The sequence below is a fragment of the Aeromonas sp. QDB14 genome (assembly GCF_027707845.1).
GTDB lineage: Bacteria > Pseudomonadota > Gammaproteobacteria > Enterobacterales > Aeromonadaceae > Aeromonas > Aeromonas caviae.
Genome location: NZ_JAPCJD010000009.1, coordinates 1 through 57,671 on the forward strand (window position 1 = coordinate 1; position 57,671 = coordinate 57,671).

48 protein-coding genes and 1 other annotated feature (1 of these 49 running past the window's edge) are annotated in these 57,671 nt (G+C 63.8%); of the genes, 30 read left to right on the plus strand and 18 right to left on the minus strand.

The features are described from left to right. Window positions 1-115: 115 nt before the first annotated feature. The 7 genes from rnd to PG887_RS04570 all read right to left on the minus strand — a co-directional run bounded on the left by rnd (window position 116) and on the right by PG887_RS04570 (window position 7,652). Window positions 116-1,228, minus strand: coding sequence for a ribonuclease D (gene rnd, locus PG887_RS04540; RefSeq protein WP_042865294.1), 1,113 nt, complete (start codon window positions 1,226-1,228; stop codon window positions 116-118). 98 nt (window positions 1,229-1,326) lie between these two features. Further along, window positions 1,327-3,003, minus strand: a complete 1,677-nt coding sequence (gene fadD / locus PG887_RS04545) for a long-chain-fatty-acid--CoA ligase FadD (RefSeq protein WP_010674700.1) — start codon at window positions 3,001-3,003, stop codon at window positions 1,327-1,329. Window positions 3,004-3,199: 196 nt separating this feature from the next. Further along, window positions 3,200-4,051 (minus strand): alpha/beta fold hydrolase, encoded by an 852-nt coding sequence (locus tag PG887_RS04550; RefSeq protein ID WP_270821245.1) that lies wholly within the window; start codon window positions 4,049-4,051, stop codon window positions 3,200-3,202. A gap of 9 nt (window positions 4,052-4,060) precedes the next feature. Continuing rightward, window positions 4,061-4,576: a Slp family lipoprotein gene (locus PG887_RS04555; protein ID WP_214004810.1), complete on the minus strand. Its 516-nt coding sequence runs from the start codon at window positions 4,574-4,576 to the stop codon at window positions 4,061-4,063. Window positions 4,577-4,626: 50 nt separating this feature from the next. Then, on the minus strand, window positions 4,627-5,328 hold the full coding sequence (gene tsaB, locus PG887_RS04560) for a tRNA (adenosine(37)-N6)-threonylcarbamoyltransferase complex dimerization subunit type 1 TsaB (RefSeq protein WP_164882693.1): 702 nt from the start codon (window positions 5,326-5,328) through the stop codon (window positions 4,627-4,629). A gap of 97 nt (window positions 5,329-5,425) precedes the next feature. Continuing rightward, window positions 5,426-7,345 (minus strand): ATP-dependent DNA helicase, encoded by a 1,920-nt coding sequence (locus PG887_RS04565; protein ID WP_270821248.1) that lies wholly within the window; start codon window positions 7,343-7,345, stop codon window positions 5,426-5,428. A 61-nt stretch (window positions 7,346-7,406) separates the two neighbouring features. After that, complete coding sequence (locus PG887_RS04570; RefSeq protein WP_010674695.1) at window positions 7,407-7,652, minus strand: hypothetical protein; 246 nt, start codon at window positions 7,650-7,652, stop codon at window positions 7,407-7,409. A 190-nt stretch (window positions 7,653-7,842) separates the two neighbouring features. After that, window positions 7,843-7,971, plus strand: a sequence feature (His leader region). A 24-nt stretch (window positions 7,972-7,995) separates the two neighbouring features. On the opposite strand from PG887_RS04570, the gene hisG reads away from it, so the two are divergent. From hisG to hisIE, 11 genes are all read left to right on the plus strand, one after another. Further along, window positions 7,996-8,892: an ATP phosphoribosyltransferase gene (gene hisG / locus PG887_RS04575; RefSeq protein ID WP_041211400.1), complete on the plus strand. Its 897-nt coding sequence runs from the start codon at window positions 7,996-7,998 to the stop codon at window positions 8,890-8,892. A gap of 30 nt (window positions 8,893-8,922) precedes the next feature. Beyond that, on the plus strand, window positions 8,923-10,248 hold the full coding sequence (gene hisD / locus PG887_RS04580) for a histidinol dehydrogenase (protein ID WP_041211399.1): 1,326 nt from the start codon (window positions 8,923-8,925) through the stop codon (window positions 10,246-10,248). Continuing rightward, complete coding sequence (gene hisC, locus PG887_RS04585; protein ID WP_069651239.1) at window positions 10,245-11,315, plus strand: histidinol-phosphate transaminase; 1,071 nt, start codon at window positions 10,245-10,247, stop codon at window positions 11,313-11,315. The genes hisD and hisC overlap by 4 nt, the downstream gene beginning before the upstream one ends. Window positions 11,316-11,334: 19 nt before the next feature. After that, window positions 11,335-12,468, plus strand: coding sequence for a bifunctional histidinol-phosphatase/imidazoleglycerol-phosphate dehydratase HisB (gene hisB, locus PG887_RS04590; protein WP_102948496.1), 1,134 nt, complete (start codon window positions 11,335-11,337; stop codon window positions 12,466-12,468). Then, window positions 12,468-13,091 carry an imidazole glycerol phosphate synthase subunit HisH gene (hisH, locus tag PG887_RS04595; RefSeq protein WP_270821249.1) on the plus strand — a complete coding sequence of 208 codons (624 nt, stop codon included), beginning with the start codon at window positions 12,468-12,470 and terminating at the stop codon, window positions 13,089-13,091. The genes hisB and hisH overlap by 1 nt, the downstream gene beginning before the upstream one ends. A 5-nt stretch (window positions 13,092-13,096) precedes the next feature. After that, the gene (gene hisA, locus PG887_RS04600) at window positions 13,097-13,843 is read left to right on the plus strand and encodes a 1-(5-phosphoribosyl)-5-[(5-phosphoribosylamino)methylideneamino]imidazole-4-carboxamide isomerase (protein WP_143237505.1); all 747 of its coding nucleotides are present in this window, start codon (window positions 13,097-13,099) and stop codon (window positions 13,841-13,843) included. Window positions 13,844-13,975: 132 nt separating this feature from the next. Beyond that, window positions 13,976-15,085, plus strand: a complete 1,110-nt coding sequence (locus tag PG887_RS04605) for a response regulator (RefSeq protein WP_010674688.1) — start codon at window positions 13,976-13,978, stop codon at window positions 15,083-15,085. Continuing rightward, window positions 15,078-17,216 carry a PAS domain-containing protein gene (locus PG887_RS04610; protein ID WP_113978458.1) on the plus strand — a complete coding sequence of 713 codons (2,139 nt, stop codon included), beginning with the start codon at window positions 15,078-15,080 and terminating at the stop codon, window positions 17,214-17,216. Before PG887_RS04605 ends, PG887_RS04610 begins: the two co-directional genes overlap by 8 nt. Next, window positions 17,213-21,184 carry a PAS domain S-box protein gene (locus PG887_RS04615; protein WP_270821250.1) on the plus strand — a complete coding sequence of 1,324 codons (3,972 nt, stop codon included), beginning with the start codon at window positions 17,213-17,215 and terminating at the stop codon, window positions 21,182-21,184. Before PG887_RS04610 ends, PG887_RS04615 begins: the two co-directional genes overlap by 4 nt. A gap of 178 nt (window positions 21,185-21,362) precedes the next feature. Further along, window positions 21,363-22,136, plus strand: coding sequence for an imidazole glycerol phosphate synthase subunit HisF (hisF, locus tag PG887_RS04620; protein ID WP_216987370.1), 774 nt, complete (start codon window positions 21,363-21,365; stop codon window positions 22,134-22,136). After that, window positions 22,129-22,764: a bifunctional phosphoribosyl-AMP cyclohydrolase/phosphoribosyl-ATP diphosphatase HisIE gene (gene hisIE / locus PG887_RS04625; RefSeq protein WP_139737176.1), complete on the plus strand. Its 636-nt coding sequence runs from the start codon at window positions 22,129-22,131 to the stop codon at window positions 22,762-22,764. The genes hisF and hisIE overlap by 8 nt, the downstream gene beginning before the upstream one ends. A gap of 91 nt (window positions 22,765-22,855) precedes the next feature. Here the strand turns inward: hisIE and PG887_RS04630 are convergent, their stop codons facing one another. From PG887_RS04630 to PG887_RS04640, 3 genes are all read right to left on the minus strand, one after another. After that, the gene (locus tag PG887_RS04630; protein WP_042863838.1) at window positions 22,856-23,176 is read right to left on the minus strand and encodes a hypothetical protein; all 321 of its coding nucleotides are present in this window, start codon (window positions 23,174-23,176) and stop codon (window positions 22,856-22,858) included. A gap of 66 nt (window positions 23,177-23,242) precedes the next feature. Next, a complete protein-coding gene (locus PG887_RS04635; RefSeq protein ID WP_270821257.1) occupies window positions 23,243-23,941 on the minus strand; it encodes a helix-turn-helix transcriptional regulator in 699 nt (232 codons plus the stop codon). Window positions 23,942-24,120: 179 nt separating this feature from the next. After that, window positions 24,121-25,743, minus strand: coding sequence for an acyl-CoA synthetase (locus tag PG887_RS04640; protein WP_270821251.1), 1,623 nt, complete (start codon window positions 25,741-25,743; stop codon window positions 24,121-24,123). Window positions 25,744-26,066: 323 nt separating this feature from the next. Between PG887_RS04640 and PG887_RS04645 the strand changes: the two genes are divergently transcribed. Beyond that, on the plus strand, window positions 26,067-26,606 hold the full coding sequence (locus PG887_RS04645) for a glycine zipper 2TM domain-containing protein (protein WP_010674678.1): 540 nt from the start codon (window positions 26,067-26,069) through the stop codon (window positions 26,604-26,606). A gap of 156 nt (window positions 26,607-26,762) precedes the next feature. On the opposite strand, the gene PG887_RS04650 is transcribed toward PG887_RS04645, so the two are convergent. After that, the gene (locus PG887_RS04650) at window positions 26,763-29,981 is read right to left on the minus strand and encodes an ExeM/NucH family extracellular endonuclease (protein WP_270821252.1); all 3,219 of its coding nucleotides are present in this window, start codon (window positions 29,979-29,981) and stop codon (window positions 26,763-26,765) included. Window positions 29,982-30,577: 596 nt separating this feature from the next. On the opposite strand from PG887_RS04650, the gene PG887_RS04655 reads away from it, so the two are divergent. From PG887_RS04655 to PG887_RS04670, 4 genes are all read left to right on the plus strand, one after another. Beyond that, on the plus strand, window positions 30,578-31,699 hold the full coding sequence (locus tag PG887_RS04655) for an ABC transporter substrate-binding protein (RefSeq protein WP_039039122.1): 1,122 nt from the start codon (window positions 30,578-30,580) through the stop codon (window positions 31,697-31,699). A 101-nt stretch (window positions 31,700-31,800) separates the two neighbouring features. After that, entirely contained in the window at window positions 31,801-32,853 is a 1,053-nt protein-coding gene (locus tag PG887_RS04660; protein ID WP_010674675.1) for a FecCD family ABC transporter permease, read from the plus strand. Then, window positions 32,846-33,616: an ABC transporter ATP-binding protein gene (locus PG887_RS04665; protein ID WP_010674674.1), complete on the plus strand. Its 771-nt coding sequence runs from the start codon at window positions 32,846-32,848 to the stop codon at window positions 33,614-33,616. The genes PG887_RS04660 and PG887_RS04665 overlap by 8 nt, the downstream gene beginning before the upstream one ends. 55 nt (window positions 33,617-33,671) lie before the next feature. After that, window positions 33,672-34,901, plus strand: a complete 1,230-nt coding sequence (locus tag PG887_RS04670; RefSeq protein WP_160837769.1) for an MFS transporter — start codon at window positions 33,672-33,674, stop codon at window positions 34,899-34,901. A gap of 200 nt (window positions 34,902-35,101) precedes the next feature. On the opposite strand, the gene PG887_RS04675 is transcribed toward PG887_RS04670, so the two are convergent. The 5 genes from PG887_RS04675 to fadI all read right to left on the minus strand — a co-directional run bounded on the left by PG887_RS04675 (window position 35,102) and on the right by fadI (window position 40,602). Beyond that, complete coding sequence (locus PG887_RS04675) at window positions 35,102-35,986, minus strand: AEC family transporter (RefSeq protein WP_160837771.1); 885 nt, start codon at window positions 35,984-35,986, stop codon at window positions 35,102-35,104. 11 nt (window positions 35,987-35,997) lie between these two features. Further along, a complete protein-coding gene (locus PG887_RS04680; RefSeq protein ID WP_010674671.1) occupies window positions 35,998-36,555 on the minus strand; it encodes a YaeQ family protein in 558 nt (185 codons plus the stop codon). Window positions 36,556-36,742: 187 nt separating this feature from the next. Further along, window positions 36,743-36,883 carry a TIGR02808 family protein gene (locus tag PG887_RS04685; RefSeq protein ID WP_010674670.1) on the minus strand — a complete coding sequence of 47 codons (141 nt, stop codon included), beginning with the start codon at window positions 36,881-36,883 and terminating at the stop codon, window positions 36,743-36,745. A 261-nt stretch (window positions 36,884-37,144) separates the two neighbouring features. Then, a complete protein-coding gene (gene fadJ, locus PG887_RS04690; RefSeq protein ID WP_160837789.1) occupies window positions 37,145-39,292 on the minus strand; it encodes a fatty acid oxidation complex subunit alpha FadJ in 2,148 nt (715 codons plus the stop codon). Beyond that, on the minus strand, window positions 39,292-40,602 hold the full coding sequence (gene fadI / locus PG887_RS04695; RefSeq protein ID WP_010674668.1) for an acetyl-CoA C-acyltransferase FadI: 1,311 nt from the start codon (window positions 40,600-40,602) through the stop codon (window positions 39,292-39,294). The genes fadJ and fadI overlap by 1 nt, the downstream gene beginning before the upstream one ends. Before the next feature lie 183 nt (window positions 40,603-40,785). On the opposite strand from fadI, the gene PG887_RS04700 reads away from it, so the two are divergent. The 11 genes from PG887_RS04700 (at window position 40,786) to PG887_RS04750 (ending at window position 53,088) form a co-directional block, all read left to right on the plus strand. Then, entirely contained in the window at window positions 40,786-41,736 is a 951-nt protein-coding gene (locus PG887_RS04700; protein ID WP_052815041.1) for an AAA family ATPase, read from the plus strand. A gap of 28 nt (window positions 41,737-41,764) precedes the next feature. Next, window positions 41,765-42,661, plus strand: a complete 897-nt coding sequence (locus tag PG887_RS04705; protein ID WP_160837773.1) for a DUF58 domain-containing protein — start codon at window positions 41,765-41,767, stop codon at window positions 42,659-42,661. Next, window positions 42,646-43,203, plus strand: coding sequence for a DUF4381 family protein (locus tag PG887_RS04710; protein WP_223954245.1), 558 nt, complete (start codon window positions 42,646-42,648; stop codon window positions 43,201-43,203). Before PG887_RS04705 ends, PG887_RS04710 begins: the two co-directional genes overlap by 16 nt. Beyond that, on the plus strand, window positions 43,200-44,162 hold the full coding sequence (locus PG887_RS04715; RefSeq protein WP_052815044.1) for a VWA domain-containing protein: 963 nt from the start codon (window positions 43,200-43,202) through the stop codon (window positions 44,160-44,162). Before PG887_RS04710 ends, PG887_RS04715 begins: the two co-directional genes overlap by 4 nt. A 21-nt stretch (window positions 44,163-44,183) precedes the next feature. After that, window positions 44,184-45,644 (plus strand): vWA domain-containing protein, encoded by a 1,461-nt coding sequence (locus PG887_RS04720; RefSeq protein ID WP_270821253.1) that lies wholly within the window; start codon window positions 44,184-44,186, stop codon window positions 45,642-45,644. Between the two features lie 62 nt (window positions 45,645-45,706). Beyond that, entirely contained in the window at window positions 45,707-47,185 is a 1,479-nt protein-coding gene (locus PG887_RS04725; protein ID WP_270821258.1) for a hypothetical protein, read from the plus strand. A 30-nt stretch (window positions 47,186-47,215) separates the two neighbouring features. Then, window positions 47,216-47,806 (plus strand): sigma-70 family RNA polymerase sigma factor, encoded by a 591-nt coding sequence (locus tag PG887_RS04730; RefSeq protein WP_270821254.1) that lies wholly within the window; start codon window positions 47,216-47,218, stop codon window positions 47,804-47,806. Further along, window positions 47,799-48,542 (plus strand): DUF3379 domain-containing protein, encoded by a 744-nt coding sequence (locus PG887_RS04735; RefSeq protein ID WP_270821255.1) that lies wholly within the window; start codon window positions 47,799-47,801, stop codon window positions 48,540-48,542. The genes PG887_RS04730 and PG887_RS04735 overlap by 8 nt, the downstream gene beginning before the upstream one ends. A gap of 408 nt (window positions 48,543-48,950) precedes the next feature. Beyond that, window positions 48,951-50,222, plus strand: a complete 1,272-nt coding sequence (locus tag PG887_RS04740; protein ID WP_045524818.1) for an outer membrane protein transport protein — start codon at window positions 48,951-48,953, stop codon at window positions 50,220-50,222. Between the two features lie 251 nt (window positions 50,223-50,473). Next, window positions 50,474-51,730 carry an outer membrane protein transport protein gene (locus PG887_RS04745; RefSeq protein ID WP_010674658.1) on the plus strand — a complete coding sequence of 419 codons (1,257 nt, stop codon included), beginning with the start codon at window positions 50,474-50,476 and terminating at the stop codon, window positions 51,728-51,730. A gap of 116 nt (window positions 51,731-51,846) precedes the next feature. Further along, window positions 51,847-53,088: an EAL and HDOD domain-containing protein gene (locus tag PG887_RS04750; protein ID WP_010674657.1), complete on the plus strand. Its 1,242-nt coding sequence runs from the start codon at window positions 51,847-51,849 to the stop codon at window positions 53,086-53,088. Window positions 53,089-53,149: 61 nt separating this feature from the next. Here the strand turns inward: PG887_RS04750 and PG887_RS04755 are convergent, their stop codons facing one another. Next, complete coding sequence (locus PG887_RS04755) at window positions 53,150-54,316, minus strand: thiolase family protein (protein WP_010674656.1); 1,167 nt, start codon at window positions 54,314-54,316, stop codon at window positions 53,150-53,152. 132 nt (window positions 54,317-54,448) lie between these two features. Here PG887_RS04755 and PG887_RS04760 point away from each other — a divergent pair, with 132 nt between their 5' ends. Next, on the plus strand, window positions 54,449-54,847 hold the full coding sequence (locus tag PG887_RS04760; RefSeq protein WP_010674655.1) for a MerR family transcriptional regulator: 399 nt from the start codon (window positions 54,449-54,451) through the stop codon (window positions 54,845-54,847). A gap of 107 nt (window positions 54,848-54,954) precedes the next feature. Here the strand turns inward: PG887_RS04760 and PG887_RS04765 are convergent, their stop codons facing one another. After that, window positions 54,955-56,199, minus strand: a complete 1,245-nt coding sequence (locus PG887_RS04765) for a dicarboxylate/amino acid:cation symporter (RefSeq protein WP_029314496.1) — start codon at window positions 56,197-56,199, stop codon at window positions 54,955-54,957. A gap of 268 nt (window positions 56,200-56,467) precedes the next feature. Here PG887_RS04765 and ppnP point away from each other — a divergent pair, with 268 nt between their 5' ends. After that, entirely contained in the window at window positions 56,468-56,752 is a 285-nt protein-coding gene (gene ppnP, locus PG887_RS04770; protein ID WP_010674653.1) for a pyrimidine/purine nucleoside phosphorylase, read from the plus strand. Between the two features lie 156 nt (window positions 56,753-56,908). Further along, window positions 56,909-57,671, plus strand: the 5' portion of a protein-coding gene (locus PG887_RS04775) for an L-serine ammonia-lyase (RefSeq protein ID WP_010674652.1). It continues 620 nt past the right edge of the window; the window shows 763 of its 1,383 coding nt (coding positions 1-763); its start codon is at window positions 56,909-56,911; its stop codon lies beyond the right edge, outside the window.

Consider the following 57,671-nt stretch of genomic DNA (forward strand, 5'->3'; position numbering starts at 1 on the left):
TGGATTTAGGGACTCAGAATACTTTTTTCTGAAAATCAAGGCGGCCTTCCCCGGAAAGCCGCGATGAACCTGAAAAAGGGGAGTCATGGACTCCCCTTCTCGTACTGCGTACTCGTCACTGGGCCAGCAGGTGGCCTACCAGCTCATGACGCCACCCTTGCAGCAGCATGGGCTTGTCCGCCCTGGCCCGCTCCTCGGCACTCATGCGCCAGCTCCAGGTGAAGTACTGGTGGATGATCTTCTTGCTCGCCACCAGCTCCGGCGGAATGTTGCTGGCCTTGGCCTTCTCCTCCACCATGGCCTTGATGCGCTTGAGCTCGGCCTTGTACTGGGGGAAGTCCACCAGACGGCGGATGGGATCGGGCCAGCTCGCAGGGTCGCTCTGCTGGGCGGCGGCGACGATGTCCAGCATCCGCTTGCCGTGGATCTTGATCTCGATGGGCGAGAGGCCCAGCTCGTTGAGATCCCGAAGGGAAGCGGGACGACGCTCCGCCACCTTGAACAGGTGCAGCTCTTTGACCACGAAGTTGAGGGCAAGATCCCGGCGTACCGCTTCCTGCTGGCGCCAGGCGGCCAGCTCGCGCAGGATGGCCAGCTCGCGGCGACCCAGTTGCCAGGCGTTGACGATCTCGAGGTAGGCCTGACGGGGATCGCTGCCCTGGGTTTTGCGGGCGGAGTGGTTCTGGCACTCCTGTTCGAACCAGGGGAACTTGCCGCTCTCGCGCAGTCTGGCCATCACCTTCTCGTAGAGGGGCATGAGGTAGAAGACATCCGCCGCGGCATATTCCAGCTGACGAGGGGTAAGGGGGCGCGCCAGCCAGTCGGTACGGGCCTGATCCTTCTCAAGCTCGACCCCGAGGAATTCGTTGACCAAGGCGCCAAACCCCACCGACACGCCATGACCCAGGAAGGCTGCCGCCAGCTGGGTATCGTGCATCTGGTTGGGCAGGTGACCCGCTTGATGCTGGATGAGTTCCAGATCCTCACCGGAGGCGTGCAGGATGGCAATCTGTCCGGCCCGACCGAGGCGCTGCCACAAACCGGAGAGCTCCAGGGTCAGGGGATCGAGCAGGGCAAGCTGCTTGCCATCGTAGATCTGGAACAGACCGAGCTGGGGATAGTAGGTACGGGTGCGAACGAATTCGGTATCGATGGCCAGGGGAACGTCGGCCAGAGAAGCGAGATACTGATCCAGTTCGGCTTGCTGTGAAATGAGTTGATATTGCATCGTTGCCTGCACGTTGGTCGGATCCAGAAAGAAAAAACCGTGGATGTCCCACGGTTTTGCATAACGACAGCGCTGGACTGCAAAGCAGTGCATGCCGGTTACTGCTTGGCAATCTCCTCGTCGCGCAGCACGCGGCGCAGGATCTTGCCCACGTTGGTCTTGGGAAGTTCGTCGCGAAATTCTACCAGTTTCGGCACCTTATAGGCAGTCAGATGTTTGCGGCAGTGGGCAATTATCTCCTCTTCCGCCAGCTTTGCATCTTTCTTGACCACGAAGATCTTCACCTGCTCGCCGGACACCGGGTTGGGTACGCCGACGGCGGCTACCTCCAGCACCTTGGGATGCAGGGCCACCACGTCTTCTATCTCGTTCGGGTAGACGTTGAAGCCGGAGACCAGGATCATGTCCTTCTTGCGATCGACGATCTTGAAGAAGCCCTGCTCGTCGCATACCGCGATGTCGCCGGTGCAGAGCCAGCCATCCTGCATCACCTCGGCGGTCGCCTCCGGGCGCTGCCAGTAGCCGGTCATCACCTGAGGACCGCGCACCTGCATCTCGCCGGGGGCACCCCGTTCGGTGACCTGGTTCCCCTCGTCATCCACCAGACGGATCTCGGTGGAGCAGACCGGCAGACCGATGGAGCCGTTGTAATCCACCAGATCATAGGGGCAGACGCTCACCAGGGGCGAGCACTCGGTCAGGCCATAGCCCTCCAGCAGCGGGGTGCCGGTCAGCCCCTTCCACTGCTCGGCCACCGCCCGTTGCACCGCCATGCCGCCACCGATAGTGAGCTTGAGCTTGGCAAAATCCATGCCCTTGAACTCGTCGTTGTTGACCAGGGCGTTGAACAGGGTGTTCACCCCGGTGATGCAGGTGAAAGGATACTTCTTGATCTCTTTGACAAAACCCGGGATGTCGCGGGGGTTGCTGATGAGCAGGTTGTAGCCCCCCAGACGCATGAACAGCAGGCAGTTTACCGTCAGGGCGAAGACGTGATAGAGCGGCAGCGCCGTGACCACGAACTCCTTGCCGCGCTCCAGCACGGGGCCATAGACACCGAGGCACTGCTCAACGTTGGCGATCATGTTGCGATGAGTCAGCATGGCCCCCTTGGAGAGGCCGGTGGTCCCGCCGGTGTATTGCAGGAAGGCGATGTCCTGGTTGCTGATCTCGGGTTTGATGTACTGCAGGTAGCGCCCCTTGGCGAGGGCCTGGCGCATGGTGCTGGCATGGGGCAGGTTGTACTTGGGCACCAGCTTCTTGACGTATTTGACCACGAAGTTGACCAGGGTCCCCTTGGCCAGCCCCAGGTTGTCACCCATCCGGGTCAGGATCACGTGCTTGACCGGAGTATCATACACCACTTTTTCCAGGGTGTGGGCAAAGTTGGAGACGATGACGATGGCCTTGGCGCCGGAGTCTTTCAACTGATGCTCCAGCTCGCGCGGGGTATAGAGGGGGTTGACGTTCACCACCGTCATGCCGGCCCGCAGGATGCCGAATACCGCGATGGGGTATTGCAGCAGGTTCGGCATCATCACGGCCACCCTGTCCCCCTTGCCGAGCTTCAGCTCGTTTTGCAGGTAGGCGGCGAAGGCTCGGGACTGCTCCTCCAGCCGACGGTAGGTAATGGTCTGCCCCATGTTGACGAAGGCGGGTTGATCGGCGAACTGGTTCACCGACTCTTCAAACATCTCGACCAGAGAGCCGTATTGGTCTGGATTGATCTCGGCGGGCACCCCTTCTGGATAACGCTTCAGCCAGACTCTTTCCACGAACTTCTCCTGCATAACTCGCACCTGTGCGCTCACTGTGTTGCCTCCGTCCCTGTCACATCCATTTCAATCAATTGTTTTAAGTTCATGCTCTAATGCCGCACATATTTACATAAGGCAACATCAATTAACAGTGAATTAACAACGGGAAATGTGAGGGAGAAAGCAAACCTGACATGATTCAAAGCCGCCGATCCTACCGGATTTGAGCGAAGTTTTCGATATAAACGGCGGTTTCTGATGAATTTTCCATATGAAAATGATGGCCTCCTGCCACTGTCACCCGTTCAATGTGGCCAAAGGCCGCCTCCCGCAACTGCCACTGTGCCAGGAGCCCGGGGAAGCCCTGCTCTCCCCGGATAAAGAGCACCGGACAGGTGATGGCCCGGATCAGGGCCTGGGCCTGCCCCTCGCTCATGCGCAGGGGCGAGAGATCGCGAAGACGGGGATCACTGCGCCAATACCAGCGCCCTGCCCGCGCCTCCAGTTGTCGCTCGCAGATAAGGCGTGCCGCACTCGGGGGGATGTCCGCCACCTTGCAGCGGGCAGCCACCGCCTCCTCGAGGGTGGCAAATCCACTGGTTGCACGCTCACGGGTACGAGTGCGGTTGAGGATGGCGCGGCGCAGCTGCCCCGGTACCTCCTCGTCGGGCTGGCTCAAGGGGCCGAGCCCCTCCAGCAGAATGAGCCGCTCGATTTGTTCGGGAAAAACGCCGGCATAGGCAGAGGCAATCAGCGCCCCCAGGGAGTGACCAAGCAGGATGAAACGCTGCCAGCCCGCGGCCTGGGTGATCTGGTAGAGATCATCCAGCCAGTCCACGAAGACATAGGGAGTCGACTTGTGATCGGAGTGACCATGGCCCGGCAGATCGACGCAGACCAGATGAAACGCCCCCAGCCAGGGGGCCAGAGGCAAAAAGCTGGCGCCGTTGTCGAGCCAGCCATGGAGGGCCACCAGCAGCGGTCTGTCCTCCTGACCATTGTCCAGCAGGGCGATGTGCCGCCCGTCCGCCAGGCGCAGCCTGCGCTCCTGCAATGTCGCCGTCATCCGGGCTCCTCAGCGGCGCAGGGGCCGTCTGGGCCAGAAGGGATCATAGAAAGGATCGTAAAAGTAGGGATCCATGTAGCGGATCTCCACCTCCTTCACCGGTGGCCACAGCTTGCTCCCCGTCACCTTGAGTACCGAGAAGCGATACTTGTGCTCGCCAATCTGGCTGTCCACCGGCTTGTCGAGGGTGCCGAGCACCGTCAGGCTGCGACCCTTGGCATAGAGGGTCGGGTCGACAAACCCCTGCATGATGGCGAGAAAACGACCAGGGCTCTGCTCGGTCTGCTCCGGCACCCCGTTGGACTTGAGGGGCAGATAGACCACCTCGATGACACTCTGATCCGCCTTGTTGTGGACCGCCGAGATGACACCGCTCCAGCGGGCCGGCTTGCCTTCCATCCCCTGCAGAGCGGGTTGATAGGCCACCAGCTGATCCGCAGGCTCATAGGCAAGCTCTTTGGGCACCGTGCTGCAACCGCTCAGCAGCAGCCCCACCAATCCCAGCATGATCACGGATTTTCTCATTCGTTTCTCCTTCATCGTCCGACAAAGCAGCCCGGGACAGCCGTTGCCGCCTATTCGCGACCCGGCAGTTTCTTCCAGGTCACCTTGTCACGCAGATAGACAGGGGTGGCTTGCTCAACCGGCACCGCCTCACCCGCAAACCAGGCCTGGCGTGCCAGAGGCAGCATGTCGGCGGCCGCCGGGAAACGCACCTGGCTTGGGGTCAGCACATCTGCCAGGCCGCCCAGAGTCTCGCCATAGGTTTCAAAACCGGTGCCAACGCAGCTCACCGCGCCAGTCAGCTTGTCACGGGCCTGCACCAGTGCGGCTGGCTCGCTCACCACCTCCTCGCCCACCAGCGTCATCACCCCGTCCACCAAGGCATAGTGGCCGAAATAGACCTCGTCCATGCGCGCATCGATGGCGGCAAGCACCTGCTCGGCCCCTTCCAGCTTATGGGCCCCCTGGGCCATGGCCGCCAGGGTGGAGACACCGATCATCGGCACGCCGGCACCAAAGGCGAGCCCCTGGGCCACGCTGATCCCGATCCGTACCCCGGTGAAGGAGCCAGGCCCACGGCCGAAGGCGATGGCGTCGAGCTCATCCAACGATAGACCGGCTTCATCCAACAGAGCCTGAACCATGGGCAGGATCTTGCGGGTATGGTCACGGGGCGCCTCTTCCCAGCGGGAGTAGAGGCTATCGCCCACCAAGAGGGCTGCGGAGCAGGCTTCGGTGGCGGTATCCACGGCCAGGATCTTCAACTCATCCATTCTTTTTATTCTCTTCACATCAGTCAGTTAAATCGTCAGCATGGCCAAGGCCTGCCGTCATGCATGGCCGGGGGCAATCAGCCCCGGCGCGGCGGACTCACTCCCGTGGTCCGAAAAATTCTCCCAGGGTCGCCAGCTCCCGGGTCCGTGGAATGGCAGGCAGGCTCTTGATGAAGGTGGCGCCATAGGGCTTGTTGACCACCCGAGGATCACAAATAACCAGTACGCCGTGATCACTGCGATCACGGATGAGCCGCCCCACCCCCTGCTTGAGGGCAATCACCGCCTTGGGCAACTGCAACTCAGCAAAGGGATCCCCCCCCTTGAGCTTGCAATCCTCCACCCGTGCCTTGAGCTGGGGATCGTCCGGGCTCGCAAAGGGCAGCTTGTCGATGATAACACAGGACAATGCCGCCCCCCGCACGTCTATCCCCTCCCAGAAACTGCTGGTGGCCACCAGCACGGCCCGACCGTTCTCCACGAAGGTCTTGAGCAGCCGCTGCTTGTTGTCTTCCCCTTGCAGCAGGACGGTGCGGCCGATTTCCCGGCGTAGCACCTCAGCCACCTGGCGCATCACCTGATGGCTGGTGCAGAGGAAAAAACATCCCCCCGGCGTCTTGTTGATGAGGGGGATCATCAGGGTCGCCAGCTGCTCCCCGCGCCCGAAGGCATTGGGCTCTGGCAAGAAACGGGGTACGCACAGGCGCGCCTGCTCGGCGTAATCGAACGGACTGTCGAGAATGAGTTCGGCGCTGCCGGCCAGCCCCATCTCGGCGACGAAGTGGGCGAAGCGATTGTCCACCGTCAAGGTGGCCGAGGTGAAGACCCAGGCCACCTCAGGGCGCTGCACCTCGGCACCGAAGCGCTCGGCGACCGACAGCGGCGTCAGATTGAGGGTAAAGTGCAGACGCGAACAGTCATACCAGTAGGAGAAACCGGTCTGGTTGATCGCCAGCACCTCCCCAAGGCGAGTGCGCAGCTCGCTGATGCGCTCGAAACAGTGATCCAGCTGCTCCCCTCGCCCGAGCGCCAGTTTCAGCACTTCATAACAGAGCCCGATGGCATCGTTGAGGCGGGCCAGCGCCTGGGCCCAGAGGGATTGTCTCAGCAGATCCCGGGTGTTGCCGCGCCCCCCCTCCACGCCGAAGGCAAGGCGCAGATCCTGACTGGCAATGGCAAGCCTGTCCGCCGCCTTGCCAAGCTGGGCCATGTCATGAGCCTCTGCCCGGTAGGCGAGCTGGATATCCTGCGCCAAATCCAGGATGGTGCGACTGCCCACGGACTTGCCGAAGTAGTGGCTGGCGATCTCGGGCAACTGGTGCGCCTCGTCGAATACATAGACCTGCGCCTCGGGCACCAGCTCGCCAAAGCCGGTGTCTTTGACCGCCATGTCAGCGAAAAAGAGGTGGTGGTTGATCACCACCACCTGGGCGTCCATGGCACGGCGCCGGGCGATGACCAGGTGACAATCATCGTAATAGGGGCAGTCGCGACCCAGGCAGTTGTCGTTGGTGCTGGTGACGTGGGCAAGGATCTCGGCGTTCTCCTGTAGCCCCGGGATATCCCCCACATCGCCGTTGTCGGTGGCGGTCGACCAGGATTTGACCTTCACGAGATCGCTCAGGATCTCGGGCTTTTGCAGATGGGATTCACTCAACAGCCGATTCATCCGCTCGATGCAGAGGTAATTGCTGCGCCCCTTGAGCAGTGCCACCGGCGGGGTGTAGTGAAGCGCCCCCGTGATGGTGGGCAGATCCCGATAGAAGAGCTGCTCTTGCAGATTCTTGGACCCGGTACTGATCACCACCCGCTTGCCGGATTCCAGCGCAGGCACCAGATAGGCATAGGTTTTGCCAGTGCCCGTTCCAGCCTCCACCAGCAAACGGCCACCTTGCTTGATGGCGCGGGACACCGCCTCGGCCATCTCCAGTTGCGGGGCACGGGCCTTGAAGCCGTCAATATGGCGGGCCAGGGGGCCGTCTGGCTTGAACAGGGTCTGGATGATGGTCAAAGGCATGTCCCGTTGCAAAAGCGGGCATTATGCCAAAAGCGCGGAAAAAGCGGGACTGATAATGCGTTCAGACGAAGAGATCAATCCGGTGGTCCGGATCCGGTTTGTGATCATCATCCTGCACCGCTGGTTGATCAGGCTTTGGCGGCTGCTCTCTCTGCTGGTGATGCTGGCCACCGCCGCCATTGTCGGTGCCTATCTTGCGCAGCTGATGTTTCTGGCTGATCTGGGTCACCTCCCGCTTGATGTCATCCGGGCTCGGTGTCGAGGGTGCACGGGGCAGGATGGGAAATAACAGGTCCTGGCTGGGCATGATGTCGCCTCCTTTGGCATCTCATTGTCTAGTTATCGACCAGAAAACCGTTTTCTCAACTTTAATCGTCCTGATCACATTTTTCGGTTGCATTTTCTGTCAAGGCAGGTAGTTTAAATCGGGCGTCAACAACGGCATCTGATTTGTAAAGGATTGATTACATCATGAAGTTCACCACCCTGAAGACTCATCATCACCATCATCATCCCGAATAGTCTTTCAGGAGGTTGACTGCTGGAAGACACTTAACTGGTGACTTCCAAAAGGACCGCAAGATTCATAAACCCTCGGAAGCACATACTTCCGAGGGTTTTTTCGTTTTTGACTAAAAGGAAATCGAGCAATGGAAACACAACGTCTGCGCATCGCCATGCAAAAATCCGGTCGTCTGAGCCAGGATTCCCAGGCCCTCTTCAAGAGCTGCGGCCTCAAGATCAACCTGCGGGAACAGCGCCTCATCGCCCATGTCGAGAACATGCCCATCGACATTCTGCGAGTGCGTGATGACGACATCCCGGGTCTGGTGATGGAAGGGGTGGTCGATCTTGGCATCATCGGCGAGAACGTTCTCGAAGAGGTGCAGCTCATTCGCGCAGCCCAGGGGCAGCCCTTTGCGGTGAAGACCCTCAAGCAGCTCGACTTCGGCGGCTGCCGCCTCTCTCTGGCGGTGCCGGACGATGTCAACTACACAGGACCCGAGAGCCTGGCCGACAAGCGCATCGCCACCTCCTACCCCGGTCTGCTCAAGCGCTTCTTCGACGAGAAGGGCCTGGGCTTCAAGAGCGTGATGCTGGGTGGCTCGGTGGAAGTAGCCCCCCGCGCGGGTCTGGCCGATGCCATCTGCGATCTGGTCTCCACCGGCGCGACCCTGGAAGCCAACGGCCTGAAAGAGGTCGAGGTGATCTACCGCTCCAAGGCAGTCCTGGTGCAGGCTCCCAACCCCCTGAACGATGCCAAGCAGAAACTCATCGACAAGCTGCTGCCCCGCATCCAGGGGATGCAGCAGGCGCGCGAAAGCAAATACATCATGCTGCACGCCCCCAAAGACAAGCTCGATGCCATCACCGATCTGCTGCCGGGGGCGGAGCGTCCCACCATCATGCAGCTCGCCGGTGACACCAACCAGGTGGCCCTGCACGTCGTCTCCAGCGAAACCCTGTTCTGGGAGACCATGGAACAGCTCAAGGCCCTGGGTGCCAGCTCCATCCTGGTGCTGCCCATTGAAAAGATGATGGAATAAGCCGAGATGATGGAATAAGGAAGACACATCATGCAGACCCTGATCTGGAAGACCCTCTCCCCCGCCCGGCAAGCCGAGGTCCTGACCCGGCCCGCCCTTGGCGACGAAGCCGACATCGGTACCGTGGTGCGAGACATCATTGCCGCGGTACGTAGCCGGGGCGATGAGGCCCTGCGCGAGCTGAGCCAGCGTTTCGAACGCGCGCCCCGCGAACAGCTTCGGGTGAGCGACGCGGAAGTGGATGCCGCCTGCGCTCGACTCGGTGATGACATCAAGGGTGCCATCGAGGCCGCCATCGCCAATATCCGTACCTTCCACGCCGCCCAGGTACAGCCCGTCGTCCGAGTCGAAACCCAGCCCGGGGTACTGTGCGAGCTGCGCACCCAACCCATCAGCCGGGTCGGCCTCTATGTCCCGGGAGGCAGCGCGCCGCTCCCCTCCACCGTGATGATGCTGGCCATTCCGGCAAGCCTGGCCGGTTGCCGTGAGGTGGTGCTCTGTACCCCGTCTCCGGCGAGCGACGAGATCCTGTTTGCCGCCCGCGCCTGTGGCGTCCGTCAGGTGTTCGCCATCGGCGGCGCCCAGGCCATCGCGGCCATGGCCTATGGCACGCAAACCATCCCCAAGGTGGACAAGATCTTCGGCCCGGGCAACGCCTATGTGACCGAAGCCAAGGGCCAGGTTTCCCGTGACTGGCGGGGCGCCGCCATCGACATGCCAGCCGGCCCCTCCGAGGTGCTGGTGATCGCAGACGAGAGCGCCAACCCGGCCTTCGTGGCATCGGATCTGCTCTCCCAGGCCGAGCACGGCCCCGACAGCCAGGTGGTGCTGGTCACCACCTCCGCTTCCCTGGCCGATGCCATCGGCAGCGAGATCCAGGCGCAACTCGCCGACCTCAGCCGCCGCGACATCGCCGAGCAAGCCCTGAAGGCAAGCCTGGTGATCCTCTGCGACAACCTGGAGGAGGCCTGCGCCATCTCCAACGCCTATGCACCGGAACACCTCATCGTGCAGACCCGGGCCCCCCGGGATCTGCTGGACAAGCTCGAGAACGCGGGCTCCATCTTCCTCGGGGCATGGACACCGGAGTCGGTCGGTGATTACGCCAGCGGCACCAACCACACCCTGCCCACCTACGGCTATGCCCGCACCTGCTCGAGCTTGGGGCTTGCCGACTATCAGCGCCGCTACACGGTTCAAGAGCTCACTGCAGACGGCATTCGCGGCCTTGGCCCCATCGTCCAGCGCATCGCCCAGGCCGAGGGGCTCGATGCCCACAAGCATGCCGTCACCCTCAGGTTGAACGCCCTGGCCGCCGAGCCCCAACAAACAGCACAGCAGAAGGATTTGTCATGAGCATCGTCAATCTGGCCCGTCGCGTTGTGCGGGCTCTCACTCCCTACCAGTCCGCTCGCCGCATCGGCGGCCAGGGCCACGTCTGGCTCAATGCCAACGAGGCCCCCCTGGCCTATCCCTTCACCGTCGAGGGGAGCCGCCTCAACCGCTATCCCGAGTGCCAGCCGGCCGAGGTGGTGAATGGCTATGCCGCCTACGCCGGGGTCAATCCGGATCAGGTGCTGGTAAGCCGCGGTGCCGACGAGGCCATCGAGCTCTTGATCCGCACCTTCTGCGAGGCAGGGGAAGATCAAATCCTCATCTGCCCCCCCACCTACGGCATGTACGCCATCAGCGCCGAGACCTGTGGCGTGGGGATTGTCGAGCAGCCATTGACCGCCAGCCGTCAGCCGGACTGGCCCGCCATCGCCGATCGCCTCTCTGACGTGAAGCTGGTGTTCCTCTGCTCCCCCAACAATCCCACCGGGGATCTGGTGGGCCGCAAGGGACTCGTCGCCCTGCTGGAGAAGGCCCGGGACCGCGCCATCATCGTCGTGGACGAGGCCTACATCGAGTTCTGCCCGGAGGCCTCCGTGGTGGACCTGCTCGCCCAATACCCGAACCTGGTGGTGACCCGCACCCTCTCCAAGGCCTTCGCCCTGGCAGGGATCCGCTGCGGCTTTACTTTGGGGGATCCAGAGGTGATTGCCATGCTGGCCAAGGTGATCGCGCCCTACCCCATTCCCGACCCCATCGCCCAGATTGCCGCCCAGGCGCTCTCTCCCATGGGGCTGGAATTGATGCAGGAGCGGGTGCAGGAGCTCAACAAGCAGAAGGCGCTCATCAAGGCGGAGCTGCTTCGTCTGTCCTGCGTCAAGGAAGTGTTCGAGGACAAAGGCAACTTCGTGCTGGTGCGCTTCAAAGATGGCGCCGCCGTGTTCGCCGCCATGAAGGCCGCCGGCATCATCTTGCGTGATTTCTCCAGCAAGCCTGGCCTTGACAACAGCATCCGCATCACCATCGGCTATCAGGGCGAAATGGACGCCGTGCTCGCCGTGCTGCGTGACCTGCCCCCACCCTCTCTGTAAGACAAGCAAGGATGTAGCGATGAAAACCCCGTTTTTGTTTATCGACCGTGACGGCACCCTGATCGAGGAGCCGGTCACCGACAAGCAGGTGGACAGCCTTGCGAAGCTGCGCTTCGAGCCCATGGTGATACCTGTGCTGCGTGAGCTCCAGGCCGCCGGCTACGTGCTGGTGATGGTGACCAACCAGGATGGGCTCGGCACCGCCAGCCTGCCCCTTGAACACTTCCAGCCGCCCCACGACCTGATGATGCACCTCTTCGAATCCCAGGGCGTCACTTGGGAGCAAGTGCTGATCTGTCCCCACTTCCCCACCGACGGTTGCAGCTGCCGCAAGCCTCACCTTGGGCTGGTGAAGGAGTATCTCGCCTCGGGCCGCATCGACTTTGCCAACTCCTTCGTGATTGGCGACAGACAGACCGACATCCAGCTTGCCGAGAACATGGGCATCCGCGGCATACGCTACCACCCGCAAGATCACGGCTGGACTGCCATTCGTGATCAGCTGCTCTCCAAGGGGCGCGTGGCCGAGGTGGAGCGCTACACCAAGGAGACCCGCATCCAGGTGGCGGTGGATCTCGACAAGAGCGGTGGCAACCAGATCGCCACCGGCATCGGCTTCTTCGATCACATGCTGGATCAGATAGCGACCCACGCGGGCTTTCGCCTCAAGCTCAAAGTGTGCGGCGATCTGCACATCGACGATCACCACACGGTGGAAGATGTGGGATTGGCACTGGGTCAAGCCCTGCGCCAGGCCCTTGGCAACAAGCGCGGCATCGGCCGCTTCGGCTTCGTGCTGGCGATGGACGAGGTGCAGGCGGTGATCGACGGGCGTCCCCGCCAGGAGGCTGACAGCACCTCGCTGACCGAGCTGGACGTGGCCACTGCGCTGGATCTGAGCGGCCGTCCCTACTTCGTGTTCGACTGCCCGAGCGGCTTTGGTCGCGACAGCGTGGGAGAGATGGCCACCGAGATGGTGCCCCACTTCTTCCGCTCCCTCTCTGACGCCATGGCCATCACCTTGCAGATGAAGGTGGGCAGCGGCAACACCCACCATCAGGTGGAGGCGCTGTTCAAAGGCTTTGGCCGCGCCCTGCGCCAGGCCATTCGCGTGGAAGGGAGCGAGCTTCCCTCCAGCAAGGGGGTGCTGTGATGGGGAAACAGAACCTGGTCATCATCGACACCGGCTGCGCCAACCTCGCCTCGGTGCGCATGGCGTTCGAGCGCCTCGGCGTGCAGCCCAGGGTGAGCTGCAAGGCCACCGACATCGAGCAGGCGGACAAACTGATCCTGCCCGGCGTCGGCACCGCCATCGCCGCCATGAAGAACCTCAATGAGCGGGAACTGGTGCCCCTCATTCGCGCCGCCAAGCAGCCGCTGCTCGGTTTTTGCCTCGGCATGCAGATGCTGGCACAGGCCTCGGAAGAAAACATGAGCGCCGATGGCAGCGAAGGAGCGCTCATCGACTGCCTCGGCATCGTGCCTGGCAGGATCCGCCTGATGGAGGTGGGCAACCTGCGCCTGCCCCACATGGGCTGGAACCAGATTGAACACGACGAGACCCACCCGCTACTCAAAGGCATTCCCAGCGGCCGCTACTTCTACTTTGTCCACTCCTATGCGCTGGAGGTGACCGACGCGACCCTGGCGACCTGCGGCTACGGCCTGCCCTTTACCGCCATCGTCGGGCGGGACAACTTCTTTGGCGCCCAATTCCACCCGGAGCGATCCGGCCCGGCCGGTGCCCGCCTACTGCAAAACTTTCTGGAGCTATGACAGGCATGATTATTCCCGCAATCGACCTTATCAACGGTCAGGTCGTGCGCCTCTATCAGGGCGACTACGGCCAGAAAACCGCCTACAGCGACAACCCGCAGGCCCGCTTCGATGACTATGTCAGCCAGGGGGCGGCGCAGCTGCACCTGGTGGATCTGGACGGCGCCAAGGATGCCAAGGCCCGCCAGTTGGCCCTCATCGCCCAGCTGCTGTCCGCCACCGAGGCACCGGTGCAGGTCGGCGGCGGCGTGCGCAGCGAACAGGATGTGGCCGACTTGCTGGCGGCCGGCGCCAGCCGGGTGGTGATCGGTTCCACCGCCGTCAAATCCCCGGATCTGGTGGCCAGCTGGATGGAGAAATATGGCCCCGAGCGCATCGTGCTGGCCCTGGATGTCAACATCGATGAACAGGGCAACCGCCACATCGCAGTGGCTGGCTGGCAGGAGAACAGCGGCATCTCCATCGAGGCGCTGATCGAGCGCTTCCTCCCCGCCGGACTTAAACACGTGCTCTGCACCGACATCAGCCGGGACGGTACCCTGGCGGGCACCAACGTCGAACTCTACCGGGATCTCTGTGCCCGCTACCCGAACGTCGGCTTCCAGGCGTCCGGCGGTATCGGCGGTCTGGCGGATATCGAGGCGCTCAAGGGAACCGGCGTCAAGGGGATCATCCTCGGCCGTGCCCTGCTGGAGGGCAAGTTTGACGTGGCAGAAGCCATTCGCTGCTGGGGTGACGGCCGCGCTGCGTGACGCGCCCCTTTCTGGCATCAGACAGCCTGCCCATCCGGGCAGGCCTCTTTCTCCCCGATGGGGGCGAATCTTATGATTTGGCAGCAATTGGCTCTATACTCGACCTCACAGGGATAGCGTCATGGAAGACATATGTTGACACCTCACAACGCCACCATCCTGATCGTCGACGACTCACCCGAAAATCTGATGGTACTGACCGAATTGCTTTCGCCTCATTACCGCGTGCTGGCTGCACAGAGCGGGGAAAAATGCCTGCGCATCGTCAGCGCGGATCCAAAGCCTGACCTCATCCTGCTGGATGTGATGATGCCCGGCATGGATGGTTATGAAGTGCTCAGGCAATTACGTCAGTCCCCGATCAGCAGCCGTATTCCCGTCGTTCTGCTCACCGCCCTCGCCGACCCCCAAAGCGAGGAGTTCGGCCTCTCCCTCGGCGCCGCCGACTACATCACCAAGCCCATCAAGCCGGTGGTCGTTCAGGCCCGGGTGCGTACCCAGCTGGAGGCAAAGCAGGCCCGTGACGGCCTGCAAAACCAGAATGCGGCGCTGGAAGCCGAGGTCGCGCGGCGAATGGCGGAAAACGACCTGATCCAGCAGGTCTCCATCCGCGCCCTCGCCCATCTGGCGGAGATCCGCGACCCCGAAACCGGCAACCATATCCTGCGCACCCAGGGCTATGTGCGTCTGCTGGCGAGCGCCCTGGCTGATCACCCCCGTTTCGCCGATACCCTGACCCCGGGTTACATCGACCTGCTGAGCCGCTCCGCACCGCTTCATGATATCGGCAAGGTGGGCATTCCCGACCACATCCTGCTCAAACCGGGCAAGCTGACCCCGGAGGAGTGGCAGATCATGCGCACCCACGCCAAGCTCGGCAGCGATGCCATCGAGGAGGCCGAACAGGACATGGAGCAGCCCCTGGCCTTCCTCACCCTGGCCAAGGAGATCGCCCACTGGCACCACGAGAAGTGGGATGGCAGCGGCTACCCGGACGGCTTGCAAGGGGACGCCATCCCCCTCTCGGCTCGCCTGATGGCGCTGGCAGACGTGTTTGACGCCCTCATCTGCGCCAGGGTCTACAAGCCGGCCATGAGCTACGACGAGGCTCGCGCCCTCATCCTCTCCGGCAGCGGCCACCATTTCGATCCCGATGTCGTGACCGCCTTCGATCGCCATTTCGACGCGTTCGTCACCATTGCCGAACGCTACCAGGATGGCAGCGAGGCCGTGGATGGCTGAGGCTCCTCTGACCCGGGCACATGTGCTCAACGTCGTGCTCACCTATGCCGCCGTGGCAAGCCTGTGGATCCTGCTCTCCGACAAGGCGGTGGAGTGGCTGTTCAGCACCCCTGCCCAGTTCGCCATGGCAAGCACCATCAAGGGCTGGCTCTTCATCCTCATCACGGCCCTCATGCTTTATGCCATGCTGCGTCGTCGCATCAGCCAGCCAGCGGTGACGCCCGCCCTCTCCCGGCGTCAGTGGATCCCCTTCCTGCTGCTCAACGGGCTCATCCTGGCCCTGACCGCCATGGCCATCGCCCGCAACATCGAACTGACCCGGGACACGGAAGTGGCCCGTCTCGAAGCCATCGCCGATCTCAAAAGCCGGCGCATCACCGAATGGCTCGACAACCGCGATCAGGATGTCCGCCAGATCATCGAGAGCCCGCGTTATGGTGCCCTGCCTCCTGATGGGCTGACGGCAAAGACACAGTGGCTGACACAACTGCAGGACGTCCTCTCGCTGCGTGGATTCCAGGGGGCGACCCTGCTTGATCCTGCCGGCCATATCCTGTGGCAGACCCCGGGGGCTGGCCCCGTGAATAGTCCCCTGCAGGCCGCCCTTTCCCGGGTTGAGGCAGGCAAGGTGCTCAGAGTGGCCCCCTATGTCGATGGAAAGGGATACGCCAGACTGGATTTTCTGGCTCCCCTCGGCCCGTCAGGCCACGGGACCACCGTCCTCGCGCTGCACATCATCGGTACTGACTGGGCCGATCGCATCCTTCGTACCTGGCCCATCCCAGACAGCAGCGGAGAAGCCATTCTGTTTCGCCAGCAGGGGGATCAGGTCCACTATCTGAGTAGCCTGCGCTATCGCCCGGAACCGGCTCTCACCCTGCACTATCCCGTCACCCACCCCACCCTGCTGGCAGCCCAGTATTTGCGGCTCGCCGAACGCGGCACGCCCCAGGTGCTTTATGGCCAGGATTACCGGGGCAGCGAGGTCTTCGGGGTTGTCTATCCGGTCATGAACACGGACTGGTACCTGCTGGCCAAGATCGACAAGGCGGAACTCTACCAGGCCACCTTCAAGGAGAGCGTCTGGATCGGTCTCATCGGCCTGCTGGTGCTCTTTGTCACCAACGCCGGCATCATCCTGCTGCGCCAGCACACCCGGCTGCAGATGGCCGAGCAGCTTCAGCACTCCCAGTCCCAGCGGCTGGAGGCGTTGCAACTGCTCTCCGCCATCGCCGACAGCTCGGAAGACGCCATCTTCGCCAAGAACAAGGAGGGCAGATACATCCTCTTCAACCGGGCCGCCAGCCAGTTTGTCGGCAAGCCGGTTGACGAGGTGCTGGGCCAGGATGATCTGACGCTCTTCCCGCCGCAGCAGGCGCAGATGCTGATGGCATCCGGGCGCCAGGTCATAGAGCGCAACCGGGTGCAGACCGAGGAGGAGTACCTGACCCTGCCCGATGGCGAGCATGTGTTTCTCGCAACCAAAGGCCCCTTGCAAGACAGCGAGGGGCAGGTGATCGGGATCTTCGGCATCTCTCGGGACATCACGGACTTCAAACGGGCCGAGGCCGACTTGCGAGAGCGCGAGGGGCTGTTCCGTGCCCTGGTGGAGCAATCCCTTGCCGGGATCTACATCATCCAGCAGGGTCGGCTCTGCTACATCAACCCCTGTTTTGCCCGACTGTTTGGCTATGACACCCCGGGGGCGCTGATCGCCGTTGGCCAGTTACACGCCCTTGCCGCTCCCAAGGACAGCACCAGGGTCGCCGAGCTGGTGCACGCGTGCGAGCAGGACGCGCGCGATATCCACACCCGCTTCAGTGCCCTGCATCAGCACGGGGAATCCCTGGAGGTCGAGCTGTACGGGCGGCGCGTCGACTACCTCGGCCAGCCCGCCATCATCGGCATTCTGCTCGATGTCACCGAACGGGAGCAGGTTGAACAGGCCCTGACCCGCCAGGCCAGCGAGCTGCGCCAGCAGAACCATGAGCTGGAGCGGTTCAACAAGGTGATGGTGGACAGGGAACTCGCCATGCTGGCCCTCAAGCACCAGATCAACGGGCTCTCCCGTCAGCTCGGAGTGCCGCCCCCCTATCCCCAGGCCCCCATGCCACCGGAGGATCTCCCATGATGAGCTGGTCACCCCTGTGGCATGTGCGCCCCTCCACCCAGCGCTGGGGGATCTCCCTGCTGGCCGTGCTGCTGCCCGTTCTGATGTTGCAAATCCGGGTCCAGCTGCCCATCGCCTTTGGTGAGCGACCGCTGCTGGTTCTCTTCATGCTGCCCATCATCGTTTGCGCCCTGTTGGGGGGCTTGTTGCCAGGTCTGCTCTGCACCCTGATCACCGCCCTGGTCACCAGCTATTTCATGCTCCCCCCCATTTATTCACTGAGTGTCGAGGCTGGCCAGGATCTGGTGCAATGGTGCCTGCTCATCGCCAACGGTCTGCTCATCAGCGTGCTCAGTGCCGCCTTTCATCGCGCCCGGGCCAGAGAGGTCCTGCGCTGGCAGGAGCTGATGAACACCCAGAACCAGTTGCAGCAGAACGAGAACCGCTTCCAGGTCACCTTCGAACAGGCGGCGGTCGGCATCGCCCTGGTCTCCCCCGATGGACACTGGCTGCGTGTCAATCAGCGGCTGTGCCACATCCTGGGCTACCGGGCCGACGAGCTCACCGGGATGACGTTCCAGCAGTTGACCCACCCGGACGATCTCTACCTCGATGAGGCACATGTGGCCCGGGTGCTGGCGGGAACTATCCCCCACTACACCCTGGAGAAGCGCTACCTGCACAAGGGGGGCGAGATCATCTGGACCACTCTGACGGTGGCCCTGGTGCGCGACGCCGAAGGCAATCCCGACTACTTCATTTCCATCATCGAGGACAACCGGCAGAACAAGGAGACCGAGGAGGCGCTGCGCCGCAACGAAGCCATACTGCGCGAGTCCCAGCGTCTCGCCAAGATAGGGAACTGGCGCTGGCGCGTGGCCGATGACAGCCACTTCTGGTCACCGGAGATCTATCGCATCTATGGCCGGGATCCGGCCCTCCCCCCCGCCGTCTATCCCGAGGTCAGAAAATACTTCACCCAGGAGGGGTGGCACACGGTGGCCCAGGCCGTCGAGCGCTGCAGGATGGACGGGCAGCCCTACGAGTGCGATGCCGAAGTGATCACGGAGCAGGGGGAGACCGCCTGGGTCATTGCCCGCGGGGCGGCGCTCAGGGACAGGGATGGCACCATACTCGAGCTCTACGGCACCGTGCAGGACATCACGGAGCGCAAGCTCGCGGAGCAGCGCCTGCAACACAATCAGCAGATGGCGCTCGATACCCAGCGTCGTGCTCGCCTCGCAGCCCTGAACCTGATGGACGACGCCATCAGTGCACGGGTGCGCGCCGAAACCGTCAGCAGCGCCCTGCGCGAGAGCGAGCAGCGCCTGCTGATGGCCCAGGAAGGAGCCCATGTCGGCATCTGGGAATGGGACATGGTCAGCAACCGCCTCGTCTTCTCGCCGGAATGTGCCCGCCTCTATGGCCGCAGTGCCGAGGCGCTCGGCGAGCTGGCCGCCTGGCAAGCCTGCCTGCATCCGGATGACAGGCCCCGCATCGAGCAGTTGCTGGCGGAGCGGGCGGTCAGCGGCGCCCCCGTCGAGCTGGAGTTCAGGATCCTGCTGCCAGATGGCGGCATCCGCTGGCTGGTGAGCAAAGGGAGCGTCTATCGGGACGCCCAGCAGCGGCCCGTGCGCCTCCTTGGCATCCATCTGGACATCACCCAGAGCAAGCTGGCCGAGCAACAGTTGCGCCAGTTGTCTCTGGCCCTCGAACAGAGCCCTGACGGCGTCTTCATCACCGACACCCGGGCGCGCATCGAGTACGTCAACCCCGCCTTCCTCGCCGCCAGCGGTTACCAGCAGCATGAGGTGATAGGCCGGACCCCGTCCCTGCTGCGCTCTGGCCTCACCCCGGATGCCAGCTATGTCGCCCTGTGGGATGCCATCAACCATGGCCAGCGCTGGCATGGCGAATTCATCAACCAGCGCAAGGATGGCTCCCACTACCAGGTGCTGGCCACGGTGTCGCCGATCCGCCAGGAGAGCGGCGAAATCACCCACTACGTCACGGTCCAGGCCGACATCACCGAGAAGAAGCAGCTCGGCGAGGAGCTGGACCAGTATCGCTACCACCTGGAGGAGATGGTCAACGAGCGCACCCGGCAGCTGGCCCAGGCCCACCAGCGGGCCGAAAGTGCCAACCACGCCAAGAGCGCCTTCCTTGCCAACATGAGCCACGAGATCCGCACCCCCATGAATGCCATCCTGGGGCTCACCTATCTGCTCAAGCGCGACACCCGGGATCCCACCGACCTCGAACGGCTGACCAAGATAGACACTGCCGCCCAGCACCTGCTCAGCATCCTCAACGACATCCTGGATCTCTCCAAGATCGATGCGGGCAAGATGACGCTGGATCTGACCGATTTCTCCCTCACCGCCATGCTGGACAACGTCCGCACCCTGATGAGCGACCAGGCCAGGGCCAAGGGGCTCACCATAGTGACGGACATCGGCGATACCCCCGCCTGGGTGCACGGTGACATCACCCGCCTGCGCCAGGCCCTGCTCAACTATGCGACCAACGCCATCAAGTTCACCGAGCAGGGAACCGTCACCCTGCGCGTCAGGCTGGCCCGCCCCCTCACCACCGGCTACCTGCTGCGCTTCGAGGTGGAAGACACCGGCATCGGCATCACCCCTGCGCAGCGCGAGAAGCTGTTCCAGGCGTTCGAACAGGCGGATGTCTCCACCACTCGCAGATATGGCGGCACTGGCCTTGGCCTTGCAATCACCAGCCGGATCGCCGCCCTGATGGGGGGCGAGGTCGGAGTCACCAGCGAGCCAGGCCAGGGAAGCTGCTTCTGGTTTACCGCCAGGCTGTTCAAGGCAAAGGAGGACGCCCCTTCCCGGACCCCGTCCGAACAGGGGAACCAACAGGCCTTCAGCTTCCCTCGCCACGCCCGGATCCTGCTGGTGGAAGACAACGCCATCAACCGGGAAGTGGTGCTCGAGCTCCTGTGCCACAGCGGCCTCGTCATCGAGACGGCCGTCAACGGCCAGGAGGCCCTGACCCGCGTCAGCCAGCATCCCTTCGACCTCATCCTGATGGACATACAGATGCCGGTGATGGATGGCTACAGCGCCACCCGTGCCATCAGGGCCCTGCCCGGCATGGACAGGCTGCCCATCCTGGCGCTCACCGCCAGCGCCTTCGAAGAGGACAGAAAGGCGAGCGCATCGGCTGGCATGAACGATTTCATTGCCAAGCCCGTCACCCCCGCCAAGCTGTTTGACGCCCTGCAGCGCTGGTTGCCCCAGAGCAAGGTCCCCGAGCTTGCCCCTGACGACAGCACTCGCCATCCCGTGACAGGCCCCCTTGCCCGCCTGCAGGCACACCAGGGTCTGGATCTCGACCAGGGGCTGGCGACCCTCAACGGCAATCAGGAGAAATACCTGGCCCTGCTTCGCTACTTCATCCATGAGCATGGCCAGGACATGGCCCGGCTGCACTGCCACTTGCAGGCCGGGGAGCACAGCGATGCAACTCGCATGGCCCACAGCCTGCGCGGCGTGGCGAGCACCCTGGGGGCACATGAGCTGTCGCGCCACTGCCTGACCCTGGAGCAGGCCATCGCGGACGGCAACACTGAGCCCACCGGACTCATGTCATCCATCGATGAAGAGATCGCCGCCCTTTGCGCTCTGCTCGGGGACGATCTCGCCGCCCCGACCACCGATCTGGTGCCTCTGGAGGATCAGTGGCGCCAGCAACTGCTGGGCCAGATGGAAGCTCTGCTGGTGCAAAGCGACACCGCCGTGATCCCCCTCTACGAGCAGTATGCCGGCCCCCTTCGCCTCATGCTGGGGTCTCGCAGCGACACCCTGACCAGGCAACTGAAGGCGTTTGATTTTGATGCCGCCCTGCTCACCCTGCGCCAGCATATGGCAACGGACGAGACCCACCCGGACGATCGGGCTCCCCTCCCCGAGGCGCCAGCCTGCCATCCGGGACAGGTGAAGGGCGACAAAGGGTTGAATCACTGAATAAAGTCATGCATATAGTGGGGTGCCCAGAGGCGACGAGATGGCCTGCCGGGCCTGTCGTTTCCCCCGTCAGGGGCCCCCGTTCAAGGCATGCCAACCCTGTTCCCGTCCGCCGCCCGGGCCAACGCCGGCGGCAGAACGACGTTTCTTTAACCGTGCTTTACATGGAGCAATGAGCATGTTGTCAAAGCGTATTATCCCCTGCCTCGACGTCAAAGATGGCGTGGTGGTCAAGGGCGTGCAGTTTCGCAACCACGAGGTGATGGGCGGCATTGTCGACCTCGCCCGCCGCTACGCCGCCGAGGGCGCCGATGAGCTGGTCTTCTATGACATCACCGCCTCGAGCGACGAACGGGTAGTGGACAAGAGCTGGGTAAGCCGGGTAGCGGAAGTCATCGACATCCCCTTCTGCGTCGCCGGTGGCATCAAGAGCGTGGAGGATGCCCGCCAGATCCTGGAATTCGGGGCCGACAAGGTCTCCATCAACTCCCCCGCCCTGGCCGATCCCACCCTGATCACCCGGCTCGCCGAGCGCTTCGGCGTGCAGTGCGTGGTGGTGGGTATCGACTCCTACTTCGATGCCGCCCTCGGTCAATATCAGGTCAAACAGTTTACCGGCGACGAGAGCCGCACCCGCACCACCAGCTGGACCACCCTGGAGTGGGTACAGGAAGTGCAGCGCCGGGGCGCGGGGGAGATAGTGCTCAACGTGATGAACCAGGACGGCATGCGTCAGGGGTACGACCTTGAGCAGCTCAAGCTGGTGCGCGCCGTGTGCAAGGTGCCCCTCATCGCCTCCGGCGGCGCCGGGGCCATGGCGCACTTTCGCGATGCCTTTACCCTGGCCGACGTGGACGGGGCGCTGGCCGCCTCCGTGTTCCACAAGGGCCTCATTCCCATTCCCGAATTGAAACGCTGGCTGAAAAACGAAGGAGTCGCCATCCGTGAATAATCAAGCAGTAGACAATGCATTGCCGCTGGCCGAGCGCCTGGACTGGGCCAAGTGTGAGGGCATGATCCCCGCCATCGTCCAGCATTCCCTCAGCGGCGAAGTGCTGATGCAGGGCTTCATGACCCGCGAGGCGCTGGAAAAGACCCAGACCACCGGCCAGGTCACCTTCTTCAGCCGCAGCAAGCAGCGCCTGTGGACCAAGGGCGAGAGCTCGGGCCATGTGCTCAAGCTCGTCGCCATCACCACCGACTGTGATCAGGACTCCCTGCTCATTGCCGCCGACCCGGTCGGCCCCACCTGCCATCTGGGCAACCCCTCCTGCTTCGACGGCCACCCCATGCCGCCGCTCGGCTTCCTGGCCGAGCTCGAACAGATCCTGGCATCACGCAAAGGGGCAGATCCCGCCACCAGCTACACCGCCAGCCTCTATGGCAAAGGCACCAAGCGCATCGCCCAGAAGGTGGGTGAAGAGGGGGTGGAAGTGGCCCTGGCCGCCATGGCGAAAGACAGGGAAGAGCTCATCAACGAATCCGCTGACCTGCTCTACCACCTGACCGTCTTGCTGCAAAACGAAGGCTTGGGTTTGAAGGATGTGGTGCAGCGCCTGCATGAGCGCCACACCAAGTAATTATTGAATTCTGTTCAACAAAACGGGCCCTGTGGGCCCGTTTCATTTCATGATTGCCCCCTCGCCGGGGATGGCTGGCCCCGCGCCGCCCTCAGCCGATACGGGTCCAGAAGCTCATGTTGACCGAGTCATGGTCAAGCAGGGTCAGGTACTCCCCTGCCACGTCGTTGTGCAGCCACTGCTGGCAGTAGGCTTCCACCAGCGACTGGCTGGGGGCCATCACCACGTCCGCATAGAGGCCGTCGGCGCCGCGCAGCAGGCAGTGCATGATGAGCCCGGATTGCTGGACAAGAAACTCGGACTCGACCCGCCGTGACAGGGCGAGCAAATCCGCCTCCGTCACCCCTTCCCTGAGCCTGAAGGTAGCAAATTCGACGCCCCCTGCCTCTTGCATGTCACCCTTGATGATCATCTCGTTTTCTCCGTTGTGGATGGTCTGGAGAACCCAGCATAACGAAGGGCTACTGACAGCCTTGTGTCAGTCCTGAATGACTTTTTCGGCGCCACTGCGCCCAGGGGGGAACGCGTCCGACTGGCGCAGGGCAAGGTAATCGGCCAGGGTCGCGCCAGATGGTGCCCCTTCTCCCGGTCGGCACGGCGCCAGGGTGTCGATGCGATCCACCCTGAAATCCCGGTAGGCCCGGCGCAGCGCACACCAGGCGCCGAGCGTCCAGCATCCGCCCCAGTAGAAGAGCCCGAGGGGAAAGAGCTGGCGTTCCGTCCTGCTGGCGCTGGCATCCCGGTAGCCAATGTGCAGCCAGTGACCGGCCGTGATGGCGTCGTGCAACCTGTCCCAGCGAGCGTATGCAGGCTGCGCCGTGGGATAGTCCGGTACCCGCACCACGGGGACGCGAGGTGCCCGAGCCTCCTTGGCGGGCAGGGCCGCCTCAATCTTGGCGAGCAGGGCGCGGGCCGGATCGGCCATCCCCTTGCCCGTCAGCACCGCCACCAGGTTCACCCCGGTGATGAGGGCCTCCAGCTCGGCCGCACTCAGTTGCAACGGGGCCATTTCGAACCCCTCGCTCAGCCGATAGCCCAGCCCGGCTTCCCCGTAAACCGGAATGCCCGCCAAAGAGAGATCGTCGATATAGCGGTAGATGGTGCGCTCCGACACACACAGGCGCGTCGCCAGCTCCCGGGCGGTCAGGGGTTGATGCGCCCGCAGCAGGTTGGTCAGTTGAAACAGTCGGTCCGATTTTCTCACAGGCATCCTCAGGCTCGCGGGACATGGCAGGCATGGTAAGCCGGGACGGGCTCAAAAGGCACGTCTTGTTGGCTGGCGACCGCTCCTGCTTCTTTGCATCGCGCAACACAAAACGGGCCCGCAGGCCCGTTGATGGCTCGGCGCCTTTGTCGTCACGCCAACTGCTTGCGCAGCATGAATTTCTGCACCTTGCCGGTGGAGGTCTTGGGCAGCGGGGTGAAGATGATGCGCTTGGGGGCCTTGAAGTGGGCCATCTGCTCGCGGCAGAACGCAATGAGCTCGGCCTGGGTGAGCTCGCGCCCCTCCTTGAGCTTGACGAAGGCGCAGGGCACCTCCCCCCAGGTCTCGTCCGGCATGGCGATCACCGCGGCTTCTTCCACATCGGGGTGGCGATAGAGCACGTCTTCCACCTCCAAGCTGGAGATGTTCTCCCCGCCGGAGATGATGATGTCCTTGGATCTGTCCTTGATCTCCACATAGCCGTCCGGGTGCCAGACCGCGAGATCCCCGCTTCGAAACCATCCCTGTGCCATCGCCTCCTCGCTCGCCGACGGGTTCTTGAGGTAGCCCTTCATGACGATGTTGCCCCGCAGCACTATCTCTCCCAGGGTCTTGCCATCCATGGGGACCGGCTCGCCGCTGACGGGGTTGATGACCCGCATCTCTCCTTGCAGGGGGGAGGCCACCCCCTGGCGCGCCTTGAGACGGGAGAGGGTGGTGGCATCCTGCCCCTGCCAGTGTCTTTGCGGCTCGCACACCACGCAGGGGCCATAGGTTTCGGTGAGGCCATAGACATGGGTCACGGCGATCCCCATCGCCTCCATGCCGGCGATCACGGTGGCGGGTGGCGCTGCCCCCGCCGTCATCGCCTTGACGGGGTGGTCGAGTCCCTGCTTGAGGGCCGGATCGGCATTGTTGAGCATATTGAGCACGATGGGGGCGGCGCAGAAATGGCTCACCTTGTGTTCGCGCAGCGCCCCGTAGATGGCCGCCGCCTGCACGTGGCGCAGACAGACGCTCACCCCGGCGGTGGCCGCCAGGGTCCAGGGGAAGCACCAGCCGTTGCAGTGAAACATCGGCAGGGTCCAGAGGTAGACGGGGTGCTTGGTCAGCTCCCAGGAGAGGGCATTGTTGACCGCATTGAGGTGGGCGCCGCGATGGTGATAGACCACCCCCTTGGGGTTCCCCGTGGTGCCGGAGGTGTAGTTGAGGGAAATGGCCTGCCACTCGTCCGCCGGCAGCCAGCCGGGTTCGTCCCCGTCCCCCAGGGCGATGAACCCCTCGTAGTCGAGCTCGCCGACCAGCTCCCCTTCCCGGTAGAGGGGATCGTCGATGGCGATCACCAGGGGCTGACTATCAATGAGAGAGAGCGCCTTTCGCACCACGGCGCCAAACTCCCGGTCCACCAGCACCACCTTGATCTGGGCGTGCTGGAAGATGAAGGCCATGGCGTCCGCATCGAGCCGGGTGTTGATGGTGTTGAGCACGGCGCCGCTCATGGGTACCCCGAAGTGCGCCTCGAACATGGCCGGTACATTGGGGGCGACGATGGAGACGGTGTCCCCCTCGCCAATGCCGCGACGGCGCAGGGCCGAGGCGAGCTGGCGGCAACGGCGTTCGGTCTGGGCCCAGCTCTGGCGCAGGGGGCCGTGGATCAGCGCCGGATAGTCGGGATAGACCCGGGCGGCCCGCCCCAGAAAGCTCAAGGGGGTCAGCGCCTCGAAATTGGCGGGCGTCTTGCCAAGGCCGGCGTCGTACATGTTCTGCTCTGTCATCGGATCCTTCCTCACAGGGACACAAAACGGGGTGGCTCTCGCGGTTCACCACGACCGGCATTGCGCCCTGATGCGGGGCCAGGACGCCGGCTGGAACCGGATGAAAGGGTATCAAGGGGGCCAGATCCCAGGTATTAGCGAAACGTCTTAGGGGCCCTCGGCCCTGCTCTCCCTGTCGCCAATCGCCGACGCTATTTTTGCGCGGTCACTTTTTGCGCAGTCAGCCCCTGTCGCGATCCCGTGGCCCTTGCCTTGAGCCTGCGGCGCAAAATGCGAAGAATGATCCCAAGCCCTCAACGGGTATGCGTACGAGGAGAAGAGTGATGAACAAATCCATGTTGGCAGGTGTCGGGATCGGTGTGGCCTCTGCGCTGGCATTGTCGGCGGTCGCCAGCGGATCCCTGTTTTCATCAGAGCCCCAGTTTGCCGAGGTGCTGGCCAGCAAGCCGGTGACCGAGACCATCAAGACGCCACGTCAGGAGTGCCGCAACGTCACCCTGACCCACCGCAAGCCGGTGCAGGACGAGCACAAGATCCTGGGTACCGTGGTTGGCGCGGCCTTGGGCGGCGTGGTCGGCCACCAGTTTGGCGGTGGCAGCGGCAAGAAGGTGGCCACCGCCGCCGGTGCCGTGGCAGGGGGTTATGCCGGGAATCAGGTGCAGGGCAACATGCAGGCGGGCGATACCTACACCACCACGGAGCAGCGCTGCAAGACGGTGCAGGAGAGCAGCACCCGCACCATCGGCTATGACGTCACCTACCGCCTCGCCGGCCAGGAAGGGGTGGTACGCATGGAGAAGCAACCCGGCCCCACCATTCCGGTCAAGGATGGCAAGCTGGTACTGAGCAACGCGCAGGGTTGATACTCCGTTAGGAGCGCCCTGCCATGAGGAAGGCCCACCACGACGGTGGGCCTTCCTCATCTTCGCAACCCAACCTGTCTGCAACAAGTCTTCCCAACAAACGTCTTCCCAACTAAGAAAGGGGCCCGCAGGCCCCTTCTTGTTGCTCAATCATCCTCAGTGGCGACCGAAGGGCCACCAGGACTTGTCGTTGTCCAGAATGTCGACCCGGGTCTGCTGCAGGGCGCCGGGCTGGCCCCCTTCCACCCGATCGAGACTCACCCTGAACTGCTCGGTGGGCTCCACAAACCAGTCATCGATGATCAGCACCTTGACCGACTTGCTGCCCCCCTCGCCCGCAGCCCAGCTCACCGACTGACCGAACCAGGGCAGGAAATCCAGCCCCCAGCGCGCCGTGACCCCGTCAAGGGCCACCCGGGCCCGGGCCGGCTTGCTCAGATCGCCGCTGCGCACCAGGGGGATCTCGGCAAACCACTGCCCCTCGTTCACCGTGATACTGGCCTGAGCCAGCGAGATGGTGGACGGTGCCAGCTTGTCCTTGATGGTCACCAGGGTCTGGTGCTGATCCCCCAGGGCCGCGCCACTCGGGTCAAACAGCTCCAGGGTAAAGGTCTCGTCCCCCTCGTGCAGGGTGTCGCTCTTCACCGGGATGCTGATGGTCTGGGGCTCGCTCTGCCCGGCAGCCCAGTGCAGGGTACCGGTGAGGGGGGCCACGTCGCTTGCGTCCGCGCTGCCATGGACGATGCGATAACTCACGCTGGCCTCACCATGGCTGCCGTCGCGGCGCGCCACGCTCAAGACCAGGGTGTTGCCCTCCTCCACGTTCGCAGCGGCGCTCTCGAGGCTCAATACCCCGGCGGGCGGCAGCGGATACTGGATGGCCACCAGCACGGGATCGTGATCCGAGGCGCTGAAGGGCCCTTCGGATTTCGCCAGCTGGCCGCTGTACTTGCTGCCGTACTCGAAGAAGTTGCTCTCGGCGGAGTTGATGTGCCAATCCTCAATGCCGATCACCTTGGCCGCGAGGCTCGGGTTTGCCAGGGCGTGATCCAGGTTGCCGAGCTCCCCTTCATAGCTGTAGGAGTAGGTGTCGGTGCCGTGGAAGCGGGTGTTGAGGTTCACAAACCCATACCCCTTGCCAAGGGCGCTGCCGCTCTCCTCGAAGGGCTGGCCCGCCAGGGTGGTGAAGGAGGCGCTCATGATCTGGCGCGATTGGGCGGCCGGATCATAGTCGGTCAGCACCCGAATGGGATCCTCCATGCCGTAGGCGTTCATGTCGCCGATAAGCAGCAGATCCCCGGCCAGATCCTTGAGGCGCTCCCCCAGCACCTTGGCGGCGGAGACCCGCAGCGCGTTGCAGTGGCCCTGGCCATCCAGCGGATCGGCGCTGGCGTAGTCGGGGTAATCCTCGAAGCAGGCGGAGCCCTTGGACTTGAGGTGGTTGACCACCAGGGTCAGCGGCGCATCCCCCTTGGGCGAGCTGAAGCGCTGCACCAGTGACTCGCGCATCCCCTGATTGATGGTCACCGGCTTGCCGCTGGCGTCCACCGCCTCAGCCTGCTGCACCGGCAGCGCGATAAGGCTGGCGGCCCCTTGCGGGCTCACCTTGGCGGGCCGGTAGATGAGCCCCACCGTGATGGCGTCGGTGCCAATGGGCTTGCCATCCGGCGAGGCAATCCAGCGGTAGTGATCCGCCTCGTCCGGCAGGGCTGCGTTCAAGGCCGCCACCAGATTGGCGATGGCAGAGTTGTCGCCATAGCCGTTGTTCTCGATCTCCATCAGCCCCACCACGTCGGCATTGAGGCGGGTGATGGCGCTGACTATCTTGGTGCGCTGCAACTCGAACTCCGCCACCGTCAGGGCGCCCCGGTTGCTGCCAGTGGGGTTGGCATCGCCCCCCACCACCGTGGTGAAGAAGTTGAGCACGTTGAAGCTCGCGACCCGCAGATCCCCCGCCTCGGCGAGCTCAGGGGTCTCCACCCGACCCCAGCCATTGTGATCTATCTGGCTCGCATCGATGCGATTGCTGGCCACCAGCCTGAACAGGTTGTAGGAGTAACCGAGCGCCCCCTCCAGCCCGTTGAGCTTGTCGCCGATGCGCAGGTAACCGTCCTCGGCGTTGAAGCCGGGGAACCAGGGCAGCACACCGTCCGGCGCCTTGGCGTCGGTCTCCACCACCAGCTGGTTCTGCTGGTTGCGAAGGGCCCAGTCGCTCGCCTCCTGGCTCATGGCGGCAAATTTCTGGGTCGACTTGATGAGCGGCGCACCATAAGAGAGCACCAGGTTGTTGCGCTTGCCGTCGTAATCGAAGCTGAAGTTGCGGGTCACCACCAGGCTGGATTCAGGCACCAGCCGCACCTGCATCCCCTCGTGACGCTCCAGCAGCTCGGTCAGGCTCTCCCCCGCCACCGGCACCAGATCCACTGCCGCCGGCACTGCCCCAGCGGGCCGAGTCACCACCAGATCGTCTGCGTTGATCTGGGTCTGGTTGAAATACTCCTTCACCTTGCCCGAGACGCACACCTCGGCCCCCGGCACGATGGCGGCATTGGCCTTGGTGGTGTAGACGAAGAGGCCGTCGGAGGTGGCCGGATCGCCATCCCCTAGCTCATCTTGAATGAAGAAGCCCTTGTAGAGGCCGCTCACTACCTGGGTTACCACACCGCGAGTGGCATAGGCCTGTTCCGATTCAAACTTGCCGGCCGGCACCAGCGGGCTGCTGGTACCGGGGCCCTGAATGGCGGGCACCGGCACCAGGTTGTCCACCGGGCAGACGAAGGCGGGCGGCTGGGTGCCATCGCAGGGACCATCGCCGCTGCAACCCAGGCCGCTGGCGTCATCTTTCGGGGCCGCCACGTATTCCTGCGCCGGATCAAAAGGCGACGTCGCATCAGTGCGGCCGATGCTGACGGTGGCCTTGCGGCGCAGGGTCATGTCCAGGGTCGAGACATTGCCCGACACCCAGGCCGTGCCCGGATCCACCCCTACCTGGCCGACGCTGTCGATTATCTCGCTGCCGCGATAGAGCACCAGGGCGTCGTCACCGTTGAACACCAGGTTGCCGCTGGTCTGGGTCGTCTTGGCCAGGATCTCGGCATTTGCGGAGGGGTTGGCCAGCACCAGACTGGCCCCAGGGGCGAGGGTGCCTTGCAGCGCCAGGCTGTTGGTGGGGGCATCGGTGATGGGTTTGCCGTTGGCGTAGAGGGCCAGCCGGTATTGGGAGAGATCGACAGCGTCGCTGCCGAGGTTGCTCAGCTCCACCGCCTTGTTGTTGCCGGACCCTTCCAGGTATTCGGTGATAAGCAGTTGCGCCTGTGCCTGTCCAGCGAGCGCCAGCCCGACGGCCAGCGCCACCAGAGAGTGTCTTCCTGACATGGTCAGTTTCCTTTTTTATTTGCAGATCATGTTATTGGCGCCCCGCACAAGGCGGGCCGCAGCACCTTGGATGCAGCCATCAACGGGAGGCATGTCAGCCCCCGGCCGAAACTGCGCGCCCACTCTGCCCCGTCGGCGCCGGGGCTGCTGCGAGCTGGCTAACAATGACAACAAAATGTTGCGCCAAGGTGACGGGCAATACCCGAATGGGCAGTGTCTGCCATCGCTGCGCAGGAAGTTGTCGCTCCCCAGCCCCTGCTGGCTGCCTCTGTCAGGGAGCGACATCGGCGCCGGGGCAGACGGGGGGAACACTACGGCGGCCCCTGCCCGGTACCATTTCGTGAGCAACCCCACTCACAGACTCCGGATCATGGACAAATCCATGGGTGCCATACCGGGCGCCACCCCCTGCGTGGCCCGAAAAGGCAGAAAACCGGGGGATGAGACTCTCTCCTGGTGCTCTTGTGGAACCGGTTCCATTAATGACAGAAATAACAAGAGAGGGGATGACACAAACGTTTGTTGCTTTTGCGCTCACGAATAGCAATAGTTCTCACTTTCTTTTTTGACCGTCTCTATTCTCGAGGTGCTACAAGATGTTTCGTCACCCCCTGGCAAAGTTGCTGCTGCTCGGCCAGCTCGTCCTGGTGAGCTGGATGGCGCAGGCCGCCCCCCCCGTTGAAGTGGAAGATGTGATGGGCCGCAAGGTCTCCCTCAGCCTTCCGGCAAACCGTATTGTGCTCGGTTTCTATCCCGAAGATTACCTGGCGGTGGCCGGTGAAGGCGGGGCCGAACGCCTGGTGGGCATGTCCCTGGGCTGGTTCATGAAGTCCCGTCCCGCCATCTGGTCGCTCTATGTGGCCAGCCAGCCACAACTGGCCAAGGTCCCCGACCTTGGCAACGTGCAGGATCAGAGCTTCTCCATCGAGAAGACCCTGGCGGTCAAGCCCGACCTGGTGATCCTGGCGAAGTGGCAATATGAGGCCCTGGCCGCCGACCTGCCACGCCTTGAGCAGGCAGGGATCCCGGTGGTGGTCATCGACTACAACGCCCAGACCCTGGCACAGCACATGGCGAGCACCCTGCTGCTTGGCAAGCTGACCGGCCAGGAGGCCCGCGCCCGGAAGATGGCCGACGAGTACAAGGCCAAGATTGACACCATCACCTCCCGCATTGCCGCCGCGAAGCGCACGCCGCCCCGGGTCTACATCGAGCTGGGTGACAAGGGCCCGGCCGAGTACAGCTACACCTATGGCAAGGACATGTGGGGCGCCATGGCCCTGCTGGCCGGTGGCGACAACGTGGCCGCCCCCTTCGTCGATCGCTGGGGCCCCATCCACCCGGAACAACTGCTGGCGAGCAAGCCCGAGGTGATCCTGATGGCGGGCTACGAGAGCGTGAGCAGTGCTGTCGCCATGCAGGTGGGCCAGGATGTGTCGGCAGAGACCGTGCGCCAGCGTCTGCAAGGCTTTGCCGCCCGTCCGGGCTGGAGCGAGCTGCCTGCGGTGAAGGAGGGTCGCCTCTACGCGGTCTATCACGGCGCCACCCGCAGCATCATGGATGCCGCCCTCATCGAGTTCATGGCCAAGGCCCTCTATCCGGATCTCTTCCAGGATCTCGATCCCCTGGCCACCTATCAGGCGTTCTATCAGCACTACCTGCCCATCCGTCCCCAGGGCACCTTCATGCTGGGCATCAAGCAGGATGACGCAAGCTAACCCCGGCAATTCGGGTGTGGCCCACCTCGGCCACGCCCTCTTCAGCAACCCTCTTGGATTGTGTGGGCGCCTCTTGCGGCGCCCGTTTCAGGATTGACATCATGAATGATTTGGCTGCCCTGCAGCAGACCCTCGCCCGGCAGCGGCAACGGGAGCGCCGTCGCTGGCACTGGCTCCTGCTGCTCGCCCTGGTCCTGTGCATTACCCTGGTGCTCGACATCGCCACCGGCCCCTCCCTGCTGGCCCTGCACGACGTGATCGATGCCCTGGTTTCCCCCGCCCAGGCCGATCCCATGACCCGCACCATCGTCCACGACATGCGCCTGCCCATCGCCCTCATGGCTCTGGTGGTCGGAGCCTCCCTCGGCCTTGGCGGCGTGCAGATGCAGACCCTGCTGGACAACCCCCTCGCCAGCCCCTATACCCTCGGGCTCGCGGCGGCGGCGGGCCTTGGCGCGGCGCTGGCCCTCTACACCGGCGGCCTCGGACTTCCTCCCCTGGTGGCCATCCCGGCCGGTGCCTTCATTGTGTGCATGTTTGCCGCCTGCCTGCTGTTTGGCCTGGCCATGATGCGCCATGTCAGCAGCCAGACCCTGATCCTGGCGGGCATCGCCCTGCTGTTCCTGTTCCAGTCCCTGCTCTCCCTGCTGCAGTTTCTCTCCTCCCCCGAACTCAACCAGCAGATCCTGTTCTGGCTGTTTGGCAGCCTGATGCGCACCACCTGGGACTCCCTGATCATCACCGCCGTCGTCACCCTGATCTGCACCCTGCTCATCTACCGGGATGCCTGGGCCCTCACCAGCCTGCGCCTCGGGGAAGCCCGCGCCCGCAGCCTCGGGGTCAACGTCGACAGACTGCGCATGAAGACCCTGGTGCTGGTCGCCCTGCTCACCGCCACCGCCACCAGCTTCGTCGGCGTGATCGGCTTCGTCGGCCTGGTGGCCCCCCATATCGCCCGCATGCTGGTGGGGGAAGATCAGCGCTTTTTGATCCCCCTCTCCGCCCTGTGCGGCGCCTGCATGCTCTCGGCGGCCTCGGTGCTCTCCAAGTCCATCATTCCGGGGGCCCTGTTCCCCATCGGTATCGTCACTGCGCTCATTGGCGTGCCCTTCTTCATCTGGTTGATCCTCGGCAGGGGGCGTAAACGTGCTTGAAATATCCCGACTCTCCCTCTCCCTCGGCCAGCAGACCTTGCTGCGGGATCTCAGCCTCACCCTGCATCCGGGTCAGGTCCATGTGATCATCGGCCCGAACGGGACCGGCAAGACCTCCTTGATGCGCACCCTCTTTGGTGAACTGACCCCGGACAGTGGCGACATTCGCCTCGGGGACCAGAGTGCCCGCCAGATGACGCAGGCCAGGTGGCGCCAGCAGTTTGGCTACATGCCCCAGAACATCCAGCTGGAGCTGGATCTCAGCGTCATCGAGGTGGTGGTGCTGGGGCGCCTCGACAGCCTCTCCATGCGCCTCGCGGACGAGGACATCCTGGCTGCCGGCCGGGCCCTGCAGGCGCTCGGCATCGCCCATCTGGCGGATCGCCCCCTCTACTCCTTGAGCGGCGGCCAGCGGCAGATGGTGCTCTTCGCCCAGGTGCTGCTGCGCGACCCCCGCATCATGATGCTGGACGAGCCGGTCAGCGCCCTGGACCTGCACCACCAGATGCAACTGATGGAGCACCTGTGCCAGCAGACCCGGGAGCAGCAGTGGATCACCCTGGTGGTGCTGCACGATCTCAACCTGGCCGCCCAGTTTGCCGATCAGCTGATCGTGCTGGCAGGGGGAGATCTGCAGGCCTTCGGCCCCCCCGCCCGGGTGCTCGACGCGGCCCTCATCGAGCGCCTCTACCAGGTGCCGGTGGAGATAAGCCACGATCAGCACGGCATCCCCTTCCTCAGAACCCTGCGAAAGACATCATGACACAGTACTGCGCCACCCCGGCGACCACCGCCCCACGCGCTGGCGGGAGGCGATCATGAACGGCGCCTCCTACTGGCGGGACTGGCAGGGCATGAGCCCGGCCGCCCGCCTGCTCATCACCAATGGGCTCGCCTTCAACCTCGGCTTTTACATGATGATGCCCTTCCTCGCCCAGCACATGGGCAGCGGGCTCGGCCTGGCCGGCTGGGCCTGTGGCCTCGTCATGGGGATGCGGGTCTTCAGCCAGCAGGGGCTCTTCCTGTTGGGCGGTACCCTTGGAGATCGCATCGGCTACCATCCCGCCATCGTCTGGGGCTGCCTGGTACGATCTTTAGGCTTCGTGCTGCTGGGCTGGGCCGAGTCCCTGCCCATCCTGCTGCTGGCCGCCGCCCTCACCGGCTTTGCGGGGGCCCTGTTTACCCCCTGCGCCCAGGCCTACCTTGCCAGCGAATGCCACAACCCGAGCCAGCGTCAGCGCGCCTTCGCCCTGCACAATCTGGCCAGCGAGGCGGGCATGCTGCTCGGCCCCCTGGTCGGCCTCACCTTGACCCAGCAGAGCTATACCCTGACGGGGATCCTGGCGGCGAGCCTCTTCGCCCTGCTCGGAGTGCTGCAATACCGGGTGCTGCCCAAACGCCCGGTGAGCAACCAGAGCCCCCGTGGCGCCATCTTGCGCCAATGGGGGGAGATAGTGCGCCAGCGCCCCTTCATGGGGTTCACCCTGCTGGCAGGCAGCTACCAGATCCTGTTCCATCAGCTCTATCTCGCCCTCCCCGCCCATATCCAGAGCCTGCCGGACGCCACCCACCTGCTCGGCGGCGTCTTCACCCTCTCGGCGGTGATCGGCGTTCTGCTCCAGCTCCCGGCCTCCCGCCTGGTGGAGCGCCGCCTGGGAGTACCGCTCGCCATGGGGCTGGGGATAGGCATGATGGGCTTGAGCTATCTCGCCCTGCCCCTGCTGGCACCCTGGCCGACGGCAGGCGTGTTGACGCAGGTGGCCCTGCTTTCCCTGGGCTCCATCCTCTGCTTCCCGCTCTTCGCCGCCCAGCTGCCCCGCTACGCCCCCCCTGAGCAGCTCGGCAGCTACTACGGCTTCTATGCCAGCGCCGGTGGCTGCATGGCGCTCTTTGGCAACCTGCTCATCGGCTTTATGCTGGGGGATGCGGGCAGCCGCCCCGCCACCGCCATCTGGTGGCTGCTGGCCCTCGCCGGGCTGCTGGCGGGAGTTGGCCTTTATTCCCAGCTGCGCAAGGATGGCCAGGTTCAGCCTGCTCCCCATCACTAAACAGGGCGGCCAAGGCCGCCCTGTTTTATTCCCTTTCTCCCCCTTCCACTCTCTGCCTTATCCGGCTAAACCGGCTTCAAAACCTTGTCAGATACGCGAGCAAGCTCGGCTGTACTCGATGAGCAAAACAACATCGGACATGCACGATAGCAATAAAAAGGACGCCATCGGGCGTCCTTGAAGAGGAAGACAGAGCAGGGTCAACTCCCCAGATGCAGCGCCAACCAGACCGCCAGCGGGATCACCACCACCGAGAGCGCATTGCCGCCGAGCACAATACTGGCCACCTTGTCGGGCTGACACTGGTACTGCTCGCACAGGATGTAATTCAATACCGCCGGGGGCAGCGCCACCGACAGCATCAGGAGTGGTATCCAGTCAGGTTCGAGGGGCAGCAGCCAGACGGCGAGCCCCAGGGAGATGGCTCCCGCCAGCAGATAGAGCAGGTTGCACTTGATGGCCAGCCCCAGGTGATCCAGCTCCCCTTCCATCAGCCGGATGCCTAAGGCAAACAGCATCAGGGGCACCGCTATCTGGCCGAGCAGGGCGGCGCTGGTCACCAGGTATTCCGGCAGCGGGATATGCAGGTTGGCCACCAGCAGCCCGGCGAAGGCGGCCCAGAGCACGGGGCTTCTCAGCCAGAGCCAGCGGGAGCTGCTGGCCGAGAGGATGAACATGCCCACCGAGAAGTGGAGCAGGTTGGAGAGCACAAAGAGGATGACGATGGCGCCGAGCTGCTGCTCGCCAAAGGCGAGCACCATCAGCGGAATGCCGAGGTTGCCGGTGTTGCGAAACATGGCGGGCAGGATCAGCGCGGCCCGCTCTATCTCCTTGAGTTTGAGCAGGGAGAGCAGCAAACCGGGCAGCAGGATCACCAGGGCACCGGCCCCCACAAGGGGCAAGTGCGCCGCCAGATCCACGGGGTATTTCACCAGGGCCGAGAAGACCAGCGCCGGGGTAAAGAGCTCGATATTGGCCCGGTTGACATAACCCAGGGCCCCGCCCGGTCGCAGCCGCCCATAGAGGGCGCCAAGGCCCACCACCGCAAACACGGGAATGACGATATTGAGCAGGGCGCTGAACATGAGTATCCCGTTTACAGTTCGCGGGCCGGGCGTCCCATCAGCACCACGGGGTCCAGCGTCACCTCCTGGCTGCCGTTGCTGACCCAGAGCTGGCCGTCGGAGATGGTGCAGGTGAGCTGCATGGTGCGCTCCACCATGGCCGCCAGGGGCAGGGTCTGGCTGTCGGAGAGTTCGATGACGCTCAGGTTGTCGTGCAGACCGAGCTTGCCCTGGTTCTGCTTCCACCAGACGCTGGTGCCACGACCGCCATAGAGGTAGAGCACCACCTGGCGAGAGCGATTGCATGCCTTCTTGAGACGGCGCTCGTCCGGCTGACCCAGCTCAATCCAGAGTTCAATCTCGTCGGAGTAGTTCTTGCACCAGAGCTCGGGCTCGTCGTCGGCAGAGAGCCCCTTGGTGAACTCCAGCCGCTCGGCGGCATGCCAGGCGAAGGCCGCGAGGCGGATCATCATGCGCTCGTCGGTCTCGGAGGGGTGACGGGCCAGGGTGAGGGAGAAGTCCTGATAGAGATTGCGATCCATGTCAGACAAGCTGATCTGGGCCTTGAAGATGGTTGCCTTGAGCGCCATAGAAGTCGTGAATACCTGATAAAAGAGAAGGGGGCGGACATGCCGGGCGTCAGTGTAATCAAAATGGCCGCCGGGTTCGACCGTCTTGCGCTCCCTTTACCCCATCAGGGGCGGGCAAGTGCTTCAGAAGCACAAAAAACAAATGCCAGTCGTGAGACTGGCATTTGGCGGCATGAACGAGAGTGACTCACTTCTCGGCGGACTTGACCCCGAAGGCATTGAGCAGCAGGCAGCAGGTCACTGCCACTGCCACGAACCCGCTCAGGAAGATAAAGGGCATGGCCCCATACCCCAATACAGTCCAGATGGTGTGTTCAAGCAGACTCATAGTGTGTCCTTCATCCAGTGAAATGGGTGTCCCTTTCGTGACGGGGTCGCCCCCGTTCCTGATGAGACTATTTGACCTCAACCCGCGCCTGAGTCCTATGCCACCAAAGTAATAAATGGGGCACCTGTTTGCGCCAGATCAAGGTTTTACCCCTCTCCGCCCCTTTTTCTTCGCGCCCCCGCCCCAAACCGGGAAGGTACGCCCAACAAAAAGCGAGGCGACCTTGGGGTCGCCTCGCTCGATGCATGCCGTCGAGAGCCATCAGTAGAAGGTCTGCTGCTCCGCCGCCATCGCTTTCAGCCGCGCACAGGGGGCGAAGCGGTCGCCAAAACGCTTCTGATGGTGCTCAAGGCGCCCCACCAGATAGTCGATGCCGAGGCTGTCCATGTAGCGGAACGGACCGCCCAGGAAGGGAGGGAAGCCGATGCCGAAGATGGCGCCGATGTCGCCGTCCCGGGCCGAGGCCACCACGCCGCCATCCAGGGCCATGGCTGCTTCGTTGAGCATCAGCAGCACGCAGCGCTCGGCGATCTCCTGCCTGGCAAGCTTGGCCTGGGGCTTGACGCCCAGCACGTCGTAGACGCTCGCGTCCACCGTCTTCTTGCCCTCCTTGCCGGTGAGCTTGTTGCGCGGGGCCGCCTTGCCATAGAGATAGAAGCCCTTGCCGTTCTTGCGCCCCTTGCGATCGTCCTCCAGCAGCTTGTCAAAGGCCTTGGGCGCCTGGAACTGCTCGCCACCCAGCTCTTTTTCGAGGATGGGGGAGATCTTGGCCCCCACGTCGATCCCCACCTCGTCCAGCAGGGTGATGGGGCCGACTGGAAAACCGAAGTCGAGCAGAGCGCCGTCCAGTACCTCCACCGGCTCCCCTTCCAGCACCAGGCGCGCCGCCTCGTTCATGTAGGGCGCCAGGATGCGGTTGACGTAGAAGCCCGCCTCGTCCTTCACCACGATGGGGGTCTTGCCCTGGGCCCGGGCGAAGGCCAGGGTGGTGGCCACCGTCTCGGCGCTGGTACCCGCGTGGGGAATGATCTCGGCGAGCGGCATCTTGTCCACCGGGCTGAAGTAGTGCAGCCCCACCACCCGCTCCGGATGCGTCGCCGCCGAGGCGATCTGGTGGATGGGCAGGGAGGAGGTGTTGGAGGCAAACACGGTGTGCTCGCCGCACTCGCGCTCCACGTCCTGCACCATCTGGTGCTTGAGGTTGATGTCCTCGAACACCGCTTCCACCACCATGTCCACCCGGTGGAACCCGGAATAGTCCAGGGTGCCGGTGAGCAGGCTCATCTGTTTCTCCAGCTCACTGCGCAGCAGTTGGCGACGCTTGAGCTTCCTCGCGAGGAGGTCGTAGCTGTAACGCATGGCATTGCCGATGCCGGCGCTCGCCACATCCTTGATCCGCACCGGCACCCCCGCCTTGGTGGCGGTGACGAAGGCGATGCCGCCCCCCATCAGGCCGCCCCCCAGCACGGCGGCATGACCCACCTTACGCGGCTCGGCCCCCTGATAGCTCACCTCTTTCTTCATCTCCGTGGTGGCGAAGAAGAGGGAGCGCAGGGCGGCGGATTCCGGCGTCATCACCAGCTCGCCGAAGTGGCGGGCCTCGGCCTGCAGGCCGGCCTGCATCCCCTCCTCCACGCCGATGCGCACCACCTCGATGATACGCTCCGGCGCCGGGTAGTTGCCCCGGGTCTTGGCCTTGACCCCCTTGCGGGCCTGATCGAACAGCACCTTGCGACCAAATTTGTTGGTCTCCAGCACCTTGCCCTGCAGATCCCGTTTCAGGTGGTGGCGCGGCTTGCCCTTCTTGGCAAGCTTGATGGCGGCCTCCAGCAAAATGGACGGGGGCACCATGTCATCCACCAGCCCGAGCTTCCTGGCCTGTTTGGCCCGCACCTGCTTGCCGGTCAGCATCAGATCCAGTGCCTTGGCCACCCCGATGAGGCGCGGCAGGCGCTGGGTTCCGCCGGAGCCCGGCAGCAGGCCGAGCTGCACTTCCGGCAGGCCCAGCACGGTTTTACCGTGATCGGTCACCACCCGGCCATGACAGGCGAGCGCCAGCTCCAGCCCGCCGCCCAGGCAGGGGCCGTGAATGGCGGCGATCACCGGGATCCCCAGGGCTTCGATCTCGGCGAACACGTCCTGTCCGGCCCGGGACAGCGCTTCGGCATCCTGGGCGCTGGTGCAGGCCGCCAGCATGGCGATGTCGGCCCCGGCAACGAAGGAGTCCTTTTTGCCGGAGATGATCACCAGGCCAATCAGATCCCCGTTCCCCTTTACCTCGGCCAGCAGAGTGCGGATCTCGTCCGCAAAGGAGGCCTTCAGGGTGTTCATGCTCTCACCGGGCACATCCATGGTGAGGATGCCGATGCCGTCTTTGCGAATATCCAGAGAAAAAGTCTTGGCACTCATCATTCCACCTCCAGCACCATGGCCACACCCAGCCCACCCGCCGCACAGGCGGTGTTGAGCCCCAATCCCCCACCCCGGCGCCGCAGTTCATGCAGGGTCTGGGTGATCATGCGCGCCCCGGTGGCGGCAAAGGGGTGACCAAAGGCCAAAGAGCCGCCGAGCACGTTGAACTTCTCCATGTCCACCTCGCCGATGGCCTGATCCCGGCCCAGCTTGTCACGGGCAAATTCGGCGCTTGCAAACATCTTGAGGTTGGCCAGCGTCTGGGCGGCAAAGGCTTCGTGCATGTCGATGAGGGTGAGATCCCCAAGGGTGATGCCGGCACGGTCCAGCGCCAGCGGCGTGGCATAGGAGGGGCCCATCAGCATGTCCTGCCAGACATCGATGGCGGAGAACGCGAAGCTGCGGATGTAACCCAGCGGCTCCAGACCCAGCTCGCGGGCCCGCCCTTCACGCATCATCAGCACGGCGGCGGCGCCGTCGGTGAGCGGGGTGGCGTTGGCGGCGGTCACCGAGCCGTGAGCCCGGTCAAACACCGGTTTGAGCTTGGCGTAACTCGCCAGATCGGAGCTTTCGCGGATGTTGTTGTCCCGCTCCAGCGGCGACTTGTAGGGGGGCACGTGGGCGGTGAACACCTCGCCACTCAATTTGCCCTGGGCCCAGGCTTCGGCCGCCAGGGTGTGGGAGCGGTGGGCCAGCGCATCTTGCGCCTCGCGGCTGATCTGGTGGGTCTTGGCCATCTGCTCGGCGGTCTGCCCCATGGAGAGACCGGTGGAGTACTCGGCCACGGCCGGGGGCACCGGCAGCAGGTCCTTCAGGCGCAGACGGCGCAGAATATTGAAACGCTGCTGGAGGTTGCGCGCCTTGTTGAGATCCACCAGGGCGCGGGCCAGAGACTTGCTGACCCCGATGGGCAGCACGGAAGAGGAGTCGGCACCGCCGGCGATGGCGATGTCCACCGTGCCGGCCATGATGGATTCGGTGACATTGGCCACCGCCTGGAAACTGGTGGCGCAGGCGCGCGACACGCTATAGGCATCGGTGCTGACGCTCATGCCGGTGCCGAGCACGATCTCCCGGGCGATGTTGGGCGCTTCCGGCATCTGCACCACCTGGCCGAACACCAGCTGGTCGATGAGCTTGGGGTCGAGATCGGTGCGGGCGAGCATCTCGCTCACCACCAGTTTGCCCAGATCCACCGCAGGCACGCCGTGAAAAGCGGTGGCCTGCTTGGCAAAGGGGGTGCGCAGACCCGCCACGACGGCTATCCGTTCGCCCTGGCGAGTCGTCAGTTTCAATGGCTGTTTCATCCTGGCTCCTTGGGTTAAAAAGGCAGAGGTCTGACCTCATTGCGCCACATCTTAACAATCCAATCACAACTTTCATACGGCTGATTGAAACTAAATTGTCCCCATCTTGCCACCCTCCCTCGCCCTTGTGAGCCAACTGGGGTATAAAAAGATCAACTTCCATAAAAACAACGGGTTTATCGCATGGCAGCGGCCGAGTTCAGAGCACTTGGAGACTATCTGGGCAGCCAGATCCTGGGACAGGGCCCCCTCATCGAGGGGCTGCTGATCGCCCTGTTATGTGAAGGACATGTGCTGATCGAGGGGGCCCCCGGTCTTGCCAAGACCCGGGCGGTCAAGGCGCTGGCCGGCGCCGTGGAGGGGCGCTTTGCCCGTATCCAGTTCACCCCGGATCTGCTCCCTGCCGATCTCACCGGCAGCGAGGTCTTCCATCCCCAGGATGCGAGTTTCGTGTTTCAACCCGGCCCCCTGTTCAACCACCTGGTGCTGGCGGACGAGATCAACCGGGCGCCGGCCAAGGTGCAGTCCGCCCTGCTGGAGGCCATGGCCGAGCACCAGATCACCGTGGGCAAGAAGAGCTGGCGCCTGCCCTCCCTCTTCATGGTCGCCGCCACCCAGAACCCCATCGAGCAGGAAGGGACCTATCCCCTGCCGGAGGCCCAGCTCGATCGCTTCTTGCTCAAGCTGCTGGTGGATTACCCCAGCCCCGCCATGGAGCTGGCCATCCTTCAACTCAACGCCCGTGGCGACGCCCTGCCGACGCCGCCGGTCACCCTGAGCCAGTCCGACTTGCTGGAAGCCCGCACCGCCGTTCAAGGGGTACAGATGCAGGGGCGCCTCGAGCACTATCTGGTGCAACTGGTGTGCGCCACCCGACCCGGCAGCGGCCTGTGCCCCGAGTTGGAACCCCTCATTGCGGTGGGTGCCAGCCCCAGGGCCAGCATCGGCCTCGCAAGAGCCGCACGGGCCCGGGCCTGGCTCGCCGGGCGCGACTTCGTATTGCCCGAAGACATCCAGCAACTGGCGCCAGCCGTGCTGCGCCACCGCCTCATCCCGAGTTATCAGGCGCTGGCGGACAACCTCGATAGCGAGGCGCTCATCACCCTGCTGCTGGATGCCATTCCATGCCCCTGAACCGACCCCCACAGGCAGCCCTGTCGCCATGACCCCCGTCGCCGAGCCCCGGGATCACCCCGACATCGCCCTCACCCTCGAGCGGCTGCTGGCGGTGCGCCTCTGGACGCGCCAGAGCGAACGTGCCCGCATTCATCAGGCGGCCCAGGGGCGTATCGGACGCCAGCCCGGGCTGCATTTCAGGGAGCTTCGCCTCTATCAGGCCGGTGACGAGGTGCGTCACATCGACTGGCGGGTCACCGCCCGCCTCGGCCGCCCCCACACCCGCCTCTACGGGGAAGAGCAGGATCAGGCCCACTGGTTGCTGCTGGATCTCTCACCCGCCATGTACTTTGGCTCCCGCGCCCAGCTCAAGGCCCGCCTTGGCTGCGAGCTGGCCGCCGCCCTGCTCTGGCAGGGGGAGAAACAGGCCAATACCTTGATCTGCCAGGGCGCAGCCCCCCACACAGAGCACCAGCGCGGCTCTCTCATGCCTCTGCTGGAAGCGCTCTGCCGCCATTACGAGGCAGGGCTGGATCGCGCCCCCCCACCCTGGACGCTGGCCCAGACCCTGGCACGACTCACCCTGCCCCACGGGGCCAGATTGACCCTGATAAGCCATCACCAGGCACCGGACCAGGCCCTCTGCCAGCAGTTGCAACGCCTTCGCCTGCGCCACGATATCCACTACTGGCAGATCCGCGATCCCCTGGAAGCCGCTCTGCCCGAGCAGGGCGGCGGCCAGCTGGCAGTGCAGGCAGGCAGACACAGCGGTTGGCTCGCGGGAGAAGACCCCCGCTTTCGCGCCCGCTACCAGAGGGCGGCCGACGAGCAGGCCGAGGCCTGTCGCCAGCAGTTGCTGCCCCTGGTGACGCGCCTCTATCGCCTCGACAACGGCGCCACCCTGCAACGCCAGTGGCAGGAGGGCGGATGCCGTCTGTTTTGAGGGGGGAGCAGGGCGTGCCCGCACCGGATGCATATCGCCAGCCCTCGTCCAGCGAGGCCTTGCAAGCCATTCGTGCCGAGCTGCGCGACATCCACCAAGGCCCCGCTCTCGAGCCTGCACAGGATCCTCGCCTGATGGCCCTCGGTGGGCTGCTGATCGCGGCGATCGCCGCTTGCCTGATCGCCATGACGGCCCTCACCCTGTGGCGCCAGCGCCACTGGGCGCATCGGATAGACTGGCAGGCCGACGATCTCGTCCCCAGGCTGCAGGATGCCCTGCGAGAAGCGGCCATGGCCCGCTGGCCCGAGGCGGCCCCCCTGCAAGGGGAGGCTTGGCTCGCCTGGCTGGACAGCAAGGGGGGGAGCGATTTTTCCCGGTTTGCCGCCCAGTGGCCGCTCTGGCTCTATGGGGGCAGAATGCCCGATGAGGCGCAGCGCAAAAGATTGCGCCTCGCCTATCTCGCCTGGGGGCGACGCTGCGTCAGCGCGCCGCGATTCCCGACAAGCAAGCGAGGGGCCCCTTCCCCGGAGGGTACGCGATGATCCTCGCCTGGCCCTGGTTTTCCCTCGCCCTCGCCCTGCCGCTGCTGGTGCGCTTCGGCCTGCCTCCCATGAAGGGGCGCAAGGGAGGAAACCAGCTCGTTCACGGAGGTTTTCCCCTGCTCCGGCCCCAGGCGGGGCAGCCCTTGTGGCGCATGATGCTCTGCTGGTGCGCCCTGGTACTGGCCCTGTGCCGCCCCCAGTGGCAGGAGCCCCCGATCATTCACTACCAGAGCAGCCGAGACCTCATCCTGGCGGTGGATCTCTCCGACAGCATGCGCACCCAGGACATGCTGGATGACGGAGAGCAAACGGACAGGCTTGCCGCGGTGCGCCAGCAGATAAGCAACCTTGTCGCCTCCCGCCCGGGGGATCGAATCGCCCTGGTCGTCTTTGCCGATCACGCCTATCTGCTCTCCCCCCTCACCCAGGAGACCGGGGCCCTGCTCACCCTGGCCAGGGAGCTCGATTTCGATCTGGTGGGGCGCACCACGGCCCTGGGGGAAGCCATCCTGCTGGCACGCCAGCACGCCGACCCCACCCGCCCCACCGCCCTGCTGTTGGTGACGGACGGCCGCAATACCTCGGGCAATGCGGATCCCCTGACCGAGGCCAGGCTCGCCGCCAAAGCCGGCATCCGTCTCTATACCCTGGGGGTGGGCGCCGACCCCGACACCTTCGCCGCGCCCGCAGGGGACGCCGATCCCAGTGCCGAACTGGATGAAGCCCTGTTGCAGCAGCTGGCGACACTGGGAGGAGGCCGCTATTTTCGCGCCCGCAACCGGGGCGATCTCGCCGCCATCAACCAGGCCATCGACACCCTGGAGCCCCTCGCCCGGCCCCAGATCCTCTCCCGGCCCCACCAGGAGCTCTACCCCTGGCCACTGGCCCTGGCCTGGCTGCTGCTCTGCTGGCCAGCCCGCTGGCACATCCCCCTGTCACACAGGCCATCCCATGAGTAGGCTGGTCATGACGGTGACACCATGGAGCTGACCTTGCTGCGCCCCCTCTGGTTGCTAGCCCTGATCCCCTGGCTGTGGCAGGGGTGGCGCCGCCGCCGCGATCCCGGCTTGCTCTCCCCGGCCATGCAGGCCTATCTGCTGCCGAGCCGCCATCGGGCCATCCCCTGGCGCTGGCTTGCTTGTCTGCCGGTGATCCTGGCGCTCTCGGGCCCCGCCCTGCGCCAGCAGAGTCTCCCCATGCCGAGCCCGGCCCTCGATATCTGGCTGCTGGATCTCTCCGACTCCATGCTGGCACAGGATCTGGCGCCGGACCGGGCAACCCGGGTGAGGCTGGGATTGCAGGAGATGCTGGCCGACATAGCGCGGCAGGATGCGCCCCATCCCATCGCCCTCATCCTGTTTGCCGGGGATGCCTACCTCGCCATGCCTCCCACCCGGGATCATCAGGCCATCGCCCTGCTGCTGCCGGACCTGCGCCCGGCCATCATGCCTGTCCAGGGCAGCGCCCCCGAGCGCGCCGTGGCCCTGGCCCTCACCCTGATCCCGCCGGGCCAGTCCGCCCGTCTGCTGCTCGTGACCGACGGCCTCTCCGGGACAGCGCGCGATCGCATCGCCGCCCTCTGGCCCTGCCTCAACGACCTGTTCTGCAAGGCAGGCTCGGCCCCGCGGCTCGACATCCTGCTGGCCAGCGGGGGCAAGGAGACCCGGCAGCCCGGCGTGGCTGCCGAGCGCTGGCAGCTCGGCAGCCCGATCGGCCACACCTTGCCGGCGCCCGACGAGGAGGCCATGGCCGCCCTTGCCGCCAGTACCGGAGGCAGGCTGGCCTGGCTTGATTCCGGCCTGCCCCGCTTTGCCCCCCTGCCCATGGGCCAGGCCCTGACGCAGGGGCAATCCCGGGATCTCGGCCCCTGGCTGCTCATCCCCTTGCTCCCCCTGGCGCTGCTGGCGCGGATCGGCGCCCACTGGCTGCTGGTGATCCTCGTCATTGGCTTCGCGCCCCCTTCCCTGCAGGCGGCCTCCCGACAAGATGAAGCAGGCTGGCAGGCTTATCGCCAGGGACACTATCGGGAAGCGGCCAACGCCTTCCAGGATCCGGTCTGGCAAGGCAACGCCTGGTATAGATCCGGGGATTACGCCAGGGCCGTCGCCGCCTATGGCAGGGCAAACAGCGCCACCGCCCACTACAACAGGGGCAATGCCCTGGTCTGGCTCGGGGATCTTGCCGGCGCGGAGCAGGCCTATCTGAGCGCCCTTCGCCTTGAACCTGGGCACAGGGATGCCTTGCACAACCTGGCCCTGCTGCGGGCCAACCCGCCGCAGTCGGCGCCCTCGGCAAATGCCCCGGAGCAGGCCGACACTCCCGACCCCGCCCGCGCCTCAGAGGCTCCCCGCCCCCCGGCGCCCCCCGTGCTGCTGCTGGAGCAGCGCCTTCGCAAGGAGGCCCTGCGCCGCCCCCTGCTCAAGGTGGAGGAGCCCTGGTGATCCTCGTACTGCGCTTGCTCTCCCCCCGGTTCGGCTGCTGGCTGCTGCTCGCCCTGTGCGCCATGCGGGTGCAGGCCGCCCCTGTCGAGGCCGAGCTGTTGCCGGGGGCGAGCGAGCGCGACTGGCTGCTCGTCATCGAAGCCGACGGGCTGCACCGCGATGAGGATCTCAACCTGCAACCGCTGCTGCGCCAGTTTGCGGTCGGGCGGGTCAGCATACAGCGGGTCAGTGCCCAGAGCCGCAGCCTGACCCGCTGGCAGATCCCCCTGCACCTGCTCGATACCAGCCCGCGCCAGGTGCCCTCCCTGCCCCTTGGCGCCGATCTCACCCCCTCCCTGGCGGTGCCGACACGTTCCCTGGACGGCACCCTGATGCCGACACAAGACCCGGTATTCTCTCCGGTCGAGCTGCAGGCCCGGGTGCTCCATGAGGGGAATCTCTACCCCGGCCAGCCCTTCATCTATGAGCTGACCCTCTGGCTGCCTGCCAACCTGGAGGCCCCCAACCTCGGCGAGCCCATCACCCCGGCCTTTACCATTCGCCGCCTTGGCGAGGACCGCTGGGACTCTCCCACCAGTCCCGGCCTGCCCGGGCGTCTCACGCGAAAATGGCTGCTGCAGGCCAAAGGACCCGGGCTCCATCCCGTCGAATCCCCCCGCTTTCAGGGGCGGTTGCCGCCCCAGGACCAGGCCGGTGCGACCGCGCCGGGCAACGCGGGGGATCTGCTGTCCGCCAGGGCGGCGACCCTCTTCATCAAGGTGGACAAGGCCCCCCTGGAGCCGGTGGCGAGCAGCCTGGTGTTGCGCCAGCAGTTCAGCCCGGCCCAGGCCAGGGTGGGTGAGCCGGTGATCCGCACCCTCACCCTGGTGATGGAAGGGGGGGATGGCAACCGCCTGCCCCCCTTGCCGGCCCCGCCCCTGCCCGCCGGCCTCTCCATGAAGCCGGACGGCGAGCAGCAACAGGAGCGATTCGTGGCCGAGGGGGCGCTACGCTTCGAGCGCCAGTGGCGCCAGGCCCTGACCGCCGACGAGGCGGGGCGCTATGTGCTGCCCCCCCAGACCCTGCGCTGGTTCAACACCCAGAGCGGTCGCATCGAGGAGGCGCGCCTGCCCGCACATCCTCTGGTGTTCACGGCAAGGGAGAGCGCCACTCCCGCCTCCCCCGCACCAGGGGTCCAGTATCTCTATTGGGTGCTCCTGGCCATCCTGCTGCGGGCATTCATGCGCCGCTGGCCGCGCTGGCGCGCCTTCTATCGCCTGCAACGGGCCCTCGCCACGGGCTCTCCTGACGAGGCCAGGGAAACCCTGCTGACCTGGGCCGTCCTGCGCTGGGACACCCCCTGTCTGCATCTGGCCAGGCTGCCCTGTCACCGCGACCCCGCCATGGGGGCGCTGCTGGACGGCCTGGATCGGGCCTGTTTTTCCCCCAAGCGAGTCCCTGGCGAACACCTGCCCAGGCAGGCGCTCGCCAGGGAGTTGTGCACCTGGGAGAGCTTTGCGATAGCCTATGGTCTTCGAATACTGGCGTGGATGCGTGCATGATGCGCCCCTCATGAAACAGGACACCCCTTTATGGCGTTAGGTTTTTTCAGAAGAAAAAGGGCCGACACGGGAAAGGCTCCCTGCGCTTCTCCGGTCTATGGGGAGATGGCAGACAAACAAACCAAGTACGAAGCCCTGGTGCACGCCCTGCACGGAGACATCTACCGCTACGCCTACTGGCTGTGCCGGGATCCGCAAATCGCCGAGGATCTGGTGCAGGAGACTTTCCTGCGCGCCTGGAAGGCGATAGATACCCTGCTGGACGACAAGGCTGCTAAGGCGTGGCTCATCACCATATTGCGGCGGGAGAATGCCCGCCGCTTTGAGCGAAAGCAGTTCGATCTCGTCGACCTCGACGAGCACCCCCTGCGGGATCAGGGTGTCCTGCCAAGCGAGCAGGAGATGGAGCACGAATGGCTCAGGCGCCACATCGCCCGCCTGCCTGCCGAGTATCAGGAGCCGCTGCTGCTGCAGGTACTGGGGGGATTCAGCGGGGAGGAGATCGCCGAGCAACTCGGCCTGAACAAGAACACCGTCATGACAAGGCTGTTTCGCGCCCGCAACCAGATAAAAGAGGCCATGGAGTCTGCGAAACAACAGAGAGGACACACCAATGGATGAGCTTGAATTTCGCCGCCGGGCCATCACTCACCCCTCGGACAGGGATCCCGCCTTCCTGAAAGCCGCCGAGGCGTCACCGGCCAATCGCAAGCATCTGGACGAGATGCAGCAGCTCGAGCGCCAGGTGCGCAGCACCCTGGAAGTGGACGTACCAGCCGGTCTTGCGGAGCGGATCCTGCTCAGGCAGGCGATGGCAGCCGAAGAGGAGCAGGTGGTCTCGCTACCCGTCACTCCTGCACGCACGCAATGGCGCGCTCTGGTCATCGCGGCCTCGGTCGCCTTCCTGCTCGGCATGAGCACCCGCTGGATCAGCTGGCCTGTGGCACCGGACACCCTGTCGCTGGCTCAAGTCGCCATGTCCCACGTTTATGGGGAAGAGCCCTTCATTCATGCGGTGGATGAGCGGGTCAGCCTGCACACCATCAACGCAAAAATGGAGAAATATGGTGCCACCCTGAGCGAGATGCCGGGCATGAAGGTAACCTATGTCAACCACTGCGCCTTCTACCAGGGACCGGCCCTGCACATGGTGCTCCAGGGCAAAATGGGACCGGTCACCCTGTTCCTCGTCCCCAAGCATCTGCCACTGACGATCCAGTCCGATTTTGCAGACGGGACCCTCAAGGGGGAGATACTGCCGCTCAAGGGGGCCAACATGGTGCTCATCGGAGACATGCAGGAGCCCCTCGCCCCGGTTGCCCGCCAGCTTGAGTCACGCCTGCACTGGTCCATTTAACAGACCTTGACCCAAGCTGACTCGTCCTCCGCCTCAGCCACATCACAGGCAGACATCCTCATTGTCTGCCTGTTCATCCCCACATCCCCGCATGTTCCCGCCCATTGCCCGCGCGAAGTCACATTTCTACCATTAATTTTAAATGACTCAAATGGCACCATTTGTGCTTTATTTATCCAATAATAGATAAATCAGCCTAATAAAACGGCAAGTTAAAACAAATGATTAACACAATGGAAACTTTTATGTATTCTGCTGTCACTGGTCTGATTTCTTACCTCCTACCAGATCCATAGAATCACGCCAGCAATGAATGGGAAGAAGCTGACATAACAACAGATCATGTCGTCAATAGCCGCCAAAGAGCCGCGATGTCGACAGAAAATCTGCTTACAAAGAGAGAACACTATGACAACTGCCTTTTTCAAGAAAAGCCTGATCGCTGCGGCCGTGACCCTGGCCAGCACCCAGACCTTCGCCGCCGCGTTCCAGCTGAACGAGCACTCGGCCTCCGGTCTGGGGCGCGCCTACGCAGGTGAAGCAGCCATCGCCGACAACGCGGCCGTGCTGTCCCGCAACCCGGCGGCCATGACCACCTTCGACAAGATGGCACTGTCTGTATCCGGCACCTATATCAAGCCCGACGTGGACGTGGCTGGCGACATCTATGCCGGCTCCACCAAGCTGGCTCCGTCCAGCGAGAGCGACATCGCCCCCGATGCCTTCGTGCCGGCCACCTACTTCATCCAGCCCCTGAACGATCAGTGGGCCTGGGGGATCGGCCTCTTCTCCAACTACGGCCTCTCCACCGAATATTCCAAGACCTTCGCGGCCGGTGCTGGCGCCGGTGACACCGAGCTGCTGACCTTCAACATCAACCCCAACATCGCCTATCGCATCAACTCCAGCTTCAGCGTCGGTGCCGGCATCAATGCCGTCTACGCCGCCGCCGAGCTGAACCGTTATGCCGGTGCGCTCTCCGCTGCCATTCCAGGTGCCAACTCCGATACCCGTCTGGCTCACCTGAAGGGCGACACCTGGGGCTTTGGCTGGAACGTCGGCACCCTGTACGAGATCAACGACAACAACCGTCTCGCCCTGACCTACCGCTCCCAGGTGGACTTGAGCTTTGACGGCGACTTCCAGGGTGCCACCTCCGGTAACCGCGTCGTCGATGGCAACCTGAAACTGGATCTGCCGGCCCAGGCCGAATTCGCAGGCTACCACCGCCTGAACCAGCAATTCGCTGTCCACTACTCCGTGAACTGGACCGACTGGAGCGCCTTCCAGGAGCTCAAGGCCACCAGCAGCAACTGCGCCGGCGGTGTCTGCCTGCAAAAAGACGAGAAGTTCAAGGACTCTGCCCGTTACGCCCTGGGCGGTACCTGGTACGTCAACCCGTCCTGGGAAGCCCGTATCGGCTTCGCCTACGACAACAGCCCCATCGAGCCGGAATACCGCAGCCTGAGCATTCCTGACTCCGACCGTATCTGGTACAGCGCCGGTGCCACCTACCACATCAACCCGGACATGAGCCTCGACTTCGGCATGGCCTATCTGGACGGCAAGGAAGTGGACGTGAACGAAGGCCTGCGCAACCACAGCGATGCGCTGCGCTGGAAGGGCACCTCCCATGGCAACGCCCTGCTGGCTTCCGCCCAGTTCAACATGAAATTCTGATTTTCACGTCATCATCGAGAGCGCCCCAGGGCGCTCTTTTTTTATCCAATTTCGCCAATTGAGCGCACAGCTGTAGTAAACAACTGTACTCTTTTCTTTTTTTATCAAGCTGTTATGGGTATTTCTTTCAGCATTTAATCCCGTTTTGCCGCACGTTCCCCTCTCCCCGTTGCCTTGCTGGTCATACCATATAAAATCCCGGCCCCAACCGAATAACAGAATGAACACCCAGTTCATCCCGAGGAAAGACCATGCATCCGACGTTCAACCCCTCCCTCATAGCCCTCTTGCTGCTGTCGAGCCAGGTACAGGCTGCCGGCTTCCAGCTCGCGGAGCAATCCGCCACCGGCATGGGGCGTGCCTTCGCGGGTGAAGCCGCCATCGCCGACAATGCCAGCGTGCTCTCCCGCAACGCCGCCGCCATGACCCGGTTCGATACCCTGGCCTTCTCCGGCGGCGTCATCCACGTGCACCCCGACGTCAACATCGAGGGCACCACCCGGGTGCCTACCACCCTGGGGCCGGTCAGTCTGGATGCCGGAGCCCACGACATTGCGGGTGACGCCTGGGTGCCCAACGCCTATCTCATCGTGCCCCTCAGCGAGCAATGGCGCCTCGGACTTGCCGCCACCTCCTATTACGGACTCGGGGTCAAGATGCCGGACAACTACAACGCCGGTCACTTCGGCAACGTCTCCGACATCAAGACAGTGGATCTGGGGGCCTCCCTGGCCTATCGCATCAACCGCATCTGGTCCGTCGGGGCCGGTCTCTCCGCCATTCAGGGGGAAGGGGAAGTGGGCGGCACTTTCCCCTCCAACAACCAGATAGCCAAGCACCTGAAAGGGGATGGCTGGGCCATGGGCTGGAACCTGGGCACCCTGCTTGAGTTGTCGCAGGCAACCCGCGTCGGTCTCTCCTATCGCCACGACGTGACCCTGACCCTCTCCGGTGACGCCATCGGCATCGATCAAAGGGGCCAGCCCTTCACCGATACCGGCAGCCTGGATCTGCCCCTGCCCGCCACCGCCGAGCTGGCTCTGTTCCATCAGCTCACCCCGGCCCTGGCGCTGCATTCGAGCATCAACTGGACCAACTGGAGCAAGTTCGTGCAGCTCGAATCCGAGCTCGACCACCACGGCACCATGCACATCAAGGAGGAGCACTGGGAAGACAGTTGGCGCTATGCCCTGGGGATGACCTACCAGCTGGCCCCCCAGTGGCAACTGCGCTCCGGTATCGCCTACGACCGCAGCCCGGTCCCGGCGGATCGCCGCACCATCTCCATCCCCGACTCGGATCGGGTCTGGTACAGCGCTGGCGTGGGCTACCAGATTGACCGTCACCTCTCGCTGGATCTGGGGCTGACCCTGATCGACGGCAAGAAGGTGGACGTGAGCGAAACCATGCAGCTCAGGCCCGGCATCCCCCAGACCACCTCCACTTTCAATGGCACCTCGGAAGGGGATGCCTGGCTCGCCGGCCTGCAGCTCAACTACCTGTTCTGACACCCCGGGTTTCCTGACAAATAGTATGCCAGTTGTTGACCTTCCCGACCGGTCGGCACTGGCATAGTGATCCGCTTCACCATAGAATCAAGCCTGTAACCATGGTGGAGAGATGCATGTATTCCTATGTAGCAAGGCAGCCCATTCTGGATCGGGAGTTGAACACCCAAGCCTATGAGCTGCTGTTTCGCGACAGCCTGGACAATGTATTTCCCTCCGTCTCCGCACAGCAGGCCACTTCCAGGCTGGTTGCCGAGCAGTTCTTGCAGCAGAACATCGATCAGCTCATCGGAGATCACCCCTGCTACATCAATTTCCCCCACTCCCTGTTGCTGGACGGATTGGCCGAGTGCCTCCCCCGTGACAAGGTGGTGATCGAGATCCTGGAGGATGCCGAGCCCGACGATGCGCTGCTGGAGAAAGTGATCCAGCTCTATGGGCTGGGCTATCGGTTGGCGCTGGATGACTTCACCATGGTCTCAGACTGGGACAGGTTCCTCCCCTACATCCATATCATCAAGTTCGACCTGCGCAGCACGCCGCAACCCTGCATCGAGCACTTCATGGCGAATCATCGCCACCTGCCCCTCACCTATCTGGCCGAGAAAGTCGAGGATCAGGCCGAGTTCGAGCGGATGAAGCAGCTCGGCGTCACCCTGTTCCAGGGATTTTTCTTCAGCCGCCCCCAGATGGTGCAACAGCCCACCATACCGCCGGCCCAACTAGTGGTGATGCAGCTGCTCGAGGTGGTCAATCAGACCGAACCGGATCTGGACAAGATTGAGCAACTGCTCAATCAGGATCTCACCCTCTCTCTCAAGCTGCTGCGCTACATCAACCACCTCAAGCGCTTCCCACAACCCATCGCCTCGTTTCGCCAGGCCGCAAGCTCCCTGGGGCACGCCCAGCTCAAGCGCTTCGTCGCCCTGATCGCCGCCACCAGTGCGGGAAGTGAAAAGAGCGCCGAACTCCACCAGATGTCCCTCATCAGAGCCCGGTTCTGCGAACTGCTGGCCCAGACCCATGCGCCCGCAGAGCAGGCACAGCAAGCCTTTGTCACCGGCCTCTTCTCCCTGCTGGACGTGCTCATGGGAGAACCGCTGGATCAGCTGCTCGGCTCCATTCCCCTGACCGATGACATTCGTGCCGCCCTGCTCACCCGCAAGGGCAAGCTCGGGTTCTACCTCGCGTTCTGTGAAGATTTCGAGAAAGCCGACTGGCAGCGGGTCGCCGCCAACACCGTCCGGCTCGGCCTCAACGAAGAGAAAGTCAGCCACCTCTATCTGAGCGCCACCGCCTGGGTCAACCAGCAGCTTCAGGCCATGGAAGCGCAACCGGTCCACTCCCGCCAGAAATGACAACGTCCCTCTTGAAGGGACGTTGTCATTTCATCAACCCGCAGCAATCTCACCCACGCATTCAGCCTGCCTCGATGGCGATGGCCGTTGCCTCCCCTCCCCCGATGCACAGGCTCGCCACCCCTCGTCTGAGCCCGCGGGCACGCAGGGCATGGATCAGGGTCACCAGGATGCGGGCGCCACTGGCGCCAAGAGGGTGCCCCAGCGCACAGGCCCCGCCGTTCACGTTCAACTTGTGATGGGGGATGCCGCACCCGGCCATCGCCAGCATGCTCACCATGGCGAATGCCTCGTTCACCTCGAACAGGTCCACCTCCTCCACCGACCAGCCCACCCGTGCCAGCAACTTGTCGATGGCGCCGACGGGGGCACTGGTAAACTCCGCCGGCAAGGCGGCGTGACTCTGGTAACCCACTACCCTGGCCAGCACCGGCAATCCGAGCCGGGCAGCGCTCTCGCCCCGCATCACTACCAGGGCTGCCGCCCCGTCCGAGATGGAACTTGCATTGGCCGCCGTGATGGTGCCGTGCTTGCTGAAGGCCGGCTTGAGGCCGCGGATCTTGTCGGGCCTGGCCTTGCCCGGTTGCTCATCCTCGGCCAGCAGCAGGGTGTGGTCAGCGGTCATGACGGGAGCCAGTTCCGCGGCAAATGCACCGCTGCGCTGCGCCGTCAACGCCCGCTCCAGGGAGGCGATGGCAAAGGCATCCATGTCGGCCCGGGTCAGTCCGCTGCGATCAGCACTCAACTGGGCGTAATGACCCATCAGATGGCCTTCGTAGGCATCCTGCAAGCCGTCCAGGAACATGTGATCGAGCACGCTCTGGTGCCCCATGCGAAAACCGCTGCGCGCCTTGTCCAGCAGATAGGGGGCGCGGCTCATGCTCTCCATGCCCCCCGCCACCACGACCTCGGCCTCCCCCAGGCGCAGGCTGTCCGCCGCCAGCATCACCGCCTTCATGCCGGAGCCGCACACCTTGTTGATGGTGGTACAGGGCACGCTGTCCGGCAGCCCACCCTTGAGCGCCGCCTGACGGGCTGGCGCCTGGCCGACCCCTGCGCTCAGCACGTTGCCCATATAGACCTCATTGACCTGCCCCCCCGTCATCCCGGCCTGCGCCAGCGCGGCGCGGATGGCGCAGGCGCCAAGCTCGGGGGCACCGAGCGCGCTCAGGGCCCCCTGGAAGGCCCCCATGGGGGTACGTTTGGCCGCCACAATCACGATATCCATCGATAGCACTCTCCTTGTTACATCGGGATAACATATGCCGCGACCGCGACGGGAACAAGACTTGCGAGGAAGTTGACGTTTGGGTAAGGTGCCAGCCTGCATTGACAACCAGATGGCAGCCAAGACAGCCCCATGACCAAATCCAGGGACGACACCCGCACCTTCAGCATCAGCGAACTGGCTCGCGAGTTCGATGTGACCACCCGCAGCATCCGCTTCTACGAGGATCAGGGCCTGCTCAACCCGACCCGCCAGGGACAGCACAGGATCTACAGCCGTCAGGACAGGGTGCGGCTCAAGCTGACCCTGCGTGGCAAGCGTCTGGGCTTCAGCCTCGCAGAGATCCGGGAGCTGTTCGACCTCTACGATGCGGACAAGAGCAGCCGCTCCCAGTTGCAGACCATGCTGGGGCTGGTGGCCGACAAGCGGGAGACCCTGCAGCAGCAGCTGGAAGATATCCAGATGGTCCTGCTGGAGCTGGAGGCGGCCGAACAGCGCTGCCGCCAGGCCCTGGCACACCTCTCCCCCTGAGGCACGCAGACGGGCGAGGCGAGCGGGGAACACCGCCAGCAAATAGACACAAATGAAAGAGGGAGGCTTGAAGCCTCCCTCTTGTCATGCATCGTGGACGACCGATATCAGGCCTCCTTGCTCCAGCGGTTCGGATCGTAATCCGGGCTGTAGCGATCGACGATGATGGCACAGGCCGCATCGCCGGTGATGTTCAGCGCGGTCCGGATCATGTCGAACAGACGATCCAGCGCGAACAGCAGCGGCAGACCCTCGATGGGAATCCCGGCCGCCAGCAGCACGGCAACCACCAGGAAGCTCGGGCCCGGCACACCGGCCTGACCGATGGCACCCAGGGTGGAGGTGACGATGATCGCCGCCCAGGCCCCCATGGAAAGATCGATGTTATAGACCTGGGCGAAGAAGATGGCGACCAGGCCGTAATAGATGGCGTTGCCGCTCATGTTGATGGTGGCGCCCAGCGGCAGCACGAAGGACGCGGTGGCGTTGGTCACCTTCAGATCGCGCTCGCAGGTCTCCATGTTGACCGGCAGGGTCGCCATGGAAGAGGCGGTGGAGAAGGCCACGATCTGCGGTTTCTTCATCGCGGAGAAGTACTTGCGTACCGGCGTGTTGGAGAAGAACGCGATCAGCAGCGGATAGACCACGAAGCCGAAGATGAGGATGGCGGCGATATAGACGACGAACAGCTTGAGCACTAGGGTCAGCACGTCGAAGCCGTAGGTGCCGATGGCGTCGGCCATCAGGCCGAAGACGCCGATGGGGGCGATCAGCATCACCTTGTTGATCATCCAGACGAAGGCGTCCACCAAGGTGTTGAGCCCGTCCACCAGCGGCTTGGCGCGCTCGCGGGGCTGCTTGGCCAGGGCGATGCCGAGGAACATGCAGAACACCAGGATCTGCAGGATGTTGGCCTCGTTCAAGGCGCTGAACACGTTGGTCGGGATCATGCCAAGCAGGGTGGCCACTGCATCGGGCAGTGCCCCCTTGTCGGCGTAGTCGCCGGAGAACATGGCCGCGGTGGCGCCAAAGTCAACACCCACACCGGGTTTGAACACCTGACCCATCACCAACGCCAGGAACACCGCCAGTGCGGAGGTGACGAGGAAGAAGGCGAGCGTGGTGACGCCAATCTTGCCAGCAGCGGGACTGGCCCCCAGGTTGGCGGCCCCGGACAGGATGGCCACCGCTACCAGCGGGATCACCAGCATCTTGATCAGCTGGATAAACAGGGTGCCGAGCGGCGCAAACACCGTGGCTTGCTCTCCCATGAGCGCCCCGACCAGCGCGCCCAGCACCATGGCCACCACTACCTGGAAGCCGATGCTTTTGATTAATCCTTTTGTTAACACAGAATGTTCCTTTATTTAGCAATTACTCACACTTTTACAGCGTAAATGACCACCCAGAGCGTCAAATCCTCTCCATTGCTCTGGCGGTGCGCTTTATCTCATATTTGCGCCCCGTTTTACATTAGAATCCGTTAACGAAATGCATTGATAACTTTATGAGAAAGTAAAGCCTCAAAAGAGACACGGCTGCTTTTGCTCCTTTTACCATGACAACATCCAAAACAGTGTGCTACGTTGGCTCTGCAAACGTGCATACAGGGAAGAAAAGATGCTGAAAGTTAACGAGTATTTTGACGGAAATGTTAAATCCATCGGTTTCGAGCAAAAAGGCGAGAAAGCTACCGTTGGTGTGATGGAAGCGGGCGAGTACCTGTTCAATACCGCCGCCCCGGAGCGCATGACGGTGATCAAGGGCGCCCTCACCATCCAGCTGGCCGACGAAGATGAGTGGCACACCTACCAGCAGGGGGAATCCTTCGACGTGGCCGGTCACTCCTCCTTCAAGCTGGAAGTGAAGATCGCCTCCGCCTATCTGTGCGAGTTCCTCGACTGATGTATCACGGGCGCCATGGGATGCCGAGCGGCTCCCCCATGGCGCGTCTCTCCCGCGCCCATTTCCCTACCGCCATCACACCCCGCTATCTCCCCCCTTTTCAACGACTACAAAAAATTTACAATGTTTAGACGAAATCCATAATTGGAGTACGTCATGATCAGTGTCTTCGACATGTTTTCCATCGGGATAGGCCCCTCCTCCTCCCATACCGTGGGACCGATGCGGGCCGCCTGCGCCTTCATCCAGACCCTCAAAGCGAACGCACTCCTCTCCCGTACCGGACGCGTTGTCGTCGAGTGCTACGGCTCACTGGGCCAGACCGGCAAGGGGCACGGCACCGGCAAGGCCATCATCCTGGGACTGGCCGGATTTGAACCCGAATCCGTGGACATCGAGGCCATTCCCGCCTTCCTCGCCCAGGTAGAGCAGACCCAGACCCTCTGCCTGGGCGGTGAGCAACCCAGCGAATTTCCCCGCATCGGCGCCATCCTCTTCAACCGGCGCAAGACCCTTCCCGCCCACTCCAACGGCATGACATTGCGCGCCTATGAGGGTGACACCCTTGTGTTCGAGCAGACCTACTACTCCATCGGGGGCGGTTTCATCATCGAGGAGAGTCACTTCGCCAACGCCCGGGAAGAGGCGGCCCGCTTCGATGCCGCCCACCCCATCCCCTATCCCTTCGAGAGCGGCGCCGAACTGCTGGCCCAGTGCCAGGAGAGCGGCCTCTCCATCTCGGGGCTGATGCTGGCCAACGAGAAGGTGTTTCGCTCGGAAGCGGAGATCAAGGCCGGGCTTCGCAAGATCTGGCAGGCGATGCAGGGGTGTGTGGAGCGTGGCTGCAAGAGCGAGGGGGTGCTGCCAGGCGGTCTCAAGGTCAAGCGCCGGGCTCCCGCCCTCTATCGCCAGCTCTGTG

Excerpts from the sequence above, each read along its gene's own strand:
- hisD (WP_041211399.1), top strand. The coding sequence starts at position 8,923 with ATGCAGACCCTGATCTGGAAGACCCTCTCCCCCGCCCGGCAAGCCGAG.
- PG887_RS04745 (WP_010674658.1), top strand. The coding sequence starts at position 50,474 with ATGCATCCGACGTTCAACCCCTCCCTCATAGCCCTCTTGCTGCTGTCG.
- PG887_RS04750 (WP_010674657.1), top strand. The coding sequence starts at position 51,847 with ATGTATTCCTATGTAGCAAGGCAGCCCATTCTGGATCGGGAGTTGAAC.
- ppnP (WP_010674653.1), top strand. The coding sequence starts at position 56,468 with ATGCTGAAAGTTAACGAGTATTTTGACGGAAATGTTAAATCCATCGGT.
- PG887_RS04615 (WP_270821250.1), top strand. The coding sequence starts at position 17,213 with ATGATGAGCTGGTCACCCCTGTGGCATGTGCGCCCCTCCACCCAGCGC.
- PG887_RS04675 (WP_160837771.1), bottom strand. The coding sequence starts at position 35,986 with ATGTTCAGCGCCCTGCTCAATATCGTCATTCCCGTGTTTGCGGTGGTG.
- PG887_RS04735 (WP_270821255.1), top strand. The coding sequence starts at position 47,799 with ATGGATGAGCTTGAATTTCGCCGCCGGGCCATCACTCACCCCTCGGAC.
- PG887_RS04640 (WP_270821251.1), bottom strand. The coding sequence starts at position 25,743 with ATGACAGAGCAGAACATGTACGACGCCGGCCTTGGCAAGACGCCCGCC.
- PG887_RS04740 (WP_045524818.1), top strand. The coding sequence starts at position 48,951 with ATGACAACTGCCTTTTTCAAGAAAAGCCTGATCGCTGCGGCCGTGACC.
- PG887_RS04550 (WP_270821245.1), bottom strand. The coding sequence starts at position 4,051 with ATGACGGCGACATTGCAGGAGCGCAGGCTGCGCCTGGCGGACGGGCGG.
- PG887_RS04650 (WP_270821252.1), bottom strand. The coding sequence starts at position 29,981 with ATGTCAGGAAGACACTCTCTGGTGGCGCTGGCCGTCGGGCTGGCGCTC.
- hisF (WP_216987370.1), top strand. The coding sequence starts at position 21,363 with ATGTTGTCAAAGCGTATTATCCCCTGCCTCGACGTCAAAGATGGCGTG.
- PG887_RS04715 (WP_052815044.1), top strand. The coding sequence starts at position 43,200 with ATGATCCTCGCCTGGCCCTGGTTTTCCCTCGCCCTCGCCCTGCCGCTG.
- tsaB (WP_164882693.1), bottom strand. The coding sequence starts at position 5,328 with ATGGATGAGTTGAAGATCCTGGCCGTGGATACCGCCACCGAAGCCTGC.
- PG887_RS04570 (WP_010674695.1), bottom strand. The coding sequence starts at position 7,652 with ATGCCCAGCCAGGACCTGTTATTTCCCATCCTGCCCCGTGCACCCTCG.
- PG887_RS04705 (WP_160837773.1), top strand. The coding sequence starts at position 41,765 with ATGACCCCCGTCGCCGAGCCCCGGGATCACCCCGACATCGCCCTCACC.
- PG887_RS04685 (WP_010674670.1), bottom strand. The coding sequence starts at position 36,883 with ATGAGTCTGCTTGAACACACCATCTGGACTGTATTGGGGTATGGGGCC.
- PG887_RS04725 (WP_270821258.1), top strand. The coding sequence starts at position 45,707 with ATGCGGGTGCAGGCCGCCCCTGTCGAGGCCGAGCTGTTGCCGGGGGCG.
- hisG (WP_041211400.1), top strand. The coding sequence starts at position 7,996 with ATGGAAACACAACGTCTGCGCATCGCCATGCAAAAATCCGGTCGTCTG.
- PG887_RS04655 (WP_039039122.1), top strand. The coding sequence starts at position 30,578 with ATGTTTCGTCACCCCCTGGCAAAGTTGCTGCTGCTCGGCCAGCTCGTC.
- PG887_RS04700 (WP_052815041.1), top strand. The coding sequence starts at position 40,786 with ATGGCAGCGGCCGAGTTCAGAGCACTTGGAGACTATCTGGGCAGCCAG.
- hisH (WP_270821249.1), top strand. The coding sequence starts at position 12,468 with ATGGGGAAACAGAACCTGGTCATCATCGACACCGGCTGCGCCAACCTC.
- PG887_RS04610 (WP_113978458.1), top strand. The coding sequence starts at position 15,078 with ATGGCTGAGGCTCCTCTGACCCGGGCACATGTGCTCAACGTCGTGCTC.
- PG887_RS04760 (WP_010674655.1), top strand. The coding sequence starts at position 54,449 with ATGACCAAATCCAGGGACGACACCCGCACCTTCAGCATCAGCGAACTG.
- PG887_RS04605 (WP_010674688.1), top strand. The coding sequence starts at position 13,976 with ATGTTGACACCTCACAACGCCACCATCCTGATCGTCGACGACTCACCC.
- hisB (WP_102948496.1), top strand. The coding sequence starts at position 11,335 with ATGAAAACCCCGTTTTTGTTTATCGACCGTGACGGCACCCTGATCGAG.
- PG887_RS04680 (WP_010674671.1), bottom strand. The coding sequence starts at position 36,555 with ATGGCGCTCAAGGCAACCATCTTCAAGGCCCAGATCAGCTTGTCTGAC.
- PG887_RS04565 (WP_270821248.1), bottom strand. The coding sequence starts at position 7,345 with ATGCCTTTGACCATCATCCAGACCCTGTTCAAGCCAGACGGCCCCCTG.
- PG887_RS04555 (WP_214004810.1), bottom strand. The coding sequence starts at position 4,576 with ATGAGAAAATCCGTGATCATGCTGGGATTGGTGGGGCTGCTGCTGAGC.
- PG887_RS04730 (WP_270821254.1), top strand. The coding sequence starts at position 47,216 with ATGGCGTTAGGTTTTTTCAGAAGAAAAAGGGCCGACACGGGAAAGGCT.
- PG887_RS04710 (WP_223954245.1), top strand. The coding sequence starts at position 42,646 with ATGCCGTCTGTTTTGAGGGGGGAGCAGGGCGTGCCCGCACCGGATGCA.
- PG887_RS04670 (WP_160837769.1), top strand. The coding sequence starts at position 33,672 with ATGAACGGCGCCTCCTACTGGCGGGACTGGCAGGGCATGAGCCCGGCC.
- PG887_RS04645 (WP_010674678.1), top strand. The coding sequence starts at position 26,067 with ATGAACAAATCCATGTTGGCAGGTGTCGGGATCGGTGTGGCCTCTGCG.
- hisA (WP_143237505.1), top strand. The coding sequence starts at position 13,097 with ATGATTATTCCCGCAATCGACCTTATCAACGGTCAGGTCGTGCGCCTC.
- PG887_RS04755 (WP_010674656.1), bottom strand. The coding sequence starts at position 54,316 with ATGGATATCGTGATTGTGGCGGCCAAACGTACCCCCATGGGGGCCTTC.
- fadI (WP_010674668.1), bottom strand. The coding sequence starts at position 40,602 with ATGAAACAGCCATTGAAACTGACGACTCGCCAGGGCGAACGGATAGCC.
- hisC (WP_069651239.1), top strand. The coding sequence starts at position 10,245 with ATGAGCATCGTCAATCTGGCCCGTCGCGTTGTGCGGGCTCTCACTCCC.
- PG887_RS04720 (WP_270821253.1), top strand. The coding sequence starts at position 44,184 with ATGGAGCTGACCTTGCTGCGCCCCCTCTGGTTGCTAGCCCTGATCCCC.
- rnd (WP_042865294.1), bottom strand. The coding sequence starts at position 1,228 with ATGCAATATCAACTCATTTCACAGCAAGCCGAACTGGATCAGTATCTC.
- PG887_RS04630 (WP_042863838.1), bottom strand. The coding sequence starts at position 23,176 with ATGATCATCAAGGGTGACATGCAAGAGGCAGGGGGCGTCGAATTTGCT.
- fadJ (WP_160837789.1), bottom strand. The coding sequence starts at position 39,292 with ATGAGTGCCAAGACTTTTTCTCTGGATATTCGCAAAGACGGCATCGGC.
- PG887_RS04660 (WP_010674675.1), top strand. The coding sequence starts at position 31,801 with ATGAATGATTTGGCTGCCCTGCAGCAGACCCTCGCCCGGCAGCGGCAA.